Raw genomic sequence first — 57,671 nt, forward strand, 5'->3', positions numbered from 1 at the left:
CCCTGTATCTCGTGCGCCTTGATGGCATAGGTCAGCACGTCACGCACGGTTAGCGTCTTGCCGCCTTCGCGCTCGGCCTTGCGGCTGAGATAGTCGGCTACGGCGAGGATCGCGCCGAGGTTGTCCGACGGATGGCCCCACTCGGCCGCCAGCCAGGTGTCGTTGAAATCCAGCCAGCGTATCTGCGTACCGATCGAGAACGCCGCCTGCATCGGGTCCAACTCATGGCTGGTGCCCGGCACGCGGGCACCGCCCGGCAGGTTTGCGCCTGGCACGACCGGGCCCAGGTGCTTTACGCATTCGGGGAACTTCATCGCCATCATCGCGGTGGCGAGGGAGTCCAGCAGCATGTAGCGCGCGGTGTCGTACGCCTCAGCGGAGTCGATCTTGTAGTCGACAACGTAATTGGCGATATCGACCATCGGCTGATCGGGATCCGGACGCTGGGCGGAGCGGATGTCATGCGCACTCATGAGGCTCGTCTCCTGGCAACAGGGAAACCGCCGTTGTGTCGGGATGGTTTAACCCTTTCGTTTGACCCAAACCGTGTCGAGACTACCTAACTACTATGTCGCCGTGGCAGAACGGAGTCAGTGCCGATCCTTGCGAACTCACTCCGCAGGCACACGTACCCAGCCTTCCATCAACACGCGCGCGCTTCGGCTCATGACTGCCTTGGTGACGGTCCATGTGCCGTCAACCAGCGTCGCCTCAGCGCCCACCCGCAACGTCCCCGACGGATGACCAAAGCGCACCGCGCGGCGCTCACCACCGCCTGCCGCCATGTTTACCAGCGTGCCTGGAATGGCCGCTGCGGTACCAATGGCTACCGCCGCCGTACCCATCATGGCGTGATGCAGCTTGCCCATCGACATCGCGCGCACGAGCAGGTCGACGTCGCCCGCCTTCACGGGCTTGCCACTCGACGCAACGTAATCGGCCGGCTTAGCGACGAAAGCCATCTTGGGCGTGTGCTGGCGCGTAGCGATCTCGTCGAGCGCGCTGATCAGGCCCATGCGCAGCGCACCGTGCGCGCGAATGGTCTCGAACATCGCCAGCGCCTTGGCATCACTATTGATGGCGTCCTGAAGCTCCGAGCCGGTGTAACCGATCGCGGAGGCCTCGACAAAGATTGTGGGAATGCCGGCGTTGATCATGGTCGCCTTGAGCGTGCCGACGCCCGGCACTTCAAGGTCGTCCACGAGATGCCCCGTGGGGAACATGGCCCCACCGGCGCCATCTTCCTCGGCGGCCGGATCCATGAATTCCAGTTGCACTTCAGCGGCTGGGAAAGTCACGCCGTCCAGCTCGAAATCACCGGTTTCCTGCACGGCACCGTCCGTCATCGGCACATGGGCAATGATCGTCTTGCCGATGTTGGCCTGCCAGATGCGCACGGTGGCGATGCCGTCGCGCGGTATGCGCGACGGATCAACCAAACCACCCGCGATGGCGAACGGGCCGACCGCCGCCGACAGGTTGCCGCAATTGCCGCTCCAGTCGACGAAGGCCTTGTCGATGGCCACCTGACCGAACAGGTAATCCACGTCATGGTCGGGGCGGCTGCTCCTGGACACGATCACCGTCTTGCTGGTGCTTGAGGTGGCACCGCCCATACCGTCAATCTGCTTACCGTAGGGATCTGGACTGCCGATCACGCGCTGCAGCAGCGCATTGCGCGCGGCGCCAGGGACCTGCGCTGCTTCGGGCAAGTCCTGCAGGCGGAAGAACACGCCCTTGCTGGTGCCGCCGCGCAGGTAAGTGGCGGGAATCCGGATCTGGGGAGCGTGTGCCATGTGCGTGTTGTCCTGTGGTGTCTGGATTCCGCGCGCATCACACGCGGAGCCACAAACCGCCGGATGATGATCCGGCGGTTCAGCGTGCTGATTACGCAGCCTGCGAGGCTTCGAGGAAGTCCTGCGCGAAGCGCTGCAGCACGCCGCCAGCCTCGTAGATCGATACTTCCTCGGCGGTGTCCAGGCGACAGGTCACCGGCACTTCGACACGCTCACCGTTCTTGCGGTGGATGACCAGCGTGAGGTCCGCACGCGGCGTGCGCACGCCAACCACATCAAAGGTTTCGGTGCCGTCGATGCCCAGCGTTTTACGGTTCGTGCCGGGCTTGAACTCCAGCGGCAACACACCCATGCCGATCAGGTTGGTGCGATGGATACGCTCGAAGCCTTCGGCGACGATCGCCTCAACGCCCGCCAGGCGCACACCCTTCGCCGCCCAGTCACGCGACGAACCCTGGCCGTAGTCGGCACCGGCGATCACGATCAGCGGCTGCTTGCGATCCATGTAGGTTTCGATCGCCTCCCACATGCGCATGACTTTGCCCTCCGGCTCCACGCGGGCAAGCGAACCCCTCCTCACTTCGCCATCGACCACCGCCATCTCGTTGATCAGGGTGGGGTTGGCGAAGGTAGCGCGTTGCGCGGTGAGGTGATCACCGCGATGGGTTGCATACGAATTGAAGTCCTCTTCCGGCAAGCCCATCTTCGCCAGGTATTCGCCGGCCGCGCTATCGAGCAGGATTGCGTTCGACGGCGACAAGTGATCAGTGGTGATGTTGTCGCCAAGCACCGCCAGCGGACGCATGCCCTTGAGCGTGCGTTCGCCTGCGAGGGCGCCCTCCCAGTACGGCGGACGGCGGATATAGGTGCTCTGCGCACGCCAGTCGTAGAGCGGCGCAGCGCTCGTGCCGGTATGGCCGCTGCGCGCGAACATCGGCTCGTAGACCTTGCGGAACTGCTCGGGCTTCACGCTGGAAGACACGATCGCATCGATCTCCTCGTCGCTGGGCCAGATGTCCTTGAGCGTCACCGGCTGGCCGTTGGCGTCGACGCCAAGCACGTCTTTCTCGATGTCGAAGCGGATGGTCCCGGCGATGGCGTAGGCCACCACCAGCGGCGGCGAGGCCAGGAAGGCCTGCTTGGCATATGGATGGATGCGACCGTCAAAGTTGCGATTGCCGGACAGTACAGCGGTGGCATACAGATCACGATCGATGATCTCCTGCTGGATTGCCGGATCGAGCGCACCGGACATGCCGTTGCAGGTGGTGCAGGCGAACGCGACGATGCCGAAGCCGAGCTTCTCCAGATCCGGCAGCAGGTTTGCCTCCTTCAGGTACAGCTCCACGGCCTTGGAGCCGGGTGCGAGCGAACTCTTCACCCACGGCTTGCGCGTGAGACCACGCGCGTTCGCGTTACGCGCAAGCAGCGCGGCGGCGATCACGTTGCGCGGGTTGCTGGTGTTGGTGCAGCTGGTGATGGCGGCGATGATCACGGCGCCATCGGGCATCTGGCCCGGCAGCTCTTCCCACTGGCCGGCAATGCCACGCGCGGCGAGATCCGAGGTAGGCAGGCGCTTGTGCGGGTTGGAGGGGCCCGCCATGTTGCGCACCACCGAGGACAAGTCGAACGTCAGTGTGCGCTCGTACTGCGCATGCGCCAGCGTGTCGGACCACAGGCCGGCGACTTTGGCGTAGGTCTCTACCAGCTTGACCTGCTCGTCGCTGCGGCCGGTGAGGCGCAGGTAGTCGATGGTCTGGCCGTCGATGAAGAACATCGCGGCGGTGGCGCCGTATTCGGGTGCCATGTTGGAGATGGTGGCGCGATCGCCCAGCGTGAGGCTGGCCGCGCCTTCGCCGCGGAATTCCAGGTACGCGCCGACCACCTTCTCCTTACGCAGGAACTCGGTGAGCGCAAGCACGATGTCGGTCGCGGTGATGCCGGGCTGGCGTTTGCCGGTGAGCTCGACACCGATGATGTCGGGCAGGCGCATCCACGAGGCACGGCCCAGCATCACGTTCTCGGCTTCGAGGCCACCCACGCCGATGGCGATGACGCCAAGCGCATCCACGTGCGGCGTATGGCTGTCGGTGCCCACACAGGTATCGGGATAGGCCACACCGTCCTGCACCTGGATCACCGGCGACATCTTCTCCAGGTTGATCTGGTGCATGATGCCGTTGCCCGGAGGGATCACGTCAACGTTCTCGAACGCCTTCTTGGTCCAGTTGATGAAGTGGAAGCGGTCCTCGTTGCGACGATCTTCAATGGCGCGATTCTTCGCGAACGCATTCGGGTCGAAACCGCCGCATTCCACCGCCAGCGAGTGGTCGACGATCAGTTGCACCGGCACCACCGGGTTCACCTTGGCCGGGTCACCGCCGCGCTCGGCGATCGCATCGCGCAGGCCGGCCAGGTCCACTAATGCCGTCTGGCCGAGAATGTCATGGCACACCACGCGCGCCGGGAACCACGGAAAATCGCGCTCGCGCTTGCGCTCGATGATCTGCTTGAGCGACTCGGCGAGGATCGCCGGATCGCAACGGCGCACCAGGTTCTCGGCGAGCACGCGCGAGGTGTAGGGCAGCGTGTCGTAAGCGCCCGGCTGGATCGCCTCCACGGCGGCACGCGCATCGAAATAATCCAGCGACGTGCCGGGAAGGGATTGGCGGTAGACGGTATTCATAAGTATCGAGAACCCTGGAGATAGACGCCCGGCTGAGCGCAGGCGGACGCCCGGCTCGCGTCCGCCACTCGGCGGCCGCTCATGTCGTTGCAAAACCAACGCATTGTAGCGAGAGAAAGCCTTTTCCTTAAGGGCTTTGGCTTGACTGGTATGCATGCCGGCATCGACAATGCCGGGCACTAATCCCAAAGGGGAGTAGTTCCGGACGCCGCCTCATCGGGCGTTCGTGCAGTGGTCGTCATCACGAGCGGAGCACCGCTCCGGTCACTGCAGCGGTTCTGCCGCGAACGAGACTTTTGCGGTAATCGCGGGGCTGCGTGCACCCGTGGTTGCTGCATTTGTCCCGCGCGCAGGAACTTAAACCGCATGGATTTTCTCACTCCTGAATTCTTCTCTGGCCTGATGGCCATCGTGCTGCTGGATCTGGTGCTGGCGGGCGATAACGCCATCGTCATCGCCCTTGCCGCGCGCAACCTACCCAAGCATCTGCAGAAAAAGGCGGTGTTCTGGGGCAGCTTTGGCGCGGTGGCGATACGCATCGCGCTGACCGCCGTAGTGGTCTATCTGCTCAAATTGCCGGGCCTGATGCTGGCCGGTGGCTTACTGCTGCTGCCCATCGCCTGGAAGCTGCTGCGCACCGATGACGGTGACGGACACAACATTGGCGCCGCCGCCGGCTTCTGGGCAGCCATACGCACTATCGTGGTCGCGGACGCCCTGATGGGCCTGGACAACGTGCTGGCCATCGCCGGCGCCTCGGGTGGCCATATGACCCTGGTGATCATCGGCCTCGCGATCAGCGTCCCGCTGGTGGTGTGGGGCTCGACCCTAATCCTCAAGCTGATCGAACGCTTTCCCATCATCGTCTACATCGGTGCCGGCGCCATCGCCTGGACCGCCGCGCGCATGATCGCCCACGACCATCTGCTGGCATCCTGGTTCGACGCCCGCGGCTGGGCGAAGTACACGCTCGACGCGCTGTTGGTGGCCGCCGTCTGTGGCGGTGGCTGGCTGATGCAACGCCGACGCCAGCGCCTGGCCGGCGCGGCTTGAGGTGAATCGGGCGGCGCGCCACACTGCGCCGCCCTTTTCTCCACCGAGGAACCTCATGAAGCTTTACTACCTGCCGGGCGCCTGTTCGCTTGCCGACCACATCGTGCTCGAATGGATCGGCCAGCCCTACGAAGCCTACGCAGTGCCGCGCGACCAGCTCCGCTCGCCGGACTACCTGAAGATCAGCCCCAACGGCATGGTGCCTGTGCTGCAGGAAGACGACGGCTGGCTGCTGACCGAGAACGTGGCCATCCTCAACTATCTCGCCGAACGCTTCCCCGAAGCGAAGCTGGCCGGCGAAGGCCCTCGCGGCCACGCGGAGGCACTGCGCTGGCTGTGCTTCCTCAACTCGGATGTACATCCCGCCTTCAAGCCGCTGTTCGGCCCCGCCCGTTTCGTGGGCGACGAGGCCACGCATGCCGAACTGCAGGAGAACGCGCGAGTCCGTCTGCGCGGCATGTTCGCGCAGCTCGACACTCAGCTCATCGGGCGCGACTGGCTGACCGGCTCACGTTCCATTGCCGATCCTTACCTGTTTGTCGTGCTGCGCTGGGCCAAAGGCAAAGGCGTAAACCTCGCCGGCCTCGACCAGCTCGAGCGCTTCTCCGCGCGCATGCGCGAAGACGCCGGCGTGCAGGCCGCCATGAAGGCCGAAGGGCTTTAAGCGCCCGCACACCTTCTGGTAGGAGCGCACCCTGTGCGCGAAAGCCCTGCGTAGCAGGGCCGCTTTTGCCAAATGAAATAGAAGAAGGCCCTGCTACGCAGGGCTTTCGCGCACAGGGTGCGCTCCTACTCAGTACGTCATCGGCACACGCACAGTCACCGTAGCATCCGGCGTGTCGCGCGTCACGCCGACGCCAAGCGTGAAGTTCACCGTACGCTTCTCGTTGAGGCGATACGAGCCGCCAATCAGCAAGGTACCCAGCACCGTCTTGGCGGAGCCCGGCACGGTCTTGCCGTTCTGCTTGGTGACACCAACCCAGCTCTGGTCATAGCCAATACTGAAGGAGGCCTTCTCGTTCAGCGCCAGGCCCATGCCCACGCTCATATCCACGATATCGCCGACCTTTACCTTGCCCAGTTGCTCCTTGCCTGCCAGCAACAACGTACGGCTGACATTGCTTCGTTCGAAGTTGCGCAGATAACTCACATTGCCGAAGAACACCACCGGATCGGACGGATACAGCCAGGTCACGCCCGGCTGCAATGAATAGAAGCCCGTACCCGTCGGCAACTCAAGCGGCAAACCGGTACCCGTCGCGTTCTGCACGCAACGTTGCACGCAGTCCGTTGTGACCTCGAAAGGATCGCGGCCGGTACGCGATTTGAAACGCAGCCAGGCGATGTAATACGCCTTGTCCGCGCCGCCATCGTTGAGCTGGTAGCGCGCCGTGGCTTCGACGTCGCCGATGCCATGACCACTCGCGCCAAACACGCGATCGGTCGCTGTGCCCGTAAAGATCTCACGGCTGATCGTATCCGTATGCCCGTAGACATAGGGAATGCGCACCTCCGCCTCCAGGCGGTTGGTGATGCCATAGCGCAAGGCCACCGCGCCGGTCTGCGTGGTGGTCTTCACCTGCCTGACGTCGATGAGACCGATCAGGATCGCCGGAATGACGGTATAGCCCACCAGGGCCACGCGATCCGCCGACGAATAGCCGAACTGATACGAGGGCTCGACGATCAGTTTTCCGCGCGGCGTCAGCACACCCGGCTGATCGAAGATCGGCGCCACCTCGGGCGGCCGCGTATCCTGCTGCGGCGCCTGCCCTACCGGCTTGGTATCCACATCGCTGGAACCGCCAACCGCAAGCGAATCGGCTGCGGACATCGGCAAGGCCGACACGCCTGCACCCGCCGCGCGGATATTGCCGGCACGTTGCTTGTCCAGCACATCTATGCCCACGGCGTGGCGCAACGCCCTGTAGTCAGCTTCCTGCGCGGCCAGCGCGCGCTTCATCGACTCGAGCTGCTCGACTTGCGCGGCTATCTGGCTGCGCATCGCATCCAGGCGTTCGCCTTGCTCGAGCACTTGCTTGCGGATCGTTGAGGAGACATCGCCCGATGCCGGCACTGTCGGTGTACTGGGTACCGGTGTGCCGGGTACGGGCGTACTGGGCACCAGTGCATTTGGCGTCGGGCTGGCGGATACCGGCGTCTGCTGCGCCGCGCAGATGCCGCTAAGCAGAACTAGCCCGGCACAACCTGCCGAACATGTATACCGCCATGGCTTTCGTCCGATGGTCATCTCGCATTCCTTTCGCGCCGGTCGATGGCTTGGCGCGTCAACGTCCCAGTGGATTGGCCGCTACGGATTGCAGGCTCTGCTGCAAGTTGAGCCCGCGGAACATGCTCAGGTTGTTCACCGAGATATTCATCGTGGTCACGGTGCTGATGTTTTGATTGTTGAGGGTGTTCTGTACCACCGTGGCCGCAATGGTGTGGCTGAGAGCGGACGGATCGAAGCTGTTGCCTGGACCGTTCTGCACCACCGTCGTGGCGCCCGACGCCGAAGCCAGCGCGTTGGCCTGCGCGGTAGTGATGTGAGCGATATCCGGGATATCGATCTTGGTCGAGGTGACGAGTGCGCCATTGATGTACACGGCGCGATCGATACCAAGCGACGCGACCAGCCCATTGCCGAGATCGAAACCGCCGCGCGTCTCATCCAGCCGATTGGCGTTGACCGGCGACCATTGCGCCACTTCCGAGGCATCGCCGATACCTTCTGTGGGCGCCGCCCCTCCTTCACTGAAAACAAAGTCATGAGCGTGCGCGGAACGCGCCGCCAGACCCGCCACAGCCGTCAACAGGCAGACCAGGATCACGCGCGGACGCGTCGGCGACAACAAGGCTTTCATATATCCCCCGGACCACGCTTGGGCATGGTGATGCCTTCCAGCCCACGCCGGTCGACACCGGAACTGATCGGCGCCATAGGCGCGGCACGCCAGTCGCTGGGGCTGTTGAACACCGCCAGCGAGCGCCGGTTGTGAATGACGAAAACAAGATGGTTTTTCCACAGCGCGTCGAACCGCGAACGTGGCAGCGAGCGCGTACCCAAAGCCGGATCCCCCACCAACACGCGACCGGCGCGCATACCTTTGATCACCACGAAATGGTGATAGCCGCGCTCGTCGATCAGCACGATCGCCGGAAGATTTTCCTGCTCGAGCTTTTCCAGCGGCACTTCAAATCCATCCGCCTCGAATCCGTTGGCTTGCAGGTACGTTTTGATATCGAGCAGTGAGAAGCCTTCCTTGCTGATCTTCGCGCGGTCGCCGTGGGCATACATCTGCTCGAACGCAGCCTGCTCGTTGACCGGATAGCCGTACTGATAGGTCAGCAACGTCGCCACCGCGGCAGAGCCGCAGCTGAAGTCATACTTCTGCCGAATGGTGTTCCTGAAGCGGGCTTCCTTCAGGCTGGTGAGGTGCATGGTCAAGTTCTGGCCCTGCGCGCCGGGCACCGGCACCGATGCCGCCTGCAGCGACCCTGCAAGCAGCACCGACGGAAGCACCAGCAGCGGCAGCCATCGGCTCATGGCTTGAACTGCACGTTGATGATCGTGGCGTTCTGGATCAGCACGTTGTTGCCGGTGTTCTGGATCACCATCGGCACACCCGACGCGCCGGCGAACGAACCGGCACTGATGGAATTGAACCCCGTGACTACATGGTCGGCGTCGTTGTTGCTCACGGTGCCGTTCAGTGTCATTTGCTCACTCACATCGGCGCCACCGCTCATGCCGCCCAGCACGCCGGCGTCCACGCTGCGGCCGAACCCGTCGACATAGGCCGCGCGGCCGCTGTTGGCCGCCGCGATATACCCCGCCACTGGCGAACCGGGGGTATTCGCCAAGTACGAAGTCACCGATGGACGTCCCGCCGCCATCGCCGCTCCCGACGCCAACGTAAATAGACATCCCATTCCAACAAACCAGGCAGGCCTGTTGATCTGCATGACACCGTCTCCCGTTGTGCCTGCAGCCGCCCTGCTCCGACGCCTGCGCGCTTCCCGCGACAAGACTTCCGAACCGGCCGGACACAAGCTGTCGTGGAGCGCGCAAGGCGCCCCACGACATGGGTTTGCCTATCAATGACCGACGTTCAGATTGGCCTGGACATTCACGCTCTGCTGAATCAGCGAGCTTGCGCCGCTGTTCTGCGCGAGCACTGATACGCCAGCCGCCGCCGCGGCCGCACTGGTCATGTTGTTGGACATGTCGAAAGTGCCTGCGCTGACGCTGTTGCTGCCGCCCGCGCCGCCACTGCCACCCATGCCACCCGTGCCAGCACCACCGGCAGCCGAGCCACCCGCGCCGCCCGCTGCACCGCTGCCGGCAACCGCGTCAGCCGCACCACTCGTACCGCCCGTTGCAGAGGCAGCGCCACTGGTCGAGGTGGAGGTGCCACCCGTCGCAGCGCCACCAGCCCAACTGCCATTGCCGCCTGTCGCGGTGCTGGTATTGGTGCCGGCACCACGTGCACGCGCATGAGCATTCGAGTAGTTATCGCCATCGGCGCTGCCGCCCCAGGCGCCCGCACCTGCCAGTGCATCACCACTGGAAGCGCCGCTACCGCCGGCACGACCGCTGCGCGCATGCGCGTTGCCGCCATTGCCGCCCGATCCACCGGCGCCGCCATTGCCGTCGCCGCCGTAGCCCTCGCCACCCGAACCACCACGTCCACCATTGGCATTGCCGTAATTGGTAGCGTAGTTGCCGATGTTGTAGACGTTGTTGTCCGTTACGGCGCCTTCGAGGCGGCTTACCGCTACAGCCTTGCTGGTGTCGAACGAACTGGTGATTGCCGAAGAAGCGGTGCCGCCGTTATTGGCTGCTGCACTACCTTGTCCGTTGGCATAAGAATCGGAGGTCGCCGTGGAGTGCTTCTGCGCACTGGGTCCAGCTCCGCCGGTCTGAGTGGTGTCAGCCAAGGCCGGTAGCGTGAATCCCAGACCAAGGCAGATCGCTGTTACAAGAAGAGTCTTGCGCATATGCATTCTCCATCTGACGCGTTTGCCCCCTGCTTGCCTGCGTTTGCGGCACAGGTACGTCGCAACATGCATGCCACGTTGAGCATTCGCTGGAGAAAGAACAGATCATCAGAAAAAACAGTGGCTTGAAAAACGATCTCAAATCACGACCTGACCATCGAGTCAGATTTCGGGTCGCGATCTGTATCTCCACTGTTACACCCGGTATCGCAATACCCGAGAGCGCTCAGGCGCGACAGAAAAACACTGCTTGCTTTCCAATGAGTTGTGATGAATCGATGCCACTTTTGCACCATGCAGAAGATGTAACAGCGCCGATACACCTGTGCCGATGAAAGGCTAACGATGCATGCACGTCACCCCCACAGAACGACTACAACAAAAAAGGGAGCCTCGCGGCTCCCTCTTTTTTCATTGGCATCGAACGACACGTCAGCGCTTTTCGATCGGCACGTAGACCTGATCTTCAGGGCCGGTGTAGTTCGCGCTCGGGCGGATGATCTTGCCGTCCTCGCGCTGCTCGATCACGTGCGCGCTCCAGCCGGAGGTGCGGGCAATCACGAACAGCGGCGTGAACATCGCCGTCGGCACACCCATCATGTGATACGCGCTGGCCGAGAACCAGTCGAGGTTGGGGAACATTTTCTTGAGTTCCCACATCAGCTTCTCGATGCGCTCGGAGACGTCGAACAGCGTCGGGTTGCCGCCCTCCGTGCACAGCTTGCGCGAGACTTCCTTGATGATCTCGTTGCGCGGATCGGACACGGTGTACACCGGATGGCCGAAGCCGATGATGATCTCCTTGCGCTCGACGCGGGCGCGGATGTCCGCTTCCGCATCGGCCGGGTTGCGATAGCGCGCGATGATTTCCATCGCCACTTCGTTCGCACCGCCATGCTTGGGACCACGCAGCGCACCGATGGCGCCGGTGATCGCCGAATACATGTCCGAACCGGTGCCGGCAATCACGCGCGCCGTGAAGGTCGACGCGTTGAACTCGTGCTCGGCGTACAGCACCAGCGACTTGTCCAGTGCATGCGCATGCAGTTCGCTCGGCTTCTTGCCGTGCAGAAGATGCAGGAAATGCGCGGCGATGGAGTCGTCTTCCGTCTCCGTCTCGATGCGCTTGCCGTTGTGGCTGAAGTGGTACCAGTACAGCAGCATGGAACCGAAGCTCGCCATCAGGCGGTCGGCGATGTCGCGCGCACCGGTGACGTTGTGGTCGTCCTTCTCCGGCAGCACCGTGCCGAGCACCGAGCAACCCGTGCGCATCACATCCATCGGATGCGTGGCAGCCGGCAGCAGCTCCAGCGCGCTCTTCACCGGCGCCGGCAAGCCACGCAGGCGCTTCAACTTGGCGCGGTAGGCATTCAGCTCGGCCCAGTTCGGCAGCACGCCGTGCACCAGCAGGTAGGCCACTTCTTCGAAGCAGCCCTTGGCCGCCAGATCATGGATGTCATAACCGCGGTAATGCAGATCGTTGCCGCTGCGGCCAACGGTGCACAGCGCGGTGTTGCCCGCGGCCACGCCGGACAGGGCGACGGATTTCTTGGCCTTGGGAAGGACTTGCTCGCTCATCGGATACTTCTCCTCAATGCATGCAGCTTGCCGACCGCGTCGAACATCTCGCGGCATGGCGTGAATCGGGCTCAATCAGGGCTTGCTGTCGGCAAACAGCGCGTCGAGCTTATCTTCGTAGGCGTGGTAGCCAAGGAAGTCGTACAGCTGTTCGCGCGTTTGCAGCGTGTCGATGATGTTCTTCTGGGTGCCTTCGCGACGCACCGTCTCATAGAAATTCAGCGCCGCCTTGTTCATCGCGCGGTAGGCGCCGCAGCAATACAGGGCAATATCGACGTTGGCGTCGCGCAGCTCGTCCGTGGTGAAGAACGGCGTCGAGCCAAACTCGGTGAGATTCGCCAGGATCGGCACCTTCACCGATGCCTTGAACCGACGGTAGTCGTCCAGCGTCTTCATCGCTTCCGGGAAAATCATGTCGGCGCCCGCCTCGACATAGGCGCAGGCGCGGTCGATGGCCGCATCGATGCCTTCCACGGCGGCGGCATCGGTACGCGCCATAATCACGAAACCAGGGTCGGTGCGGGCATCGACGGCTGCCTTGACGCGGTCGACCATCTCTTCCTTCGGCACCACTTCCTTGCCGGGACGGTGGCCGCAACGCTTCTGGCCGACCTGATCCTCCATGTGCACCGCGGCAACACCGACATTGATGAACGAGCGGATCGTGCGCGCGATGTTGAAGGCGCCACCCCAACCCGTGTCGATATCGACCAGCAATGGCATCTGGGTAGCATCCACGATGCGGCGGGCATCGGTGAGTACGTCTTCCATGGTGGAAATGCCGAGGTCGGGCATGCCCAGCGAGTTGGCGGCCACGCCACCGCCGGAGAGGTATAGCGCCTTGTAGCCCACGCGCTTGGCCATCAGGCCGGCGTAGGCGGTAACGGCGCCCATGACTTGCAGGGGTTGTTCGGCGGCGACTGCGGCGCGGAAACGCGCGCCGGGGGATGCAATCTGGGTCATGGAACCTCCGCGTAAAGCGGCGATTTTAGCGCGCCCGGGGCCACAATCCCGTGCTGCGGGGCAGCAAACGTAAATTCTTGCGTGACCCGGACAAGCCCTCTCCCGTACATTCGGTGGATGAGTACACCCACCCGTCTCGCCACACGCATTCTCTGGGGCCTGCTGATCGGCGTGATCGCCGCGGTGGTCACGCTCGGCATCGGCCAGTTCCATCCCGCCACGCTGAAAACCATGCAGGCCATCTCGACCGCGGTGTTCGATCCGCTGGGCCAGATCTTCCTTCGCATGCTGTTCTTCGTGGTGATCCCGCTGGTATTCGCTTCGCTCGCTTCCGGCGTGGTGCAACTGGGGCGACTCGACAAACTTGGCCCGCTGGCCGGACGTACGTTTGCGCTGTTCTTCGCCAACATGGCGATCGCCGTGTTCATCGGCCTGGTGATGATGAATCTGCTGCAGCCAGGCCATCACCTCGATCCTGCATCTAAAGACCTGCTGATGCAGGAATACGGCGGCAGCGCCCGCGCCGCCGTGGAGCGCCAGCACGAACAACCCGGCATGAGCTTCGCCACGCTGGTGGAGATGTTCATGCCGCGCAACCTGTTCGGAGCCTTCGTCGGCAACGACCCCGGCAAGCTGGGCGAGGTGCTGCCGCTGATTCTGTTCGCCATCCTGGTCGGCGCGGCCGGCACCCAGCTCAGCGAAGACAAGCGCCAGAAGCTGCAGGCCGGACTGGATCTGATCAGTGAAGTGATGACCGGCATTGTCGGCTTCGCGCTGAAGCTCGCGCCTTATGCGGTGCCGGCGATGATCTACAGCGTGATCGTCAAAGTCGGCGTGGACATCCTGCTGACCCTGGCGGTGTTTGTCGTCGGTTGCGCCACGGCGCTGGCCCTGCACCTGTTTGGCACCATGTCGCTGTGGCTGAAGCTGTTGGCGGGACGCTCGCCGCTGGCTTACTTCAAACAGATCCGGCCCTTGCTGATCACCGCCTTCTCCACCAGCTCCAGCAGTGCCTCCCTGCCCGCCTCGCTCGCGGTCGCCAAGGACGATTTGAAACTGGCTCCAAGCACTGCGGGTTTCGTGCTGCCACTGGGCGCCACCATGAACATGAGCGGCACCGCGCTGTTCGAAGGCTGTGTGGTGCTGTTCGTGGCGCAGGCCTTTGGCGTGGACCTCGCACTGGGCCAGCAATGCGTGCTGATGTTCCTCTCGGTGCTGAGCGCGGTGGCCGTGGCCGGCATCCCCGGCGGCTCAATGCCCTTGATCGCCGGCCTACTGGCGACTTTCGGCGTGCCGCCGGAAGGCATCGGCATCGTGCTGGGCGTGGACCGCATCCTGGACATGCTGCGCACCACAGTGAACGTAGGCAGCGACATCGTCACCGCCACCGTGGTCGATGCCCGCGTGAAAGCCGCCGGAGCCTCGCCGGGCTGAACGGCTTACGCATTCCTGTCACGCCCGCGGCGGCATGCTAGGCCGTTGCATGGCGCGGGCTGCCGATCGATAGCCTCAGCCAATCGAGGTCATGCCAACTATCAATTAGATTAATCGTGTCAAGCACGATATCTTTTCGTTTCCAACAACCAACCACACGGGAAAACAACGATGTCGTTGATCAATACCGCAGTTAAGCCGTTCAAGGCCCAGGCTTACAAGAATGGCCAGTTCATCGAAGTCACGGACGCCTCGCTGAAGGGCAAGTGGTCCGTGGTGGTGTTCTACCCCGCCGACTTCACCTTCGTCTGCCCGACGGAGCTGGAAGACCTGGCCGACCATTACGCCGAATTCCAGAAGCTGGGCGTTGAGATCTACTCGGTCTCGACCGACACGCATTTCTCCCACAAGGCATGGCACGACACCTCCGACGCGATCGGCAAGGTCAAGTACACCATGCTCGCCGACCCGACCGGCACCATCACCCGCAACTTCGACGTGATGATCGAAGAAGAGGGCCTGGCGCTGCGCGGCACCTTCGTGATCAACCCGGAAGGCCAGATCAAGCTGTGCGAGATCCACGACAACGGCATCGGCCGTGACGCGTCGGAACTGCTGCGCAAGGTCAAGGCCGCCCAGTACGTCGCCTCCCACCCGGGTGAAGTGTGCCCGGCCAAGTGGAAGGAAGGCGAGAAGACCCTGAAGCCGTCGCTCGACCTGGTTGGCAAGATCTAAACCACTGCTTTCCCGTGACTTGCGGCTCGCCCTTTCGAGCCGCCCCGGACCCGGCGTTCTGCCGGGTCCGCTCTAAAGAATCCTCGGCGTTCGCGACGCCCGGCAACGCCGGGTGCTCGTGGCGCTCACCCCGAATAAACCGAAGGAGCCACTGATGTTGGACGCCGATCTGAAGACCCCATTGAAGGCCTACCTCGAAAAGGTCACTCACCCGATCGAGCTCGTGGCCTCCCTCGACGACAGCGCCAAGTCGCAGGAGCTCCTCGAGCTGCTGCAGGACATCGCATCGCTGTCCGACCAAGTCAGCCTTGACCGCAACGGCAACGACGCGCGTAAGCCGTCCTTCGCGATCAACCGCGTCGGCACGGATGTCGGCGTGCGCTTCGCCGGCATTCCGCTCGGCCACGAATTCACCTCGCTGGTGCTGGCCCTGTTGCAGGTGGGCGGCCATCCATCCAAGGCCGCGCAGGAAGTGATCGAGCAGGTGCGCAATCTCGAAGGCGAGTACCGTTTCGAGACCTTCATGTCGCTCTCCTGCCACAGCTGCCCGGACACGGTGCAAGCGCTGAACTTGATGAGCGTGATCAATCCCAACATCAAGCATGTGGCGATCGATGGCGCGCTGTTCCAGGACGAAGTGAACGAGCGCCAGGTGATGTCGGTACCCACCGTATTCCTCAACGGCGAACCGTTCGACCAGGGCCGCATGACCATCGAGCAGATCGCTGCGCGCCTGGATACTGGTGCTGCGCAGCGTGCCGCCGAACAGATCAAGACCAAGGCCCCGTTCGACGTGCTCGTCGTGGGCGGCGGCCCGGCCGGCGCCGCAGCGGCGATCTATGCCGCGCGCAAGGGCATCCGCACCGGCGTAGCCGCGGAGCGCTTCGGCGGCCAGGTGCTGGACACCATGGCCATCGAGAACTTCATCTCCGTGCCCTACACCGAAGGTCCGAAGCTGGCGGCGTCGCTGGAGCAGCATGTCCACGAATACGATGTGGATGTGATGAACCTGCAGCGCGCCGAACAACTGATTCCGCCCACCGACCCGAACGGCCTGATCGAAGTGAAGCTCGCCAACGGCGCCTCGCTGAAGTCGAAGACGGTCATCCTTTCCACCGGCGCGCGCTGGCGCAACATGAACGTGCCGGGCGAACAGGAGTTCCGCAACAAGGGCGTCACCTATTGCCCGCATTGCGATGGCCCGCTGTTCAAAGGCAAGCGCGTGGCGGTGATCGGCGGCGGCAACTCGGGTGTGGAAGCCGCGATCGATCTGGCCGGCATCGTGGGCCATGTCACGCTGCTTGAGTTCGACAGCAAGCTGCGCGCCGATGAAGTGCTGCAGCGCAAGCTGCGCAGCCTTCCGAACGTCAAAGTGATCGTCAGCGCACAGACCACCGAAGTGGTCGGCGACGATAAGGTCACCGGCCTGACCTACACCGACCGCACCAGCGGCGAAAGCCATCGCGTGGACCTGGAAGGCATCTTCGTGCAGATCGGCCTGCTGCCGAACACCGAATGGCTGAAGGGCACGCTCAAGCTGTCACCGCGTGGCGAGATTGAAGTGGATGCGCGTGGCGAAACTTCGATCCCGGGTGTGTTCGCGGCTGGCGATGTCACCACCGTGCCGTTCAAGCAGATCGTGATTGCGATGGGTGAAGGTGCGAAGGCGTCGCTTAGCGCCTTCGATCATCTGATCCGTATGCCGGTGGCGGCGACGGAAGAAGCCGTCGCGGCGTAATCCGCTATCCGGTCGCGGGGGGGGGGGGGGGGGGAGGGGGGGGGGGGGGCCCGGGGGGGGCGGGGCCCGCCCCAAACCCAGGGACCGGGCCNCTATCCGGTCGCGCACAGGGTGCGCTCCTACGGTGTAGGAGCGCACCCTGTGCGCGACCGACACCTCAACTCCCCTGATCCGGCCCGCGCTCAAGCGCCTTGCGAATTTCATCCAGCGCCCCAGGATCATCCAGCGTCGAAAGATCCCCAGGATCGCGATGCTCAGCCAGCGCCTGCAGCGAACGCCTCAACAATTTTCCCGAGCGCGTCTTGGGCAAAGCATTCACCACATAAACACGTGACGGCTTCGCCACGCCACCGAGTTGCTCAACGACACGCTGCTGCATCGCTTGCGCCACACCGCTCGCACCTGCGACATCGGCGTCCTGCTTCAGCGTCGCAAACACCACAGGCACCTGCCCTTTCAACGCGTCATGCACGCCGATCACCGCCGCTTCGGCCACGGCGGGATGGGTCGCCACCGATTCCTCGATCTCGCGCGTACCCAAGCGGTGTCCCGCCACGTTGATCACATCATCGGTGCGGCCAAGAATCGTGGTGTAGCCGTTCTCATCGCGAATCGCCCAGTCAAGCGAGCTATAGAGAAGCTCCTTGAAGTGACTGAAGTAGCTGCTCAGATAGCGCTCATCATCGCCCCACACTGTGGTGAGGCAACCCGGCGGCAGCGGCGGCTCGAACACCAGCACACCTTTTTCGCCCGGCTCGGCCTCGAGTCCGGTGGCTTCGTTGATCACCTTCATCTTGTAGCCGGGCGCAGGCAACCCGGGCGAGCCGAACTTCACCGGCTTCAACTCCAGCCCTGGCATCAATGTGATCGCCGGCCAGCCGGTTTCGGTCTGCCAGTAGTTGTCGATCACCGGCACGCCCAGACCATCGGTGATCCAGTGCGCGGTCGGCTCGTCCAACGGCTCGCCGGCCAGGAACAACCACTTCAATTTTGACAGGTCGTACTTCTTCAACCACGCCACATCCTGCTTCTTCAATACGCGGATGCCGGTAGGCGAAGAGAACATCGTGCGCACCCCGTACCGCTCGCATAGCTGCCACCAGATGCCGGCATCGGGCCGTGTCGGCAACCCTTCGTAAAGCAGCGAAGTTGCACCGCCGATCAGCGGACCGTATACGTTGTACGAATGCCCCACCGCCCAGCCCACGTCGGAGGTGGAAAACATCACCTGCCCCGGCGCAATGTCGAACACATAACGGATCGACATCGCCATCGCCACCGCATAGCCGCCCACATCGCGTTGAATACCCTTGGGCTTGCCGGTGGTGCCGGAGGTATAGAGCAGATAGCTCGGCTCATTGGATTCCAGCCAGGTGACTGGTACCTCCGCATGCTCATGCTCCCGTCGCAGCACCGCGTAATCCAGATCGCGACCGGCGACACGCGTCATTTGCGGATCCAGTCCGCGATCGACGATCAGCACCCGCGTCGGCGCGTACGCCGCTTCGGCCAGCGCCGCGTCCACCAGCGGCTTGTAGGGAATGACCTTGCCGCCACGCATGCCTGCGTCGGCGGCGATCAATAATGTCGGTTGCGCATCATCGATGCGCAACGCGAGGTTGTGCGCGGCAAAACCGCCGAACACGACGGAGTGGATCGCACCGACGCGCGCGCAGGCCAGCATCGCAAACACGGCCTCGCCAATATTCGGCAGATAGATCACCACGCGATCGCCCTTGCCTACACCGAGCGACGCCAGCACGGCGGCAAACACATTCACTTCGCGATGCAAGGCGCGATACGTCAGCTCACGCGCGATGCCTGTTTCCGTGGAAATCGCCACCAGCGCCAGTTGCTCGCCACGCTCGGGCAGGTGCCGGTCCAGCGCGTTGTAGCAAAGGTTGGTGGTGCCACCGACAAACCAGCGGCGGAAAGGCGGTCGCAACTGATCGAGTATCTGCTGTGGCGGCGTGTGCCAATGAATCAACTGCGCCTGCTCGGCCCAGAACGCCTCCGGCTCGTCGATCGAGCGGCGGTAGAAATCCTCGTAACGCATGGCTGCACTCGCGCCGGACCTGATGACTGGCAAGACTGGACCAAGCACCGGCGGGCCTTGCACTAGACCTTGGTCGTACCGGCGCAAGCCAGATAACCAACGCGCCAACGCCAAAAAAGCAGCCGATTAAGAAACTTGCATGCATCAAAAATGCCAGCTTTTGCATTTTCACAAAACCACCACCAAGGCATTTTCGCAATTAGGAATGGCATCACAACGAAAGCGATATAAAGCACCGTAAATATCAAAAAAACACCTACTCCGATACGCGGACTTCACATTTAATCACTAACTATCACCTCACCCAGCAAAGCGCGCCGGATGCCCTTTCCCGGCAGGGTAGCCGGCGCGCATCGCCACTGGGACAGGGGGGTGGCTGCATTTCTCCGAGCACCCTTATTTCTCCTAGCCCGATTTATCGGGCCAGGAGATTTACGTGTTCACGGCAGCCGCACTTGGACCACTCGGAAGCATTTTCCAGGAGAGAAATAGCCATGAGTAAGCGTCGTTTATATACCGCTCTAAAACAGACCCTACTCGTCACCTGCATGCTCGCTGCCGGCATCTCGCTTACTGCGTGCTCAGGTCACAGTTCCTACAGATCTTCCGCGGGTGGCAGCGTAGTCAGCCCAGGCGGCGCCGGCTCAGGAGACGGCGGTAGTGGAAGTGGAAGCGGCAGTGGTAGTGGAGGTGGATCCTCCGGCGATGGCAGCGGTACCGGCGGTAGTGGTTCCGGTTCGGGTAGCGGCACGGGATCCGGTGGCGGTACAGGGGGAACAGGCGGTGGCACGGGCGGCACGGGTGGCGGCACCGGTGGAACCGGCGGTGGCACTGGCGGCACTGGCGGCGGCAACACCGGCGGCGGGACCGGAAGCACCACACCACCTAGCGGCGTCGTTGGCGCCGTGGCGACCGGTACCGGCGGCATCGTCACCAGCGTCGGCAATACCGTGGTCGGTATCGGCCAGCAAATTCCCAACACGACCCTTCTGGGCAATACGCCCGTCACCCAGGGACTGTCCGGCGTCGTCACCAATACCGGAGATGCTGTCGTCGACCTGGGCAACGGCCTGAGCAGCGGCCTGGGCCAGATCGGCAATACCAGCGATCCGCTCGGCACCACAGTGCGAAGCACCGGTAACGTTGTGGTCGATACCGGGCACGCCGTCACCAGCCTCGGCCAGACCGTAACCGCTGTGGGTGCCTTCCAGGGGTCGCCCATTACCCCGATCACTTCGCTGCTGGGCAGCACGGTATCCACCGTGGGCACCGACGTGAGCGGTCTCGGCTCCAATCTCTACACTCAACTTGGCACCGGCGCGCCCAAGCAGCTGACGCAGACGCTCAGCAATGTGGTGACGCCTATCGCCCTGCTGGGCCAGAGCAGTGGCACCGGTACCGGTCCGAACAACTTGATCGCCGACATATCGCGCGCGGCTGGCGCAGCCGGCACCGGCTTGAGCAATGGTGTCGGCGGGCTCGGCGCATCGCTCACCGGCAGCTCACTGCCAGGCGGGCTGAACAGCCCACTGGGTTCCACCGTGCAGTCGCTCGGTGGTGCACTCGGCACGGTCAGCGCAGGTGTCACCAATGGCCTCGGCCAGACGGGAGCGATCAGCAACCCGGTCGGCGTGACGTTGGCCGGCGTAGGCGGCGGTGTCACCGGTACCGGTCAGACGGTCGCCGGCCTGGGCAACGTGGTGGGCAGCCTTGGTGGCGGCCAGCTATCGCCACTCAGCCCGGTAACCAACACCCTGGCCGCCGCAGTCGGCGCAACCGGAGCCACTGTCGGCAATGTGGGCACCGCGGTGACCAATACCGTCAACGGCCCACTGCAACCGGTTACGCAAGCGCTTAGCAATGTGGTGAACGGCGTCGCCAGCGCCACCACCACGCCGATCGGCAGCGGTACCGGTACCGGCGGTCTCAATGGCGTGACCAATCTGGTCAGCAACGTCGTCGCACCGATCACCACCGCAGCCTCGGGCGGCACCAGTACTTCAGGCACCGCAACGGTGAATGGATTGCTCGGCTCGCTCACCAGCACTGTCGGCGTTACCACCAACACAAGCACATCCGGCAATACATCGACCAACAGCGGAGGCCTGTTGGGCAGCTTGCTGCACAAGTGAGCAAGACGAAGAGGCGGCCATCCGGCCGCCTCTTCGCATGATGAGGTGCCAGTCCGTTCCAGCGACCCGTATCGGCGCGACCGAGGCGCCGCGCGGTCGTACGGCAGGAACGCGCCAAGGCACCCACTGCTTGAGCCGATGCCGCGCAAAAGGAGCGTCAAAGCATGAGGAAATGGGTGGTAGCCGTCACAACCGCCGTGTCATCAACCGTGGGCCTGGCACAGACACGCCCTCCGGTCACCAATCCCTTACAGACCCTGCCGCGCGTGGAGACACCCGCTCCACAGCCCAGCGTCACGCTCAACGTGGAGAAGCAGCGCAACGATCAGCTGGCGGCACTGATGGCCATCCCGCTCACGCCATCGCGTATCGATATCGGCGGCGTGCATTCCATCCCCTTCGAGCAAGTCTCCGCCTTATTCAGGCCACTCACCGGCAAGACCGTACGCATCGCCGATCTGGTCGCCGCCGCCGATGCATGCAGCAAGCTTTACCAGGATCGCGGCTATGTGCTGTCGTTCTGCTTCGTGCCGGCGCAATCGTTCCAGGACGGCGTGGTCACGGTGAGTGTGGTCGAGGGCTATGTCGCCGAAGTGGAGGTCCACGGCGCACCGGGCAACATGGAGCGGAAGATCCGTGCCATCGCCAGCCACATCACGGCGGATCGCCCACTCCGGCGCAGCACCTTCGAGCGCTACATCCAGATCCTTGGCATGCTGCCCGGTGCCAAAATCAAGGCTGACGTACCAGCCCCCACGACCACTGACGGCGCTACCCGCCTGAAGCTCGATGTGGCACGCACGCGCTACAACGCGAGCACCGGCATAGACGTCAACCATCCTGGCGTGCAGGGTCTGATTACCGGCACGACCAATGGCCTGACACCGCTCGCCGAACAACTCAATGCCTCGGTGCTCTACCCTCCGGGCCGCGGCGAACAGCACTACTACACCGCCGGCTACGCGCAGATGGTGGGATCGGCCGGCCTGATGGGACGGCTCAACGCCTCGCACTATTACGGCAACCCGGATATCGACCAGCAGTTGCCTTCGTACCTTCGACATCGATTGACGCAGGACCGTCTCGAACTGAGCTTCAGTTATCCGCTATTGCTCAGCTCTCAGCGCAGCCTGCTGGCCAGCGCCGGTATCTATGGCTCCAACCAGAATGACAAGTACCTCAATCGCATCAATGGCGCGCAATTGGCGCTGAAAACCGACATACGCGTGCTGCACGCCGAAATGGATTTCACCGATGCCACTACAAAGCGCACGCGAAAGGTCGGTTTCGGCATCTCCCAGGGCCTCGACATCCTGGGCGCGGGCAGCCGCTCCCTGACCAATATTCCAGGCGCCCTGGTGGCCAATCCCACCGACGTGAGCTTCACCCGCTACAACCTGAGCGCGATGCAGAGCGACACCTGGGGCAAGCACTACGTGACCGTCGCCAGCGTCGTCGGCCAGTACAGCCACTATCGACTGCCTTCCACCGAACAGATCAGCTTCGGCGGGCCGCGCTTCGGCCTCGGCTATGACCCTGGTGCCGTGTCAGGCGACAGCGGCTGGGGCGCCTCGCTCGAACTCAATCGTTCGTTCACGGCGACGGCCCGCTGGGTCAAGACCCTTACGCCGTACATCACCGGACAGATGGCCCATGTGTATCTCAACGGCAGCCGCCCCCTGACGGATACGTTGCAGACAGCCGCACTCGGGCTTCGCCTCACCGATGGCAAGCACTACACCGTCGACATCTCTGCCGCCCAGCCGGTAGGTGATCGGCCGCCGAACGATCGCTCGCGCAAGACGCGTTACGACCTCACGTTCTCGTACCAGCTATTCCAATAACCGGCGCCAGCCATAACGCGAAAGGCGGCCCATTGGCCGCCTTTCTGTTGAGCAAGTGCCGCGGCAGCGCCAAGGCCGTTGCCAGCCTCCGCCCCGGCCAACTAACCGGTATGTGTTATTTGCCCCCCGCCGCCCGGCTGACAAGCTCCCGGACCATATCGATCCGGGAACTGCCATGCGCTCCATCTACCGCCACTTTTATTTCTGGGTGCTGGTCGCCATCGTCACCGGCGGGTTGATCGGCCACTACGCTCCGAACACGGGTGTGGCGCTCAAACCGCTGGGTGATGGCTTTATCGCGCTGGTGAAGATGCTGATCGGGCCGATCATCTTTCTCACCGTGGTACTCGGTATCGCCGGCGTCTCGGACGTGAAGAAGGTCGGCCGCGTCGGCGCCAAGGCGATCCTCTATTTCGAGGTGGTATCGAGCGTAGCGCTGGTGATCGGCCTGGTGGTGATCAATACGCTCAAGCCCGGCGTCGGCTTCCATGCCACGCGCGAATCGCTCGATGCCGCCGCAGTGGCCAAGTACGTCAATGCCGCGCACGAGAAAGGCACCGTGCAGTTCCTGCTCGGCCTGATCCCCGAAACCTTCAGCGACGCCTTCAGCCACGACGGCAATCTACTGCAGGTGTTGCTGCTGGCGCTGCTGTTCGGCTTCGCCATGATCCACGTCGGCGAGCGCGCCAAGCCCGTGATGACCCTGCTGGAATCCTTGTCCAAGGTGTTCTTCCGCATCATGTCCATGATCATGCGTCTGGCGCCGCTGGGCGCGATGGGCGCGATGGCCTTCACCATCGGCACCTACGGCTTGCGCAGCCTGGGACCGCAGCTGAAGTTGATGGGCAGCTTCTACCTGGCCTGCGTGCTGTTCGTGATGGTGGTGCTGGGCGCGATCGCGCGCGCCACCGGCTTCAGCATCTTCAAGTTTCTGCGCTATATCCGCGACGAGCTGCTGCTGGTGCTAAGCACCTCGTCGTCCGAATCGGCGCTGGTGCCGCTGATGCAGAAACTCGAACGCCTGGGCTGCTCCAAATCCGTAGTGCGCCTGGTGGTGCCCAGCGGCTACTCGTTCAACCTGGACGGCACCAACATCTACCTGACCATGGCCGCGATCTTCGTGGCGCAGGCGCTCGACGTGGAGCTCACGCTGACGCAGGAGCTGACCCTGCTGGCCGTGGCCATGCTCACCTCCAAGGGCGCCTCCGGCGTCACCGGCGCTGGCTTCATCACGCTTGCCGCCACGCTCGCCGTGGTGCCTTCGGTGCCAGTGGCTGGCCTGTCGCTGATCATCGGCATCGACCGCTTCATGAGCGAAGCGCGCGCGATCACCAACCTCATCGGCAACGGCGTGGCCACCGTGGTGATCTCACGCTGGGAGAAGGAGCTCGACCACGCCAGTCTGCAATCCGCACTCAACGGGCAACCGTTGTCGCCCACCGACGAACCGTCCCTGATCGCCGACGCCAGCTGAGCGCCGGCCTCCCTCTCATACCGAGGCTGCTTGCTATGAAACCCATTTGCGCCATCGCGTTGTGCACGCTGGGCATGAGTCTGACCGTCGGCGCGCAAGCCGCCGATATCAACAACTGGCCGATCAAATACACCACGTCTGACGGCACGGAATGGAGTCTCTACGGCAACTACCAGTACGACATCACCGACGTACGCCACAGCAACGCTATCGAGGATTCGAGCACCAACCGGCGCAAGGAACTCGGCTTCACCGCGCGCAAGAAGGACGCGTGGGATGCGCTGGTCTACTTCGATTTCCAGTCCAAGCTGTGGCTGGATGTGTTCTGGCGCGTCGACAGCAAGTGGCTGTTCGGCGAGGACTACGGCAAATTCCGCTTCGGCTACAGCAAGCTGCCAGTGGGCTTCGAAGGCGTCACTTCGGCACGCGCGGACAGTTTCGCGGAGCTGGCATTGCCCTTGGGTGCGTTCTATGAAACACGCCGCACCGGCATCGACTGGGCATTCGAGCGGCCGCACTATCTGGTCAACGTGGGCTACTACTTCGGGCAGGACCTGCAGGGCGACAACGATGGCCAGACCGTTGCCGCACGCGCCGCCTGGACGCCGTTCAAGAGCGAGGGAGACGTACTGCACCTGGGCGCCTCCGCTTCGTTTGAGCATCCGCAAAGCACTACCGACGGCAAGGATGTGTACCACGCACCCGCCGCTCGCTGGCGTGCGCGACCCGAAGACGGACTGACGAACGTGCGACTGGTCGACACAGGCTCGCTGAGCCATGTGGACAGCAACCGCCGCCTCGGCCTCGAAGGCCTGTGGATCCGCGGCCCGCTCTCCGTACAGGGCGAATACCTGCAAGCGCACACCACACGCAGCGAAGGCCTGCCCAGCTACACCGCCGACGGCTACTACGTGTTCGGCAGCTACGTGCTGACTGGGGAATCGCGCCCGTATACCGCCGGCAACGTCAACAACCTCAAGCCGCGCAACCCCTGGGGTGCGGTGGAACTGCTGGTGCGCTACAGCTCGCTCGATCTGGATCATGGCACCGTGCATGGTGGCCGCGAGCGTGACCTGACCTTCGGCGCCAACTGGTATCTCACCCAGCACTTCAAGTTCCAGGCGAACTACGTGCAGGTGCACGCCACCCGTCTCGGCAAGCGACAGGATCCGGACATCATGGAACTGCGCGCACAGGTCTATTTCTGAGCGGCACCGGGATGGGAGCAGAGCTTATGAGCAGCATCACCACAGACACCGTCACGCGCGCTCCGGCGATGACGGCCGGCAAGCGCCTGCGCTCGATTTTCAGCGGTTCGGTCGGCAACCTGGTCGAGTGGTACGACTGGTACGTGTACTCGGCGTTCTCGCTGTACTTCGCCCATGTATTCTTTCCCGAGAGCGACCAGACCACGCAGTTACTCAACACCTCGGCGATCTTCGCCGTCGGTTTCCTGATGCGCCCGCTCGGTGGCTGGCTGCTCGGCACCTTCGCCGATCGCCGCGGACGCAAGGCGGCATTGCTGCTGTCGGTATTCATGATGAGCCTGGGTTCGCTGATCATCGGCCTCACACCGAGCTATCAGCACATCGGCATGGCCGCACCGATTCTGCTGATCGTCGCGCGTCTGTTGCAGGGTCTGTCGATCGGCGGCGAGTACGGCACCTCGGCCACGTATCTGAGCGAGATGGCGCCGCGCGAAAGCCGCGGCTTCTGGTCGAGCATCCAGTACGTGACGCTGGTGGCCGGCCAGCTCATCGCGCTGGCCTTGCTGATGGTGCTGCAACAGTTCGTGCTCACGCCCGAACAATTGCATAGCTGGGGCTGGCGCATTCCGTTCCTGATCGGCGCATTGCTGGCTGTGATCGCCGTGATCATCCGCCGCAATATGGACGAGACCGCTTCGTTCAAGAAAGCCAAGCCTCTGGAGAGCCCCCTGCGCACCTTGCTGCGGCATCCGCGCCAGGTGCTCACCGTGATCGGCCTGACCATGGGCGGCACGCTGGCCTTCTACACCTACACCACGTACATGCAGAAATACCTGGTGAACTCGGTGGGCATGAGCAAGGACGACGCCACCTCGATTTCCACCGCGGCGCTATTCGTCTATGCCTTGTTGCAGCCGGTGTTCGGCGCGCTGTCGGATCGCATTGGCCGCCGTCCGCTACTGATCGGCTTTGGTGTGCTCGGTTCGCTGCTCACCTATCCGATCCTGTCCACCCTGAAAGAGGCACACGACTGGTGGCAGGCGTTCGGCCTGATCATGGTGGCGCTGGTGATCGTGAGCGGCTACACCTCGATCAACGCCGTAGTGAAAGCCGAACTGTTTCCCACCGAGATCCGCGCGATCGGTGTCGGCCTGCCCTATGCGCTCGCTCTGTCAGTGTTCGGGGGCACCGCCGAGTACGTGGCACTGTGGTTCAAGAAAATCGGCCACGAGGATTACTTCTACTGGTACGTGACGGCCTGCATCGCCTGCTCCCTGCTGGTATACATAGGCATGCGCGATACCCGGCGGCATTCGCGCATCGTCGAGGATTGAAGTGCGCCACGGGCGTACTGCGGGAAAGGAAGCCGATCCGCCCAAGCTGACGCAGGCACCCTTTCCGATTTCCATGGCTATCACGCTCCGCCAGGGCAAGACCGTCGCCATCGCCGTGGCACTTACCGCCGCCATGGCGCTGTCCGCATGGCTGGCCTACCGCATCGCCCTGCGCTACACGCTGAGCAATCTGGCGAGCGAAAACAGCCAGCAATTGCAACTACATTCGCTGGCTCTGCAACGACTGATCGACCGCTACCGCGTGTTGCCCGGCACGCTCGCGCTCGATCCTGAACTGCGCGACGCGCTGATTCATCCGCCGAACGCCACCGGGGTGCAATACCTCAACCTGAAGCTCGAGCACGCCAACGGCGTCACTCACGCTTCCACACTCACCTTGCTGGATCGCGACGGCCTCGCCATCGCCGCCAACAACTGGCGCGAACCGGGCAGCAATGTCGGCCATCGCTACGATTTCCGCCCCTACTTTCAACAGGCCGTCGCCACTGGCACCGGCACCTTCTACGCGGTCGGCGTATCTACCCACATTGCCGGCTATTTCATCGCCGAGGCGGTCAAGGACGCCAAAGGCGACACGCTCGGCGTGGTCTCGGTCAAGGTGCCGCTGGGCGAGCTGGAGCGCGAATGGTTGCGCGGCCAAGGCACGCTGCTGCTGAGCGACAGCGCCGATGTGGTCTTTCTCAGCAGCAAGCACGAGTGGGATTACCGTGAGCTAGCCCCACTGAAACAAACCGACGCCACCCGCCTGGCGAGCACGCGGCAATACGAAGGCGAGCATCTGCAGCCGGCCCGCTATCAAACCTTGCGCGCGCTGGACGACGGCAGCCACTTGGTGCGAATCGAAGCACCGATCACGCGTCCGCCGATGCTGTGGAGTTCGCTCAAGCTCCCCCTGGAAGGCTGGACCCTGCATCTGCTACGCGATGCCTCGGGCAGTCTTGCCGCCGCTCGCGTCGCCGCCGCGCTGGCCGCCGCCGGCTGGGCGCCCTTGATCCTGCTCGGGCTTTTTTTGCAGCAACGCCGTCGCCTCGTGCAACACCGCATGCAGAGCCGCGCCGAACTGGAACGACTGGTGACCCACTACACCAGCGAGCTTCGCTCAGCACAGGACAGTGTGGTGCAGGCCGCGCAAGCGGCTGCCGGCCACAACGCCAGCCTGGAACACTTGCCGCAAGGCGTCAGCGTGGTGGACGCGGATCTGCATCTGGTCGCGTGGAACAGCCGCTACGAAGAGATTTTCAAGTTCCCACCGGGCCTGCTCAAAGTAGGCAAGCCGATCGAAGACGTACTGCGCTACAACGCGCGCCGCGGTCTGCTCGGCCCCGGCTCGGTGGAAGAAGCGATCCAGCGCCGCCTCGAACATATGCGTGGCGGCTCCGCGCATATGTTCGAGCGCGAGCGGCCCGATGGCAGCGTGCTGGAGATCCGCGGCAATCCACTGCCCGGAGGCGGCTTCGTCACCAGCTTCGCCGACATCACCGCGTACAAGGCAGCGGCGCGCGACCTGCGCAACCTCGCCACCACGCTGGAGCAACGCATCGAAGAACGCACGCGCGACCTTGAAGCAGCCAAGGCCGAAGCGGAGCGCGCCAATCGCAGCAAGACCCGATTCGTCGCCGCCGCCGTGCACGACTTGCTGCAGCCGCTGAATGCCGCGCGCATGTACGTCGGCGCACTACGCGGCCGCCTTACCCAGAACGACAGCCGTGAACTCGCCGATCGCGTGGAGCGCGCACTGGAGGCGCAGGATGACCTGCTGGCTAGCCTGCTCGACATCGCCCGACTCGAAGCCGGCGCCCTGCAGGCCAAGCCAGTCGATCTGCCGCTGGAGCCACTGCTTACCGGCCTGGCCCGCCAATTCGGCATCCTCGCGCAGGCGCGCGGACTCACCCTGCGTTACGTACCGACGCGAGTAGTGGTGCACAGCGACCCATTGCTGTTGCGTCGGATTCTGCAGAACTTCCTGTCCAACGCGATTCACTACACGCCGCAGGGGCGCGTGCTACTCGGCAGCCGCCGCGACGGCGACCAGGTGCGCATCGAAGTGTGGGACACCGGCGTGGGCATTCCGCCAGCCAAGCAACAGGCCATTTTCGAAGAGTTCCGTCGACTGGATACCGGCATCGTTGATCATGGTGGTCGCAGCGCCGGTCTCGGCCTGTCGATCGTTGATCGCATTGCGCGCCTGCTCGGCCACCGGATCGGCCTGCGCTCACAACCCGATCGCGGCAGCGTGTTCTCGGTGATCGTGCCGCTGGGCGATCCATCAGGCGTGGCGATAAGCGAACCGGTTGTCGCGATGACCGATGAGGATTCGCCACTGCGCGGCTGTCGTGTGTGGTGCATCGACGACGCGCCACAGGTGCGCGACGCAACGCTGGCACTGTTGCGTCTTTGGGGTTGCGAAGCCACCCTCGCCGACGGACCCGCACAAGCGCTGCAACTTGCGTGCGAAGGCCAACCGCCGGATCTGCTGCTGCTCGATTATCAACTTGGCGATGGCACCGGTCTGGAGCTGCTGCCACGACTGACCGCTTGCTGGGGTAGTCAGCCGCCGACCATTGTGTTGTCGGCACAGAAGGATGCGGATACCCGTGCGCGTGTGCAGGCGGCTGGCCTGCGTTTTTTGGCCAAACCGGCGACGCCGGCGGCATTGCGTGCGTTGATGTCGCAGTTGTTGTTGGCGAGTGCGCGGTGATGTAGCGCCGCTTCTACGCTCTACCTGTCGTTTTGGTAGTCGCTCGGCAATCGACGCGTTACTGCGACCTGGCCGCTTATGCAGCGGGCATTTCGGACGCCTGCCGGCGCCCGAGTTACTTTCTCTTTGCTGACCCAAAGAGAAAGTAACCAAAGAGAAATGGTCGGGAAGAGCGCGGCGCGCTTTTAGCTACGCATCTTCCAGTGTCAGACGTTGGGATGGTTTTCACCCTGCTCCCTCCCCTGCTTGCAGGGGAGGGTTGGGGAGGGGTGAGTACTTGAGAAAGCGTATCGGGAGAGGTTGTTCCAAGGGCTTACCCCCTCCCCCCCCCCCCTGCGAGCAGGGGGAGGAGAGAAGTGCGCGTGGCCCTGACAACGCCAATCAGTTCCAGAGGAGAGAGAAGCAAGAAGAGACCCTCCAGACGTCTGGCACTGGAAGATGCGTGGCTACAAGGCACACCGCCTGCTCTCAGGCCATTTCTCTTTGGTTACTTTCTCTTTGGGCCAGCAAAGAGAAAGTGACCCGGACCGCGGCAGCGGTTCGGAACGCCCGCTGCGTAAGCGGCCAGGTCGATACACCCCCAACCTGGAGAACTTGGCCCAGGGACCCACCCTTACAAGTAGGGGAAGGAAAACCCCATCAACCAACCATTCAATCCAGCCCGCTGCTAGGCGACTCATCCAGATCCAGCGACTTCGCCAACACCGCCGCCTGCGTACGCGAACGGCAATCAAGTTTGCGCAGCACCGCGGTGACGTGAATCTTCACCGTGTTCTCGGCCAGCCCCAATTGATCGGCGATCTGCTTATTGAGAAGACCTTCGGCCAGCAACATCAGCACGCGCAGTTGTTGCGGTGTGAGTTGCGCCAGCTTGGCAGCCAGCGCGGCATCCTGTTCGCTACGTTCGGCCTTCTCGGCGGCAAACCAGCTACCGCCCGCCAGCACTTCGCGCACGGCATCGCCGAGCGTGCCTACCGGCGCTGACTTGGAAACAAAACCTGTCGCACCGAACTGTTGCGCGCGGCGCACCGTGCGTGGATGGTCGTTGGAGGAAATCACGATCACCGGCACTTCGGGACGCTCGCCGCGCAACAGCACCAGCGAGGAAAACCCCATCGCCCCCGGCATGGCCAGATCCAGCAGCACCAGATCGATATCCGGCTCTTCACCCAGCGCGGCTTCAACGGCGCTCTGGCTCGCCACTTCGATCATCCGCGCTTCGGGCAGCGCTTCGCGCAGCGCGTGCAGCACGGCCGTGCGGAACATCGGGTGATCGTCGGCGACAAGAATGGTTTGCACGGTTTATCCCATCTGATCGGACGTGTTTTAGCAGAGGCTTGCATCCACGGCTATCGGAAGGCTTGACCCTTACGTAACGTAAGGCCTCAGTGTCCCGTCCCGCACCGAAGGAGAACCCCATGCAGTTGACCGTTGGCGAGCTTGCACGGCGTTGTGGACTGACCGTCCGCACGCTGCATCACTATGACGCCATCGGTCTGCTGAAGCCCTCGGTGCGTTCCGCTGCCGGCTATCGACTTTACGATCGGGCGAACATCGAACGCCTGCATCGCATCCAGGCCCTGCGCCAGCTGGGTCTGTCGCTGACCGACATCGGAGACGCCCTGTCCGGGCCGGAGCTGCCGCTGGCCGAGCTGATCGACCGCCAGCTCGTGCAGATCGATCGCGAACTGGCACGCGCGGAACGGTTGCGCGGCAAGCTCATTCAGTTGCGTACGCAACTGGCCGCCGGACAGCCCCCCGATCTGGCCGAATGGCTGGACACTTTGGAGCTGATGACGATGTACGAGAACTACTTTTCCACCGAGGAAATCAAGCAACTCCCGCTGCTTCACGACGCGACCATCCGCGCCGAATGGAGCGCCATGGTCAGCGCGGTACAGGCAGCGATGGATCGTGGCGTTTCACCGGATGCGCCCGAGGCGCAGATCCTCGCCGTGCGCTGGATGCGCACGCTCTATCGGGACACCGGCGGCAACCCGGATTTCCTCGTACGCCTCAATCACATGCATGACAAAGAGCCGGGCTCCTGGGATGCCCTGGGCGTCAGCACCGCCATGCGACGGTTCATCGAGCAGGCCTTCGTGGAGGGGCGACTGGCGATCTACCAGCGCTACCTGAAACCGGAAGAGTTCGCCTTCATGCGCGAGCACTACGGCGCGACATTCAACGAATGGCCGCCGCTGTTGGTCGCCTTGCGCAAGGCGATGACCCACGGCGTGCCGCCGCACGAACCTGAAGCCCGCGCACTCGGCGAACGCTGGATAACGCTATTTCGCAGGTACGCCGGCGACGATCCGGCTACCCATGAGCGCATCCGCGAAGCCCATGCAAGAGAACCGGACCTCACCGAGAGCTCGTGGGCCGACGAGGCGCTGATCGGCTATGTAAGGAGCATCCTCTCGGCGTTGCAGGCCCCGCCGCGTAACCATTGATGCGACCACACGCGACAAGGGCGGCACATGGCCGCCCTTGTCGTGGCAACGATGGCCGTTCGTTTACTTCTTGGCGAACAGGTGCTCGACGCCAGCGCGTTCTTCGCGCAGTTCCTTGTCGGTGGCATCCATGCGGGCGCGCGAGAAGTCATTGATCGCCAGACCCTGCACGATCTCGTACTTGCCGTTCTTCACCGTCACCGGGTAGCCGTAGATCACGCCCGGGGCGATGCCGTACGAACCATCGGACGGGATGCCCATCGAGGCCCAATCGCCTTCCGCCGTACCCAGCGCCCAGGTGCGCATGTGGTCGATCGCCGCGGAAGCAGCGGAAGCAGCCGACGAAGCACCGCGCGCCTTGATGATGGCGGCGCCGCGCTGCTGTACGGTCGGGATGAAGTCGCTCTCGTACCAGGCCTGATCGACCAGCGACAGCGCGGCCTTGCCGTCCACGGTGGCGTGGTACAGGTCCGGGTACTGGGTGGAGCTGTGGTTGCCCCAGATGGTCATCTTCTTGATGTCGGTGGAATGCTTGCCGGTCTTCTCGGCGAGCTGCGACAGCGCGCGGTTGTGGTCCAGGCGGACCATCGCGGTGAAGCAGTTCGGATCGAGGTCCGGGGCGTTCTGCTGGGCGATCAGCGCATTGGTGTTGGCCGGGTTGCCGACCACCAGCACCTTGACGTCACGCTTGGCGTGATCGTTCAGCGCCTTGCCCTGCGGGCCGAAGATGGCGCCGTTGGCTTCGAGCAGATCCTTACGCTCCATGCCCGGGCCGCGCGGACGCGCGCCGACCAGCAGCGCATAGTCGACATCCTTGAAAGCGACGTTGACGTCGTCGGTGGCGACCACGCCAGCCAGAGTCGGGAACGCGCAATCGTTGAGCTCCATCACCACGCCCTGCAGCGACGGCAGCACCGGGGTGATTTCGAGCAGGTGCAGGATTACCGGCTGGTCCGGGCCGAGCATGTCGCCGGCGGCAATGCGGAACAGCAAGGCATAACCGATCTGGCCGGCTGCGCCGGTAACGGCAACGCGAACGGGGGCTTTCATCACTTCCACTCCTTCAGAGACAGGGTGGGCCTTGCCCACCAAAAGTTGTTGGGCGGGCCTGACGACCCGCCTTGACGATGGATCAGGTCAATTCGGCAAAGAAGGCCTGGATGCGCTTCAGACCGGGCTCCAGCTGTGCCGTGGGACAGGTATAGGAAATGCGCATGGCGCGCGGCTCGCCGAACGCCGAGCCCGGCACGCAGGCCACGCCGGTGGCTTCCAGCAGCGCCGCGCAGAAATCCACATCGTTGGTGATCTTCACGCCGTTATGGCTCTTGCCGAAGGCCACCGAGATATCCGGGAACGCATAGAACGCACCCTGCGGACGCGGGCACACCACATCGGGAATCGCGCCGAGCGCGGCCACCACGATGTCGCGCTTGCCGGCGAATTCCTTGCACTTGGCCTGCGGCACATCCTGCGGGCCACCGAATGCCGCCACGGCTGCCGCGGTGATCACTTCCGGCACGCTGGTGATGTGGTTGGAGTTGAGCGTGGTGATGGCCTTGGCCACCGACTCGGGGCCGGCGATCAGGCCCACGCGCCAACCCGGCATGCCGTAGGTCTTGGACACGGAGTCGACAAAGATCAAACGATCGCGCAGCTCGGGGCGCGCGAACACGAAGTTGTGATAGCCGATACCGTCGAACACCATCGAGTTGTAGATGTCGTCGGTGACGATCCACGTCTCCGGATACTTCACCAGCACGTCGGCCAGCGCGGCGATTTCCTCGCGCGTATAGACCATGCCGGTCGGGTTCGACGGGTTGTTGAACAGGAACACTTTCGGCTTGCGCTGCAGCGCAGATTCAAGCTGCGCCGCGGTGAGCTTGTAGTGCTGCTCCGGCCCGCAATGCATCACGTTGACCTTGGCGCCGACGATGTCCGCGATGTCGTGGTACGTGGTCCAGTACGGCGCGGCGAAGCAGATTTCATCGCCTTCGTTGAGCAACGCCTCGGCCAGGTTGTACAGCACCTGCTTGGCGCCAATGCCGATGGAAAGATTATTGCGGCCGTAGCCCGTGAAACCGAGCGCCTCGATGTGCTTGAGGAACGCATCCAGCAGCGGTTCCGCACCGCGGTTGCTGCCGTACTGTCCGGAGTCGTGCGAGAGCGCCTCGCGCGCCGCGGCGTACACATGCTCGCCGGGAAGAAAATTGGGAACGCCGATGGAGAAGCTGATGATGTCGCGACCGGCAGCCTTGAGCTGCTTGGCCTTCTCGGCGATGACCATGATCGCGCTGGGCTTGGCGCGGCCGACACGCTGGGCGAGCTGGGGCATGACTTCCTCTGGTTCGGGGGACGGAGGCAGCAAACTTGATAATTTTAGCATGCGGCGTAAGAGCCTGATTTGGATCTACCCGTAGCTCGCGTTGATCCGCTATGGGCGCCAGGCGGCGGTGCGTGGCGCAGCGCCTGACTGGCCGTCAGGCCAAGCCGCGCGCTGCCGCCTGGCGCCCATAGCGGATCAACCCATCGGGCCGGGTCTGTTTGCGCGCATGGCGGCGTCATCACTCGGTTGTGTACGGACGTACACGCCCTCCCTCTTCCTGGCCCTACGCGCAAACAGATCCCGGCGCGAGCCACGGGGAGATCCAAATCAGGCTCTGATCATCCGCCGCAGCCGTAAAACCTTGCGCGGCAAGGGATACCCGGTGCATTCCATGTGCCGGCCGTGCATGATGCGCACACTGCCGGTAGCGCCAGATCGATCGGGGCCGGGGTAGCGGGCCAACGGGACGCCAGGCCCGTCAAGTTGTACTCAGGAGACCTTCCCAACGCTCACAGAGGACACACGGATATGCATTGGCTCTGGGTATTTATCGTCGGTCTGGTTGTAGGTCTGATTGCCAAGGCCATCATGCCGGGCAAGGATCCGGGCGGCTTCATCATCACCGCCATCCTCGGCATCGTCGGCTCCATCCTCTCCACCTTCATCGGTGAGAAGCTCGGTCTCTGGGGAGAGACGGGCCTGGTGCATTTCCTCGGGTCGATCGCAGGCGCCATCGTGCTGCTGCTGATCTACCACTTCTTCAAGCGCAATACCGCGTCCTGACAACGCGCGACGTCGGCGGAGCCTTGCGCTCCGCCGACCAGTGTCCGTTCCGGCGGTTCAGGCCGTCTTGCCGCCGAACAACTTACCGGCGAGTCCGATCAACGAACCCATATCGAGGCCAGCACCGCTCTGCGGTACCTGGCCGTCCGGCGTCATATGGTCCACCGCGTGCGGCAGCACCTGGGCCAAGCCACCCAGCAGCTGACCCGGGTCCACGCCGAGCTTGCCGGCAGCGTCCTGCAGCACCGAGCCGAGGCCGCCATTCTGCAGCGCCTGACCAAGCTGGTCGCCGGACACCGACTGGTTCGCACCGGTACCTACCCAGGACTGCACCGCATCGCCCAGCCCATGCTGCTGGAGCATGCTGACGAGTCCGCCCACGCCACCCGCCTGCTGGATCAGCTGGCCCGCAACCTCAATGAGCTGGTTGCCGCCCTGCGCGCTTTGTCCCTGACCCTGGCCCAAGAGGCCGCCTAACGTATCGAGCAACGACATACGTGTTCTCCTAGAAAAGTGATGACCCCACGGCGCATCGCTAGCGCAGCCGCGCGATTCTAGGTCAGGCACGGGCATCCTCATGTGACGGCGCCGTTAACGAAAAAGCCGCCGCCCTCCCGGGCGACGGCTTTGGGTGCCTTGCAGCGCTGAGCCTCAGCCGCGCTGGTCGAGTACCGTGTTCCATTCCTTGACGCGGTCGGCCTGGGCGGCCAGCAGCGCATCCACGTCGCCTTCGACAACGACCTTCTCGATCAGGTCGCCCTGGCGGATCGCATCCACCACGGCCTGGTCTTCCGCGCTCAGCACTTCGCCGAACACGCTGTGCTTGCCGTCCAGCCACGGCGTGGCGCCATGGGTGATGAAGAACTGGCTGCCATTGGTGCGCGGACCGGCATTGGCCATCGACAGCACGCCCGGCTTGTCATGGCGCAGCGACGGATTGAACTCGTCCTCGAACTTGTAGCCCGGGCCACCACGGCCGCTGCCCTCCGGGCAACCGCCCTGGATCATGAAGTCGTTGATCACGCGGTGGAACGACAGGCCGTCGTAATAGCCGCGGCGCGCAAGATTCACAAAGCTGGCCACGGTCACCGGCACCTTGTCGTCGTGCAGGCGCAGGTGGATCGGACCACGGTTGGTGTTGAGGGTGACGTTGATGGTCATCGGACTTCCTTCGGCTATCGGAACAACGCGACGCCAGCGGGCGCCGCGCGGGCCGCAAAGGATACCCCAGCCGGCCGCTTTCCTGCCCTATCACGGTAGGAGCGCACCCTGTGCGCGAAACGGTCCGATGGGGCCGTTCCTTTGGCTGGTAATGATGAAAGCGCGGCCCTGTCGGGCCGTTTCGCGCACAGGGTGCGCTCCTACAGGAGATCCAGCGCCTTGCGCTCCAGCGCGCTGGCACCGCGCGGCTGCGCTGCCGGCGTGGGCCACGCATCCGACCAGGGGCCGCCTTCATAGAGGTGCGCCCACAATCGGTCCAGCGCCAGATAGCCATAGGGCAGCAGCGGCACATGCCGCTCGCCGAAACCGGGCAAGGGCAGGAAGGCGTCGAAGTGCTGCGCGTGCGGCACCTTCCAGTACAACGGCTGCCGGCCCTGCTGGCGCAGCCAGTCCACATAGGGCTCGGAGGTGAAGGCCGTGGGCAGCAGGCCATCATCCGCACCATGCACCACCCATAACGGCAATCCGCTGCGCGGAAGACGGGCCGCGGTGGCCTTGACGCCCACATGCAGTGCAGCCGCCTGCGCGTCGGTACCGTCCCACAGTGCACGCAGACAACGCAGGCCGCTCAGCGAGGGATCCTCCTCGGCATCACTGCCGCCATACAGGCCGACGCCATTGCCCGGCGGGACGCCCGCCGCATCCGCCCACCAGCCCGCGCGCAACGCGGGATTCGCCGGCCCCGGCGCGCCGTTCGCACCCATCCCGGCGTAATGGAAACCACAAGGCATGTTCTGCACACCGCGCCGCAGATACGCCGATGCGTAGCCGGCGCCGATCGCGCGCCACAGATCGAAACTGGTCGACGTGGCCGCCACCGCCATCGCCGCATCGCTCCAACCTTTGGCGCGCAGGAATTCATACGCCTGCGCCGCCTGTCCGCTGACGTTGTCCGCACTGACCAGACCGAGTGCGCGCAGACTGGCGCAGCGCAATGGCCATGCCGGCGGCGGCTGTCCGTTCGGCCCGCGCGCGAAGGGTGCCGTGGCAAAGCGCGCATCGGTCAATGCGCACGGCAGCCACACGCCTGCTTCGGTGACGTAGTCGTAGAGCGCGCGCCCTTGTCCTTCGACATGCACGTTCGGCTCCAGCACCACCACGCCCGCGAGCATGCCCTCATCGTCCAGTCCCGCAGCCTGCAACACCGCGCCGCCACCGTTGGAAAGACCCGTGGCGATGATGCGCGTGTTCTGCGCTGTAAACGGCGCCTGTTGCGGGAACGCGCGATCGAGCATGGCCAGACCGAAACGCGCCGCCTGCAAGACATGACGGCCCCAGTCCGCCTCCGGGTTGTCGCCCGAGTGCACATGCTTGATCGCGATGCCGGCATCCGCCGATGCCGGCTCAGGCTCGAACTCCAACATTTTCTCGCCGCGTTTCGCGCGCGTGCCATCCAGCGCAACGCCGCTGTCGTCCGCGTAGTCGAAATAACCGGCGCCCGTGCCCTTGTCGGTATAGGCCACCGCGCATCCACGCGGCAGCCCCCATGCGCCGGCCAGCGCAATCGCGCCGTAGATGCCGCGCGAACCCGAGGAAGCCGTCACCACCAGACAGCGATGCGCCTGATCGAACTGATCGGGTACCTGCGCCAGCACCCGATGCGGCGCGTGCGCACCGGGAATGCGTGCGAACGCCTGATATTCGCGGCCCGGTATCGACGGCACGCCGCCATACACACTGCCGTAGCCACCCAGCGGACCGAGATCGGCAATCCCCTTCCAGCTGGTCTGGATCGCGCGCCGACGCAACTCCGCCGCGGTCGGATGCAAAGGATCGGCGAACGGCGCGAGCGCCCCCGCCAGCCCTTTCAGGCCAAGGCCGGCGCTGAGCAGGTCGTCGCCTTCCCGATGCTCGGTGACACGCACTTCGCCTTGTACGAAATCGGTCTGCATGGAGCGCCCCGATGGATGGTGCATGGAAGGATCGGCGGCGCAGGCCGCCAGCCACGGCACAAGCAACAGGCTGATAGGGCGAAGGTAGGCTCTCATCCCGGCACCATAGCAACCGTGCGTGCGGCCGCCATCGTACGAAGGTCCAGTGGGGATGTGCGAGCGGGCCACCGCCCACCTACGCATCGACGATGCATTCGCTCTAAAGTCAGCGGCATGACCCGCCTGCTGATCGCCGACGACCATCCCTTGTTCCGTGCCGCGCTGCGCCAGGCTGTCAGCGAAAGCCTGGGCGAATGCATCATCCATGAAGCCGCCGACATGCCCGGCGTGTTGGCTGTCCTGGCGGCAGACAGCGATATCGATCTGCTATTGCTCGACCTCAACATGCCGGGCAGTCACGGCCTATCCGGCCTGGCGGCTGTACGCGGGCAGCATCCGGGGGTCGCCGTGCTGGTGGTGTCGGCGCATGACGAAGCCCGCGTCGTACGCCGCGTGCTCGATCACGGTGCCGCGGGTTTCATCGCCAAGAGCGCGAGCCCCGCCGACATCGGCGAAGCGATCCGCACCGTGCTCGACTGCGGCACCTGGCTGCCCCCCTCACTGGCGCAAGCGGTCGCTGCCCTGCCCGCCGATCCGGCAGACGCCGATCTCGCCTCGCGCCTGGCCCGCCTGACCGAACAGCAATACCGCGTGCTCAGCCTGCTCGGCGAAGGTTTGCTCAACAAGCAGATCGCCGATCGCCTGACGATCCAGGAGCGCACGGTGAAGGCGCACGTCACGGCGATCTTCGAGAAACTGGGTGTACGCAACCGCACGCAGGCCAGCCTGTTGCTCAGCTCACTGACCATCGGCGAAGCGGCGCGTATCGACTGACGCCTGCGTTGCCTCTAGACATATCCGCTCGCGCTGAACCTGCGGCGGCGCGATATGACAGGACATCTTTCAGCCCGGCCTTTCGGCCGTCGCCATGCGCAGCAATACCTGCCGCAGCGCCAGCGGCTTCAGCGGCTTGTAGAGCACGGCCAATCCGCGATCGAGCAAGCGCTGGCGCAGTTCGCTATCGCGATCGGCGGTGAGGATGACGGTAGGCACCTTGAAGATATGGCCGTCCAATTCACTCAGCGCATCGAGGCCTGTGCGCCCTGCATCGAGGTGGTAATCGAAGATATGCAGATCAGGCCGCCAGGGCGCAGCTCTCGCCTGCTCAACCGTGCGTGCGGCATGCACTTGCCAACCCCAGCCGGCCAACAGCGTGCTCAGTGCCGCCAGGGCGGCGGGTTCGTTGTCGAGTACGAGCGCGCGTCCCGCCGGCAGGGCATGGCGGATATCCGGCGATGCCGGTGCCGTCGCCATGGCCGGCACGCGAGGCACGTCGATGCCGAACACGCTGCCCTGCCCCGGCCAGGAACGCAGCGCCAGAGGATGCCCGAGCAGACCGGCCATGCGCTGTGCGATCGACAGCCCGAGGCCCATGCCTTGTCCGCCAGCCGCGCTGCCTCGACGGAATTCGTCAAAGATCAACTGACGTTCTTCCGGCGCGATACCCGGCCCGTTGTCCCAGACTTCCAATCGCATATGTCCATCAGCACGCCGCGCGCCGAGCAGCACGCGCCCCTGCTCCGCATAACGCAACGCATTGGAAAGAAAATTCTGCAGCACGCGCCGTAGCAGTTGCGGATCCGTATGCACCCATGCGCGGGTGCGCACCACGTCGAAGCGAATGCCGCGCTCGTCGGCCAGCGCGCGAAATTCAGCGGCCAGTGGATCGAAGACATCCGCCAGCGGGAAGTTGCGCTGCTGCGGATGCAGACGCCCGCCTTCCAGGCGCGCAATATCGAGCAACCCGGCCAACAATCCTTCAGTCGCCGCAAGCGCGCCGTTGAGATGGCGTGCCGTCACTGGTTCGCCGCCGCGCTCGGCCAAAGCATGTGCGAACAGCTGCGCGGCGTGCAGCGGCTGCATCAGATCGTGACTCACCGCAGCGAGGAAGCGGCTCTTCGAGGCATTGGCGCGTTGCGCTTCGTCACTCGCGGCGGCTAGCGCGCGCGTGCGCTCCTCCACGCGCAGCTCCAAGGTTTCGTTGGCGCGCTTGAGCGCATCCTCGGCCCGGCGAAACGCGGTGACGTCGGTGAAGGTCGCAACGAAACCGCCGCCCGGCATCGGATTGCCGCGAATCTCCACCACCGTACCGTCAGGGAAACGCCGTTCCGACAAATGCCGCGTGCCCGCACGCATATGCGTCAGGCGACGCTGCACGCGCGACTCCAGTTCACCCGCGCCGATCATGCCGCGCTCGATGTTGTAGCGGGTCAGGTCGGCCACCGGGCGCCCCACCTGCAGCAGCGTCTGCGGGTAGCCGAACAGACTGGCGTACTGCCGGTTCCATGCCACCAGCCGCAGTTCCGCATCCACCACGCAGATGCCCTGACTCATGTTCTCCAGCGCCGCCTCCAGCACACGCTGGTTGAAGCGCAGATCCTGCGCCGCTTCGCCGACGATGGCCGCCACCGTATCCAGCTCATCGCGCCGCTGCTGCCGCACCACTTCCAGCAACAATCGCGCCGAAGCCGCGCCGATCACCGCCGCCAGCTCGTGCTCCACTTCAGCGACCCGGGCCGAGCCCGCCATACCCTGGGCCGGCGCCTCTTCAAACAGGTGAACCACGCGCTCCATCGGCAAGAAGCGCGAAGCCAATGCACGCAACTCCGCGACACCGATGCCGCCGAGACTCGCCGGCGTACTCGCCTGGCCGAAGCGCGAGTTGGCCACGGCGAACATCACCACAACATTCGCCGCCAGACTCACCACCACCGCACGGCCAAGACGACTCCAATCCTCCAGCCCCATCAACCCATCCGGCGCCAGCCAATGCATGCCAAATGGACCCGCGTGCAACCAGGCCGGCCCCTGCGGCAGCAGTGTCGGCAACAGGATGTAGAGCCATGCCACGGTGCCCGCAGCCAGTCCCGCGGCAACCGCACGCGGACCAAGCTGCGGCCGATACACCGCCGCCAGCAGTGCGGGCGCCAAGCCCGCCAATGCCGAAAACGAAATCGCACCGATATCCGCCAGCGCATCATTGCGCGCAAGCACACGGCTATAGGCCCAGGCCAGCAGGATCACCGCCACGATCGCCACGCGACGCTGATTGATCACCTCGCCACGCAGATCGCCATGCTCATCACGCCCCCAGCCCGCATGCACACGCAGCGGCGCGATCAGGTGATTGACCACCATCAGGCTGAGGGCCAGCGTGGCGACCACGACCATGCTGGTCGCCGCGCTCAAGCCACCGAGAAAAGCCATCAACGCCAGGCCATGCTGTCCCCGCGCCATCGGCAACGCCAGCACATAGAGATCCGAAGGCACCCCGCTGGGCGCCAGCCACGCATCGCCCAGCCGCGCCAGCGGCAGGATCGGCAATGCGATCAGCAGCATGTACAGCGGAAACAGCCAGCGCGCCGTGCGCAGATGCGAACTGTCGCGACACTCCACCACGCCCGCATGAAACTGGTGCGGCAGCGTGAACATCGCCAACGCGCCGAGCAGAATCATCGCGGGAAAACCCGAACTGTCGCGCGGCGGCGACGCTCCAACCACCGCCCCCGCCGGCAGCGGCGCAAACAACAGCGAACCCAGCGCCAGCATCGCCGCCAGCTTGAACAGCGACTCGAATGCCATCGCCAAAACCAGTCCACGATTGTGCGCCATCGTCGACGCCCGCCGCGTGCCGAACAGCATCGCGAACAACGCCATCAGCAACGCGACATACAACGCACTGTCCTGCCACGGCGCCGACTCCGCCACCTGCCCGCGGCTGAGCATCGCAAAACTCATTGCCACCGCTTTCAACTGCAGCGCGATGTAAGGAACGATGCCCACCAGCATCACCGCCGTCACCAGCGCGGCCAACCCCGAATGCCGCCCCAGCCGCACCGCAATCAAATCCGCCAGCGACCCCGCGTTGTAATCCCGCGCCAACTGCACCAGCCGCCGCACCACCGCGATCCCGAACAGATACATCAGGATCGCCCCCACAAACGTCGGCGGCAGCCACCACCCCGACCGACTCGCCTGCGTCACCGTCCCGTAAAACGTCCACGACGTGCAATGAATCGCCAACGACAGCGCATACACCACCGCCCAGCGACGCTCGAACAAACGGGGATGGCGTTCGCCGAGCAAGGCGACACCAAATAGAAGGCCGAGCCAGATCAGCGCGGCGACGGCGATGACGCTAGCCGTCAGCATGCAGAATGCCTTGCTTGAAATAGAGACGTCATCGCAAGCACCCACCCCTCACCCCAACCCTCTCCCCGGAGGGGAGAGGGAGATGTGTGCTTTTCTCTCTTTGCTAGGCGATGCGAAGCGAGCCCGTAACGGGTCCCCTGTGGAGCGGTGAGGGTTGGACGATCAGGCCCCGAAGGGGGCGGCGGCATGGATGCCGCCGCCTTTTCGACAGGACAGGGATGTCCTGTCGAAAAGCCCGGCCAACCCTCACGAACCCGCAGGCGAAGCCGGAGGGCGCGCAAGAGGGGTGCCTTTCTTTTGGTTACTTTTCTTTGGGCAAGCAAAGAAAAGTAACTCGGCTCGCGGCAGCGAGACGAAACCCCGCCGCAGGCGGACAAGAACACGCAGACACTAAAACCAAGCGACAACGCCACTGGATCCCTGCCTACGCAGGGATGACAGAGTAGAGACAGCGAACCGAGCACCCGCCCCCCACCCCAACCCTCTCCCCAGAGGGGAGAGGGAGCAAAGGCGCCGCGCATCACCGCCGCAGCGGCAACCCAAGCGCGCCCACCGCGCGCACCAACCACCGCAACTGCACCCCATGCCGCCCATCGTAATCGCCCCCCGAATACCCCCACCAATCCCAGCATGCCTGCGGATTCAACGGCGCCATGCTGGCGCGCGTCTGAGGATACAAGACCGCCACGTCATAAGCGTCAGCCCAGCGATTGAAGCCAGCATCCTTCACAAAGGCCTCGCCAACCGCCGTGGCGTTCTGTTTGCAGCCATGGAAGGCCACCAGCAAACCGCAAGGCTTGCCGGCCTGGCAGCCCGGCGGGACATAGATGTAGCCCTCGTCGGCGAGGAAGGCATCCGCACCATCCGGGCGATACACGTTCTGATCGAATGTCCGCAGCTCGCCCTTGGCTTCGCCCACCGCACGCGGCGGCTTGCCGAACAACTGCGCGAAGATTTCACCGGCCGCGTCGAAACCGCAGCGACCGAGATACGGCGAGACGGACTTGTCGCAGTCGTCGCCACGCGCAACCACCGGCAGGTTGTGCGCGAACACGCGCGAACCATCGTCATGCACCTGCATGCCTTTGAGCGCGGCATCGCCATCGCGCAACTGTTCGTAGAACTTCGCTGCCGCCTCGGCGACGGGCGGCGCCACCACCGCATCGTCCTTGCCGTGCAACAGGTAGACGCGCGCATGGGCGAGCGCACTCAGCGCGCCGATCTCGCCTGCCGCAGAGCGTTGCCTGGCACGCGCGACCAGCGCCGGCACATCCGGCGCGGGCGTTCCTTTCATGCACGCGCTAAGTGCGACATCGAGCTTGCCACCAGCGCAGCCGTAAGGCCCGCCGGCGACCAGGGCTGCCGCCCCGAACACTTCGGGATAGGCGAGTTGCGCCTGGGTCGCCATGTACGCGCCCGAGGACAGGCCCGCCACCGCAACGCGCGCAGGCTCCAGCTTGAGCTTCGGCAACGGCGCCGCATCGCCCGCCCAGGCCGCACCACCCATCGCACACAGACTCAGGCACAACATCGATATCCAGCGCATCGCTCTCTCCTGCCGCGGACTCAGAATTTGTAGCGCGCCGTCAGCGTCACCATGCGCGGCGCACCGTAGAAGCCGGTAACGATACCCAGCGCTGCGATGTTATAGCCGGTGGTGCGGTACGACTTGTTCGCCAGATTGGTGCCTTGCAGGCTCAAGGTCCACGGATCGTTGATCTGCCAGATCACGCCGGCATTCCACAGCCCATAAGCATGCTGCGCGATCAGCGGCGACAGTGTGGTCTCGGGGAACACGGTGCTCTGGTAGGTGTAGTTGACCCTTGCGCTGATGCTGCCGCCGTTGGCCAGCGGATAGCTGTTCTCCACCGCCAGGCCGCCCGACCATTTCGGCGCGTTGGTGAATTTCTGGGTGTCGGCGATGTTTTTGCCGGCGCTCATGAACTCGGTGTACTTGGTGTGCAGGTAGGCCACGTTGCCGCTGAAGGTCCAATTCTCCGACGGCTTCCAGGCGAACTCTTCTTCCAGGCCGTCGATATGGCCCTTACCGGCGTTGGTGAAGTCGCCAAAGAAACCCTGGCTGCCATTGGGCAAGGTGTACGAGGTGAACACCGACAGCTGGATGTCCGAGTAGATGTTGTGGAACGCGGCCGTGTTCATCATCAGGCGGCCGTCGAAGAAGCTCATCTTGCTGCCGATCTCGAACGACTGCACTTTCTCGTCCTTGATCGGCTTGCACGAGGACGGAATCGCCACGCAGTTGGCACGTATGTTGTAGCCGCCCGAATGGAAACCTTCGCTATAGGTGGCATAGAGCTTGACCTGCTCGCTGGCGTTCCATGCCAGCGACACCTTCGGCGAGGCATTGCGCGAGGTGTTCGACCCGCGGAAGTTGGCGGTGGTCACGATCGGCCGGGTGAAGCTCTCGTCGGCGAAACCGTAGTTCTGGATCAGCGCGGTCTTGGTTTCCTCGGTGAGACGCAGGCCGACATCCAGGCTCCATTGCGGATTGAAGTCCCAGGTGAGGTCGCCATAGCCGGCGATGCTCTTGGTGCCCATGCGGCCGCCGGTGCTGCCGTACTGCGCGAGGTGCAGCGTGCTGTACGGCGGCGAGCCAAGGAAGATGTTGTGGATCTGACCGTTGGCCGCACCCTTGAAGTAGTACAGGCCGAACACGCCATGGATGGCGCCGCCCGAATCGTAGTTGGCCTGCAGTTCCTGCGAGAACTGGTGGTCCTTGTATACCGCGTTGACGTCAGCGACCTTGGCCGGGATCGTGTCGAAATCGATATTGGTGTTGGTGGACGACTCGCGATAGGCGGTGATCGATTTCAGCGTCCACGACGGACTGGCGATCCAGTTCAGTGTCAGCGCGGCGCCCGATATCTCCGTGTGATTGAGCTGCGCCATACCGCCGCGCGTGTCGAAGTCGCTGGAGAGCGGCTGATAGGTGGGATAGAACTTGTTCACCGTGAGCATCTTGGCGCCGCGCGGATTCGAATTGTCGCGCAAGCCGTCCACCGAGAGCTGGGCGTTGAAGGTCTTGCTGGGAAAGAAGCCCAGCGTGGCGCGTGCGGCATTGGTGTTCTTGTTGCCGTTGCGGCTGTCGGTCAACAGGTTCTTGCCGAAGCCGTCGTTATGCGCGCTGGACACCGCCACGCGACCACGCCATACACCGTCGTCAGTGGCACCGCCGACATTGGCCTTGATGTCCTTCTCGCCATGCGTGCCCACGGTGGCCTCCACCGTGCCGCCGAACTGCGTGGGCAAGGGGTTGGACACGTACTTGATCGCGCCACCGATGGTGTTCTTGCCATACAGCGTGCCCTGCGGGCCGCGCAGCACTTCGATGCGATTCACGTCGAACACGTCCAGCAATGCACCCTGCGGGCGCGCCATGTAAACGTCGTCGAGATAGATGCCCACGCCCGGGTCGAAGCCCCAGGTCGGGTCAGCCTGGCCGACGCCGCGGATATACGCCGTCAGGGTGGTGTTGGAACCGCGCGCGGCATACACCTGCAGAGAAGGCACCTTGCCCTGCAGATCGCCGATGTTCTGCACGTTCTGCTTGAACAGCGCGGCCGAGGTGAAGGCGCTGACGGCGATCGGCACGTCCTGCAGGGTTTCCTCGCGTTTACGCGCGGTCACTTTGATTTCTTCGAGCTTCTTGGCTTCGGCCGGCCTGGCCGCCTGGGTATCGGCTGCCTGCTGTGCATACAGCGGCGCGGCGCAGACCATGCCGAACACGACCCCGATCGCCAGACTCAAATGCGTGCGTTTCATATCGCCCCTCACGGTGAATGCACCCCGTCCCCCGGATGCTGATGCCGCGCAGATTAGGCGGCCGCCACAGGCACCACACTTGTACCTTCGTACAGTGCCGTGACCGACGGCACATACGGATACTCGCCGCCACCCTTATCGATGACGACCATCGAGGACCGAGCGAATGGCGTTTCTGATCGTGCTGGCCGCGTTGTGCTTTTTGATGTTGGCGGCCTATCGCGGCTACAGCGTCATCCTGTTCGCGCCCATCGCCGCGCTGGGCGCGGTGCTGCTGACCGACCCTGCCCTGGTCGCGCCGATGTTCACCGGCCTGTTCATGGACAAGATGGTCGGGTTCCTCAAGCTGTATTTTCCGGTGTTCATGCTCGGCGCGGTGTTCGGCAAGCTGATCGAGCTGTCGGGATTCTCCAAGGCCATCGTCGCCGCCACCATCGGGCTGGTGGGACGCAGCCGCGCGATGCTGTCGATCGTGCTGGTATGCGCGCTGCTTACGTACGGCGGCGTGTCGCTGTTCGTGGTGGTGTTCGCGGTGTATCCGTTCGCCGCCGAGCTGTTCCGTCAGGCCGATATTCCCAAGCGACTGATTCCCGGCACCATCGCCCTGGGTGCGTTTACCTTCACCATGGATTCGCTGCCGGGCACGCCGCAGATCCAGAACATCATTCCCACCTCGTTCTTCGGCACCACCGCGTGGGCCGCACCCTGGCTCGGGACGCTGGGCGCGATCTTCATTCTGATCGTCGGCCTGCTCTATCTCGACTGGCGGCGGCGCAAGGCCGCGGCGGCCGGCGAGGGTTATGGCAGCGTGCTGGTCAATGAGCCAGCGCCGTTCGAGAACGGGCGCCTCGCGCATCCGCTGATCGCCCTGCTGCCGCTGGTAATGGTCGGTGTCGCCAACAAGCTGTTGGCGGATGCCATGCCGCGTTTCTACGGGGCGACCCAGTCCTTCATTCCTGCGGTAATCGGTGAAGCGAAACCCGTCGTGCAGGAGGTCTCCAAACTGGCGGCGATCTGGGCCGTGGAGGGAGCGCTGTTGCTGGGCATCCTGTGCGTGCTGGTGTTTGCCTGGCGCCCTGTAGTCACTCACTTCGCCGAAGGCAGCAAGGCGGCCGTCGGCGGCGCCCTGCTCGCTTCGATGAATACCGCGTCCGAATATGGTTTCGGCGCGGTGATCGCCGCGCTGCCGGGCTTCAAACTGATTGCCGATGCACTACATGCGATTCCGAACCCGCTGGTCAATCAAGCCATCTCGGTCACGGCACTGGCAGGTATCACCGGCTCCGCCTCGGGCGGCATGAGCATCGCGCTGGCCGCGATGGCCGACACCTTCATCCATAACGCGCAGGCAGCAGGCATTCCGATGGAGGTGCTCCATCGCGTCGCCTCGATGGCCTCGGGTGGCATGGACACGCTACCGCACAACGGCGCGGTGATCACTTTGCTTGCCGTGACCGGACTCACCCACCGGCAGTCATACCGCGACATCTTCGCCATCACCTTGATCAAGACCATGGCCGTGTTCGTGGTGATCGCCGCCTACTACCTGACCGGTCTGGTTTAGCCAGCCATCATGACGACGCCTTCCCCCCGTCCGCCGACGGATGACGTCGCTGTCGATCCGGAGCCGCACCGCCTGCGATGCGGCTCTCCACCGTCCCGGCTTGCCGGGACTTGTCACAGCGAAGGGAGCACACAGCGATGTCGATCAAATCGTGGAGTCTGGGCCTGCTGGCCCTGCTGTTGCTGATACCAGGCGTCGGCCTGCATGCGGCCTGCGTCGACAATGTCGTACTGATACACGGCAACACCGGCAGCCCGAGCGATTTCCAGAACACCTATAACCTGCTGCGCCAGAACGGCTACAGCGACGCGCAGATCTACGCGCCCAGTTGGGGCAACGCCTACTGCGCCGCCTGCAACGACCACAACGGCAGCGAAGAAACACCCGTCAGCAACGCCATCACCACCGCCATCGCCAACTCCTGCACCGGACTCATCGACGTCATCGGCCACTCCATGGGTGCCACCCTCGCCGCGCGCGAAATCGACAAACTCAACGTATCCAGCAAAGTCGATGTCTTCATCGGCATCGCCGGCGCCTTCCACGGCCTGTGGTCCTGCGGCACCTACCCCTTCAACGTCGCCACCAGCACCTGCGGCGCCTGGGGCCTCTCCGTCAACAGCCCCTTCCTCAACGGCATCGCCGGACACCGCTTCGGCGTAAAAATGTATTCCTTCAAATCCTGGATCGACGAAATCAACTGCTACGGCGGCGTCTGCACCGTAGGCGGCGTCCACACCTCCAGCATCGACGGCGAAACCGGCAGCAACACCTACGCCTACGGCCACTATGGATTGCTCTGGTACACCGCAGCGGATCAGTTGATGCTGCTGCAATAACAGCGCCGCTTTCACCAATCGTCCCGCTTGCGTGAATCGCGCACAGGGTGCGCTCCTATCCACGTTTCATCGCAACGTTATCTCGAGCCCCCCCTCACCCCAACCCTCTCCCCAGAGGGGAGAGGGAGCTGCTCTTTTTTTTCTTTGAAAGGCGATGCGAAGCGAGCCCGTAACGGATCCCCTGTGGAGCGGTGAGGGTTGGACGATCAGGCCCCGAAGGGGGCATCGGCATGGATGCCGATGCCTTTTCGACAGGACAGGGATGTCCTGTCGAAAAGCCCGGCCAACCCTCACGGACCCGCCGGCGTAGCCGGAGGGCGCGCAAGAGGGGGGCCCTCTCTTCTTTTGGTTACTTTTCTCTGGGCAAGCAGAGAAAAGTAACTCGGCTCGCGGCAGCGAGACGAAACCCGCCGCAGGCGAACCAGTAAGCGACAACGCGACAACCGAGCGACAACGCCACTGGATTCCGGCCTGCGCCGGAATGACGAAGTAGGTGAGCCATCCCTCCCTCAGCCCCGTTATGATCAACCCTTCCCCAAAGGAAACCCGTCGATGCCCCCCCGATGGAAACCCTCCGCGCTCCCAGCCATCGCAGCCCTCGCCTGCATGGCCGCAACGCCCGCCATCGCGGCCAACGCCAACAAAGACACCCTCCTCCTCCCCGACCGCATATGGACGGCCGAAGGCAACACCACCCACACCGGCTGGGCCGTACTCGTCCATGACGGTGCCATCGCCGCGGTCGGCCCGGCGGCATCGATCCACGCACCGGAAGGCGCACAGCGCATCGAGCTCCCCGGCACCACACTCACCCCGGGCCTGATCGACCTGCACTCGCACCTGTTCCTGCATCCCTACAACGAGACGCTATGGAACGATCAGGTGCTGAAGGAACCGCAGGACTACCGCACGCTTGCCGCCGCCGGCCACGCGCGGGACACCTTGCTGGCCGGCTTCACCGCGTTGCGCGACCTGGGCACCGAAGGTGCCGGCTACGCCGATGTCTCGGTGAAGCGTGCGATCGATGAGGGGATGATTCCGGGACCGCATCTGTTCGTCGCCACGCGCGCCATCGTCGCCAGCGCAAGCTACGGGCCGGGACCGCGCGGTTTTCGTCCGGACATCGATCTGCCTGGCGGCGCCGAAGAAGTAAGCGGCGTGGATGCGGCGACCCGCGCAACACGCGAGCAGGCCGGGCATGGCGCGGACTGGATCAAGCTGTATGCGGATTACCGCGTGGGTCCGGATGGCGGCACGATGCCGACATTATCGGAAGCCGAAATGAAAGCCATCGTCGACACGGCGCATCTGTCCGGCCGTCCGGTGGCGGCGCATGCGGCCAGCGACGCCGGTGTGCGCATGGCGGTGGAAGCCGGCGTCGACAGCATCGAACATGGTTATGGCGCCAGCGAGGCGACCTTCCGCCTGATGAAGCAGCGCGGCGTGGCTTACGAGCCGACGCTGACCGCGGTGGAATCCACCGCGGAGTATTTCGAGCATTACGTGCCCGGCCAGAGCGAGCCGACACCGCGCATGCGCGAGGCTGGGCACGCATTCCGTACCGCGCTCAAGCTGGGCGTGACCATCGGCAACGGCAGCGACGTGGGTGTGTTCGCGCATGGCAGCAACTGGCGCGAGCCGGTTGCGATGGTGCGCGCAGGCATGACGCCAACGCAGGCTCTGCATGCCACCACCGACGTCGCGGCGCGCATCCTGCGTCAACAGGACCGCTTCGGCCGCATTGCGCCTGGCCTGCGTGCCGACCTCGCCGCGTTCAGCGGCGACCCAAGCCAGCATATCGACGATCTCCAACATCCCGTCTTCGTGATGAAGGACGGCACCATCTATCGCACGCCATGAACAACGATTTCCTGATCCGCCCCATCGAAACCCGCGACAACGCCGCTGTCGCCGCGATCATCCGCGCCGTGATGCCGGAGTTCGGCGCCGATGGCCCCGGCTTCGCCATCCACGATGCCGAAGTGGACACCATGTATCAGGCCTACGCGCGGCCGCGCAGCGCCTACTTTGTAGTGGAGCGCGATGGCGTGGTGATCGGTGGCGGTGGCATCGCGCCGCTGGAAGGCGGCGACGCCGACGTATGCGAGTTGCGCAAGATGTATTTCCTGCCGGAGGCGCGTGGCATCGGCGCCGGCAGCGCGATGATGCAGCGCTGTCTGGACGCGGCACGCAGCGAGGGTTTCCGGCGCTGCTATCTCGAAACGCTCACCGGCATGGATGCGGCACAGGCGCTATACAAGCGCAGCGGATTCCAGCCGTTATGCGGGCCGCTGGGCGGTACCGGGCATTTCAGCTGCGACCAGTTTTTCATCCGTGACTTGTGAGGCCAACGCCATGAGCAACCACGATCCGCGCGTCGACGCCTATATCGCCAAATCCGCCGAGTTCGCCCGGCCGATCCTCGAGCACATCCGCGCCGTGGTGCATGCGGCTTGCCCGGAAGCGGAGGAAGCCCTGAAATGGAGCATGCCGTTCTTCACCTACAAAGGTTCGATGATGTGCGGCATGGCTTCGTTCAAGCAGCATTGCAGTCTGCACTTCTGGCAACACAAAGAGATCTTCGGCGCCGACGCGGCGGGTGATGGCGAAGGTATGGGCCAGTTCGGCAAGCTCGCCTCGGTGCGCGACCTGCCTGCCAAGAAGGAACTCGCCACCTATGTGAAGAAAGCGATGGCGATGATCGATGCGGGCATCAAGCAGAAACGCCCGAAGACCACGACCAAAGCCGCACCGGTGCCCCCTGACGATTTAGCGGCGCTGCTCGCGCAGAAGAAACACGCGGCGGCGCGCAAGACGTACGACGGTTTCAGCGCCAGCATGCAGCGCGAGTACGTAGAGTGGATTACCGAGGCCAAGACCGACGCCACCCGCCAGAAACGCATCGCCACCACGCTGGAGTGGCTGGCTGAGGGCAAGCAACGCAACTGGAAGTATCAGTGAATATTCGACCTATCCTGCATTTTGCCGTGGACGATCCGGGCGCGCCCGATGTGCTGCCGCTGATCCAGCAATTGGACGGCTATCTGACCGAGCTGTATCCCACCGCCAATATCCAGCCGGTATCGCTGGAGGAATTGCGCCGCCCCAATGTCACCTTCCTCACCGCACGCGTGGATGGCACTCCGGTCGCCTGCGGCGCCTGCGTGGACCATGGCGACTACGTGGAAGTGAAACGCATGTACGTACTGCCGGCCTGCCGCGGGTTGGGTCTGGGCAAGCAATTGCTGGAAGCGCTGGAGCGGCATATCCGCGACAGCGGCGGCCATGTGGTACGCCTGGAAACCGGCACCGCGCAGGCCGAAGCGCTGGAGTTGTATGGCCGCGCCGGCTATCGCCGCTGCCCGCCCTTCAGCGACCATCGCGCCAACCCTCAGAGCATCTGCATGGAGAAGGTATTGCATGATCCGCATCGCCCGGCCGAATGACGCCGACGCCATCCACGCGATTTACGCCCCGCATGTGCTTGAGGGCATGGCCACGTTCGAAACCGAACTGCCTGGCGCCGCCGCCATGCGCGAACGCGTGCAGGCCCGGCTCACGCACTACCCGTGGCTGGTATGGGAAGAACAGGGCCGCATCCTGGCGTATGCCTATGCAAGCCGCTTCCGCGATCGTGCCGCGTATGACTGGATCGCCGAGACCTCCATTTATGTGCACGCCGATGCACAGCGCCGCGGCATCGCGCGCCGGCTATACAACATGCTGCTCGACAGCATGCGCATGCAGGGCATCAACCAGGCGGTGGGCGTGATCACCCTGCCCGGCGAGGCGAGCGTGGCGATGCATGAAGCGATGGGCTTCACGCCCGCCGGGGTCTGGCAGAAAGCAGGCTACAAATTGGGACGATGGTGGGATGTGGGTGTGTGGCAAAAGGAACTGCAGTCGCCGGCCACGCCGCCGAGTCCGGTCGTGCCGTTCGCCACCTTGCAGCACGATCCCGCATGGAAGGCGATGCTCTAGGCTAGCGCGCGACAGCAAGGCCTCCGAAAACGGCAACGCCGCCGACTGAACGATAGACCGGGAGGGGCCCGCCAGGCCCCTCCCCGCAGCGCGGCAAGCGTGCCCCTGCCTTCCTCGGCTACCATTTCGCTTTTCGGCATTCCGAGGACGTTCCATGCAGCTCTCACAGGTCAAGGCGATCATCACCGGCGGCGCCTCCGGTCTCGGCCACGCGGTGGCGCAGCACTTCGTCGCCAACGGCGGCCAGGTGGCGCTGTTCGACGTCAACGAAGAAAAGGGCCAGGAAGCCGCCAAGTCTCTCGGCGCCAACGCCCGCTTCTTCCGCACCGACGTGACCTCCGAGGAAGGCGTCACCGCGAATGTCGCCGCCGCGCGCGAAGCGATGGGCGGCCTGAACGTGGTGATCAACTGCGCCGGCATCCTCGGCGCGGGCCGCGTGCTCGGCAAGGAAGGCCCGATGCCGCTCAACACCTTCGCCACCACGGTGATGGTGAATCTGGTAGGCAGCTTCAACGTGGCCAAGGCCGGCGCCGCCCTGATGCAGAACAACGAAGCCGGTGAAGACGGCGAGCGCGGCGTGATCATCAACACCGCCAGCGTCGCCGCCTACGAAGGCCAGATCGGCCAGGCCGCCTACTCCGCCTCCAAGGGTGGCGTGGTCGGCATGACCCTGCCGATGGCGCGCGAGCTGTCGCGTTTCGGTATCCGCGTGGCGACCATCGCGCCGGGCATTTTCTGGACGCCGATGGTGGACAACATGCCGCCGCAGGTGCAGGAGTCGCTGTCGGCTTCGATTCCGTTTCCGTCGCGCCTGGGTAAGCCGGAAGAGTTCGCTTCCACCGTCGCCTTCATCCTCGGCAACCGCTACATCAATGGCGAGACGATCCGCCTCGATGGCGCGGTGCGGCTGCAACCGAAATAAGTAAAGCAGGGAACGGGGAACAGGTGGCGGGGAACAGAAGAGCCCGCTGCCTTGCGATGCACTTCCTGTTCCCTATTCCCTGTTCCCTATCTCTTATCCGAGTCATTTCATGAAAGCTTCCGACGTCAAGAAAGGCAACGTGGTCGAGCACGAAGGCATCGTGTACCAGGTGCGCGATATCGAGCGCAGCTCGCCGACCGCGCGTGGCGGCAACGTCACCTTCCGCTTCACCCTGTATTCGATCCCCGGCGGCCGCAAATACGACCTGAGCCTGCGCGCCGATGACGATCTGAAAGAGATGGATCTGGTGCGCCGCGCGGCCAACTTCTCGTACATGGACGGCGAAGCATTCGTGTTCATGGATGCGGAGGACTACACCCAGTACCTGCTGTCGCCGGAACTGGTCGGCGACAACGCCGGCTACATTGTCGAGAGCGTGGAAGGCTATTACGTGCAGCTGATCGACGACGCGCCGGTCGGCCTGCAAGTGCCCACCAGCGTGGTGCTGACCGTGGTGGATACCGCGCCGGAACTGAAGGGCGCCAGCGCCACCAAGCGCACCAAGCCGGCCAAGCTCAATACCGGCGTGGAGATCCAGGTGCCGGAATACATCACCAATGATGAGAAGGTGTGGGTGAACACCCTGACCGGCGAGTTCGCCGGCCGCGCCTGATCGCTGGGGTCCGAAGAAAAAAAGAAGCCCGTGGGGCTCACGGGCTTAGTGGACATCACCAGGAAAGTAAGGGGCAAAACCGGCCCCGCTATCGGGGCTGCGAACGCACTCGCGCCCGCCGTCAAACCGCAAAACGTCGTCCCTGCCGAAAACCATCGCTGCGATGGCTTGAGGTGAGCGAGCCCGGCACATCGTGTGCCGGACTCGCAACCTGCTGATCCCGCCCGGCGCGCTGATCAGCGATGGCGCATCCCTATGCCCAGCACGTCCGTGCACTGTCGGGAAACCCATTCCATGGGCCTCCCTCCTTCACTCAGAACTACACCGCTTCCGCCAGGCCCATCGCATGGCCAGACCTGACGGTGATCGTTTGCAATTGCGCCAGCTGAGCGGTCCAGAAGCGCTCCCACAGATCGCAGTAGCGCATACAGATCTGCTGCACGCGCTGATACTGCTCAGGGGTAAGTGCCTGGGTCAGGATCAGCCACAGGTCGTTTTCATGATCGTCGTCGGCAGCTTCGGCGCTGGTGTCTTCGCTGATGCCATGCACGAAGTAATAGCCGTCATTGACGTCGATGCCGAGCGCGCGCGTTGCTTCGCGCAGCGGTGGACTGAACAGGATCACTTCCTCTTCCGCTGCCGCCAGCAACACGGTCACATCGAGATAGTTGCCGTAGCTCTGCTCGAGGAATTCGCGTACATCCCGCGATATCTGGCTGGGCACGTACGATCGGCGCGCCTGTGTGGTGATGCCGTAATCGTCGAGCACCTTTTCGAACAGCGGGTAATGCGCATAGGCAGGATTGCCGCGGTAGTAGCCGTCGGCGTCCAGGCCGGGACGGAAACCAAACTCGTCCAGGTCGTTCAAGGTAATCAGGAAACGCGGCGCCAGCTTCGCGCCTGGGTACAGGCGCGGTTCCAACTGGCGGGTCTGCAACTGCGCGGCAAGCAGCGCGTCGGTGAAGATTTGCACGATCGCGTGGCGATATTCCAAATGGATCGTGCGCATGGTGGCGCGATCGAGCACGCCACTGTTGAGCACGCCGATGGCTGAGTGCCTGGCAACCGGGTGGTGGGCGATCAAATGCCTGAGGTTCTCGACGAAGGCTGCATTTCGTCGCCACGCATCTTCGGGAATGCTGGCGCGCATCGCGGCGACCGCCTTCTTGCGGGGCTGATCAAGATCGGACATCAAGCTAGGCATCGATGCACTCCCCCCCTTGCGTTTGACTGCACCATCCAGCACAAAACCAAACGTTTGGTTTTCTACCAGACATAGGATTTGGTGTAAAGCGCCAACTTTTCCTACAGCAAACCCCGAACTTGCTCACTGCACTGCCTGAGGGCACTTTCCTCCCCCACGATCTGCAGCCAGATCACCGCCCCCTCGATCCGCGCCAGGGCGTCGGTAGCCAGCCGCAGGGCCTCGGCCGGGCCATAGCGCGGCTCCAGCAGGCCGGCCAGCAGGTCGCGCCAGTCGCGGAAGAACTTCTGGATCATCTCCCGGGCCTCCGCGCTTTCCTGCAGGGCGTCGGGCCACAGATGCACCAGGGCACAGACCCGATGCTGGATGTAGTAGCTCTCCACCGCATCGACCATCCCGTCCAGACGCACCTTCTCGCTCAGTTCGGTGCGCCGCGCCTCAGCGAACACGCCGTCCTCGAACAGACTGATGACGTGCTGGATCACCTCGATCAGCAAACGCTCCTTGTTGGGAAAGTGGTGGTAGATGCTGCCTTTGAGTAAACCGCTGGCGCGGCCGATATCAGCCATCGAGGTGCGTCGGTACCCCTTACTGCGAAACAGCGAGAGCGAGACCTCGATCAGGTTGCTTGGATCTGTCTTCATGGAAACCCTTTACGAGTCGGAACAGCGGGCTGCCCGGCCAAAGCCGGCAGGGACAGCCGTGCGTACTCTAAGCGATTGACGCGGCGGGAAGTCCACGCCCGCCGGTTTCTTGGCGGTGGCTTGCGCCGGAGCCGTCACAACTTTCCCGCCAACTTCAGGCTGGCTCGGGCAGAATCGCCGGATCGTTTAGGAGTGAACGAACCCATATGTCCGCCGGCGGTTATTCGCTACGTGCCACAGTCATCGAAAGCCTGCTTACCGCCAAGCGACCGGATGTTCCGCCCCGCGTGGTGCTGCGGAATACCGCCGCGGTCGTATTGCCGCTAGGTATCGGCCTGGCCACCGGCCACCCCGCTGTCGGCCTAGGTATCGCGGCCGGTGCGCTGGACACCATGTTCTCCGACCAGCCAGGGCCCTATCGGCAGCGCATGTGGCAGCTGTTCCTGGCGTCGCTCGCGGCAGGGCTCGCCTCGCTATTGGGCTTTCTGATCGGCGACCAATTGGTGCCGATGCTGATCGCTACCGCCGCGTTTGGTTTCTTCGGCGGCTTGCTGGTGGTGTTCGGAGTAGATATCGCCCGCGTGGGCATGACCAGCATGATCCTGCTGGTAGTTACTGCCGCTTCGCCGACCACATTGATCGGTGCGTTGAGTGGCGCCGGACTGATCTTCGCTGGCGGCCTGTTGCTGGCGATGTTCTCGGTGGCTGCGTGGCCATTGCAGCGTTATCGCCCGGAGCGGCATGCGCTGGCTGCGGTGTATCGCGGGCTTTCCAGCCTGGCGCGGCAACAGGCGCACGACGATGCCGACGTGCCCGCGCTCACCGAAGCCATGACCATGTTGCAACACACCCTGCTCGGCCGGCATCACGCGCGCGGACGTGCGATGGAAGCGTTCTGCGTGTTGCTCGAACTGGCCGAGCGCATTCGCCTCGAACTCACCGCCATGGCCGAACTGCGCGCCAATCCCACCGTGCATGCCATGTTCCGCGGGGATGCGGCGCGCGTGCTCGCCGCGATCGCCGATGCGCTGGAAGAAGGCGAATCACCGCAACAGGCCGAGCGCGCCCTGCAAACCCTGCAGGCCAGCGAGAACGCCCTGCTCGGCCGCAATGGCAGCAACGAAAGCCTCGGCGTGCACATCCATGCGCTCTCCGGCCAGCTCGCCGCCGCCGTGCGTAATGCCAACTGGGCCGGCAGCCGCGGCGAACTGCGCGCCTCCGCTGCGGAAACACCGCTGCCTACCGCGCTGCGTGGCGACTCCGCGCTCTCCACCTTGCGCGCCAATCTCACACCGCATTCGGTCGCCTTCCGTCATGCCGTGCGCAGCGCGGTCTGCCTCAGCGCCGCGCTGCTGGTCGCGCGACAACTGGGACTGCCGCACGGCTA

Annotated in this window: 46 protein-coding genes (2 of these 46 only partly in view); 24 read left to right on the top strand and 22 right to left on the bottom strand. The window is 63.9% G+C overall.

What is annotated here, in order from left to right; genetic code table 11:
- The 3 genes from ISS97_RS21260 to acnD all read right to left on the bottom strand — a co-directional run.
- Positions 1-473, bottom strand: the 5' portion of a protein-coding gene (locus tag ISS97_RS21260; RefSeq protein ID WP_379984179.1) for a bifunctional 2-methylcitrate dehydratase/aconitate hydratase. It extends 979 nt beyond the left edge of the window; 473 of the gene's 1,452 nt are visible here — the first part of the coding sequence; the start codon lies at positions 471-473; its stop codon lies beyond the left edge, outside the window.
- 138 nt (positions 474-611) lie between these two features.
- Positions 612-1,796: a 2-methylaconitate cis-trans isomerase PrpF gene (gene prpF / locus ISS97_RS21265; RefSeq protein ID WP_379984178.1), complete on the bottom strand. Its 1,185-nt coding sequence runs from the start codon at positions 1,794-1,796 to the stop codon at positions 612-614.
- Between the two features lie 91 nt (positions 1,797-1,887).
- Entirely contained in the window at positions 1,888-4,482 is a 2,595-nt protein-coding gene (gene acnD / locus ISS97_RS21270; protein ID WP_379984177.1) for a Fe/S-dependent 2-methylisocitrate dehydratase AcnD, read from the bottom strand.
- Positions 4,483-4,848: 366 nt separating this feature from the next.
- Here acnD and ISS97_RS21275 point away from each other — a divergent pair, with 366 nt between their 5' ends.
- Together ISS97_RS21275 and ISS97_RS21280 are read left to right on the top strand one after the other, a co-directional pair.
- Positions 4,849-5,535, top strand: coding sequence for a TerC family protein (locus ISS97_RS21275; RefSeq protein ID WP_379984176.1), 687 nt, complete (start codon positions 4,849-4,851; stop codon positions 5,533-5,535).
- 55 nt (positions 5,536-5,590) lie between these two features.
- On the top strand, positions 5,591-6,199 hold the full coding sequence (locus ISS97_RS21280) for a glutathione S-transferase N-terminal domain-containing protein (protein WP_379984175.1): 609 nt from the start codon (positions 5,591-5,593) through the stop codon (positions 6,197-6,199).
- 129 nt (positions 6,200-6,328) lie between these two features.
- Here ISS97_RS21280 and ISS97_RS21285 read toward each other — a convergent pair whose 3' ends face one another.
- From ISS97_RS21285 to prpB, 7 genes are all read right to left on the bottom strand, one after another.
- Positions 6,329-7,786 (bottom strand): acetate kinase, encoded by a 1,458-nt coding sequence (locus ISS97_RS21285; protein ID WP_379984174.1) that lies wholly within the window; start codon positions 7,784-7,786, stop codon positions 6,329-6,331.
- Between the two features lie 37 nt (positions 7,787-7,823).
- Entirely contained in the window at positions 7,824-8,399 is a 576-nt protein-coding gene (locus ISS97_RS21290) for a hypothetical protein (RefSeq protein WP_379984173.1), read from the bottom strand.
- Positions 8,396-9,082 (bottom strand): C39 family peptidase, encoded by a 687-nt coding sequence (locus tag ISS97_RS21295; RefSeq protein ID WP_379984172.1) that lies wholly within the window; start codon positions 9,080-9,082, stop codon positions 8,396-8,398. Before ISS97_RS21295 ends, ISS97_RS21290 begins: the two co-directional genes overlap by 4 nt.
- Positions 9,079-9,468: a hypothetical protein gene (locus tag ISS97_RS21300; RefSeq protein ID WP_379984171.1), complete on the bottom strand. Its 390-nt coding sequence runs from the start codon at positions 9,466-9,468 to the stop codon at positions 9,079-9,081. Before ISS97_RS21300 ends, ISS97_RS21295 begins: the two co-directional genes overlap by 4 nt.
- Before the next feature lie 165 nt (positions 9,469-9,633).
- Positions 9,634-10,536 (bottom strand): hypothetical protein, encoded by a 903-nt coding sequence (locus tag ISS97_RS21305; RefSeq protein ID WP_379984170.1) that lies wholly within the window; start codon positions 10,534-10,536, stop codon positions 9,634-9,636.
- 432 nt (positions 10,537-10,968) lie between these two features.
- Positions 10,969-12,114, bottom strand: coding sequence for a bifunctional 2-methylcitrate synthase/citrate synthase (gene prpC, locus ISS97_RS21310; RefSeq protein ID WP_379984169.1), 1,146 nt, complete (start codon positions 12,112-12,114; stop codon positions 10,969-10,971).
- A gap of 75 nt (positions 12,115-12,189) precedes the next feature.
- Positions 12,190-13,077, bottom strand: coding sequence for a methylisocitrate lyase (gene prpB / locus ISS97_RS21315; protein ID WP_379984168.1), 888 nt, complete (start codon positions 13,075-13,077; stop codon positions 12,190-12,192).
- A gap of 117 nt (positions 13,078-13,194) precedes the next feature.
- Between prpB and ISS97_RS21320 the strand changes: the two genes are divergently transcribed.
- The 3 genes from ISS97_RS21320 (at position 13,195) to ahpF (ending at position 16,984) form a co-directional block, all read left to right on the top strand.
- Positions 13,195-14,511: a dicarboxylate/amino acid:cation symporter gene (locus ISS97_RS21320; RefSeq protein WP_379984167.1), complete on the top strand. Its 1,317-nt coding sequence runs from the start codon at positions 13,195-13,197 to the stop codon at positions 14,509-14,511.
- A 171-nt stretch (positions 14,512-14,682) separates the two neighbouring features.
- Positions 14,683-15,246: an alkyl hydroperoxide reductase subunit C gene (gene ahpC / locus ISS97_RS21325; RefSeq protein ID WP_090450516.1), complete on the top strand. Its 564-nt coding sequence runs from the start codon at positions 14,683-14,685 to the stop codon at positions 15,244-15,246.
- Between the two features lie 154 nt (positions 15,247-15,400).
- Entirely contained in the window at positions 15,401-16,984 is a 1,584-nt protein-coding gene (ahpF, locus tag ISS97_RS21330; protein WP_379984166.1) for an alkyl hydroperoxide reductase subunit F, read from the top strand.
- Positions 16,985-17,141: 157 nt separating this feature from the next.
- Here ahpF and prpE read toward each other — a convergent pair whose 3' ends face one another.
- Complete coding sequence (gene prpE / locus ISS97_RS21335) at positions 17,142-19,040, bottom strand: propionate--CoA ligase (RefSeq protein ID WP_379984165.1); 1,899 nt, start codon at positions 19,038-19,040, stop codon at positions 17,142-17,144.
- A gap of 494 nt (positions 19,041-19,534) precedes the next feature.
- Between prpE and ISS97_RS21340 the strand changes: the two genes are divergently transcribed.
- The 6 genes from ISS97_RS21340 (at position 19,535) to ISS97_RS21365 (ending at position 29,751) form a co-directional block, all read left to right on the top strand.
- Positions 19,535-21,172, top strand: coding sequence for a collagen-like triple helix repeat-containing protein (locus ISS97_RS21340; RefSeq protein WP_379984164.1), 1,638 nt, complete (start codon positions 19,535-19,537; stop codon positions 21,170-21,172).
- A 164-nt stretch (positions 21,173-21,336) separates the two neighbouring features.
- Complete coding sequence (locus ISS97_RS21345) at positions 21,337-23,016, top strand: ShlB/FhaC/HecB family hemolysin secretion/activation protein (RefSeq protein WP_379984163.1); 1,680 nt, start codon at positions 21,337-21,339, stop codon at positions 23,014-23,016.
- A 175-nt stretch (positions 23,017-23,191) separates the two neighbouring features.
- Positions 23,192-24,490 carry a C4-dicarboxylate transporter DctA gene (gene dctA / locus ISS97_RS21350; RefSeq protein ID WP_379984162.1) on the top strand — a complete coding sequence of 433 codons (1,299 nt, stop codon included), beginning with the start codon at positions 23,192-23,194 and terminating at the stop codon, positions 24,488-24,490.
- 35 nt (positions 24,491-24,525) lie between these two features.
- Positions 24,526-25,698: an OprO/OprP family phosphate-selective porin gene (locus ISS97_RS21355; RefSeq protein ID WP_379984161.1), complete on the top strand. Its 1,173-nt coding sequence runs from the start codon at positions 24,526-24,528 to the stop codon at positions 25,696-25,698.
- A gap of 26 nt (positions 25,699-25,724) precedes the next feature.
- Positions 25,725-27,032 (top strand): MFS transporter, encoded by a 1,308-nt coding sequence (locus tag ISS97_RS21360; protein WP_379984160.1) that lies wholly within the window; start codon positions 25,725-25,727, stop codon positions 27,030-27,032.
- Positions 27,033-27,105: 73 nt separating this feature from the next.
- The gene (locus tag ISS97_RS21365) at positions 27,106-29,751 is read left to right on the top strand and encodes a PAS-domain containing protein (protein WP_379984159.1); all 2,646 of its coding nucleotides are present in this window, start codon (positions 27,106-27,108) and stop codon (positions 29,749-29,751) included.
- Positions 29,752-30,402: 651 nt separating this feature from the next.
- Here the strand turns inward: ISS97_RS21365 and ISS97_RS21370 are convergent.
- Positions 30,403-31,050 (bottom strand): LuxR C-terminal-related transcriptional regulator, encoded by a 648-nt coding sequence (locus tag ISS97_RS21370; RefSeq protein WP_379984158.1) that lies wholly within the window; start codon positions 31,048-31,050, stop codon positions 30,403-30,405.
- Positions 31,051-31,169: 119 nt separating this feature from the next.
- On the opposite strand from ISS97_RS21370, the gene ISS97_RS21375 reads away from it, so the two are divergent.
- The gene (locus ISS97_RS21375) at positions 31,170-32,204 is read left to right on the top strand and encodes a MerR family transcriptional regulator (RefSeq protein WP_379984157.1); all 1,035 of its coding nucleotides are present in this window, start codon (positions 31,170-31,172) and stop codon (positions 32,202-32,204) included.
- Positions 32,205-32,267: 63 nt separating this feature from the next.
- On the opposite strand, the gene ISS97_RS21380 is transcribed toward ISS97_RS21375, so the two are convergent.
- The gene (locus ISS97_RS21380) at positions 32,268-33,254 is read right to left on the bottom strand and encodes a malate dehydrogenase (RefSeq protein WP_379984156.1); all 987 of its coding nucleotides are present in this window, start codon (positions 33,252-33,254) and stop codon (positions 32,268-32,270) included.
- Positions 33,255-33,336: 82 nt separating this feature from the next.
- Entirely contained in the window at positions 33,337-34,536 is a 1,200-nt protein-coding gene (locus ISS97_RS21385) for a pyridoxal phosphate-dependent aminotransferase (RefSeq protein ID WP_379984155.1), read from the bottom strand.
- A gap of 519 nt (positions 34,537-35,055) precedes the next feature.
- Between ISS97_RS21385 and ISS97_RS21390 the strand changes: the two genes are divergently transcribed.
- Positions 35,056-35,310: a GlsB/YeaQ/YmgE family stress response membrane protein gene (locus ISS97_RS21390; RefSeq protein WP_379984154.1), complete on the top strand. Its 255-nt coding sequence runs from the start codon at positions 35,056-35,058 to the stop codon at positions 35,308-35,310.
- A gap of 57 nt (positions 35,311-35,367) precedes the next feature.
- Here ISS97_RS21390 and ISS97_RS21395 read toward each other — a convergent pair whose 3' ends face one another.
- The 3 genes from ISS97_RS21395 to ISS97_RS21405 form a co-directional block, all read right to left on the bottom strand.
- Positions 35,368-35,805, bottom strand: coding sequence for a YidB family protein (locus ISS97_RS21395; RefSeq protein ID WP_379984153.1), 438 nt, complete (start codon positions 35,803-35,805; stop codon positions 35,368-35,370).
- Between the two features lie 156 nt (positions 35,806-35,961).
- Positions 35,962-36,471 (bottom strand): peptidylprolyl isomerase, encoded by a 510-nt coding sequence (locus tag ISS97_RS21400; protein WP_379984152.1) that lies wholly within the window; start codon positions 36,469-36,471, stop codon positions 35,962-35,964.
- Between the two features lie 200 nt (positions 36,472-36,671).
- Entirely contained in the window at positions 36,672-38,519 is a 1,848-nt protein-coding gene (locus ISS97_RS21405; RefSeq protein WP_379984151.1) for a 3-hydroxybutyrate oligomer hydrolase family protein, read from the bottom strand.
- Positions 38,520-38,636: 117 nt separating this feature from the next.
- Between ISS97_RS21405 and ISS97_RS21410 the strand changes: the two genes are divergently transcribed.
- Positions 38,637-39,296, top strand: coding sequence for a response regulator (locus ISS97_RS21410; protein ID WP_379984150.1), 660 nt, complete (start codon positions 38,637-38,639; stop codon positions 39,294-39,296).
- Positions 39,297-39,365: 69 nt separating this feature from the next.
- On the opposite strand, the gene ISS97_RS21415 is transcribed toward ISS97_RS21410, so the two are convergent.
- From ISS97_RS21415 to ISS97_RS21425, 3 genes are all read right to left on the bottom strand, one after another.
- Positions 39,366-42,674, bottom strand: a complete 3,309-nt coding sequence (locus tag ISS97_RS21415) for a hybrid sensor histidine kinase/response regulator (RefSeq protein ID WP_379984149.1) — start codon at positions 42,672-42,674, stop codon at positions 39,366-39,368.
- 520 nt (positions 42,675-43,194) lie between these two features.
- Positions 43,195-44,220, bottom strand: a complete 1,026-nt coding sequence (locus tag ISS97_RS21420; RefSeq protein WP_379984148.1) for an extracellular catalytic domain type 2 short-chain-length polyhydroxyalkanoate depolymerase — start codon at positions 44,218-44,220, stop codon at positions 43,195-43,197.
- Positions 44,221-44,240: 20 nt separating this feature from the next.
- On the bottom strand, positions 44,241-46,457 hold the full coding sequence (locus ISS97_RS21425) for a TonB-dependent receptor (RefSeq protein WP_379984147.1): 2,217 nt from the start codon (positions 46,455-46,457) through the stop codon (positions 44,241-44,243).
- Positions 46,458-46,623: 166 nt separating this feature from the next.
- Between ISS97_RS21425 and ISS97_RS21430 the strand changes: the two genes are divergently transcribed.
- The 9 genes from ISS97_RS21430 to efpL all read left to right on the top strand — a co-directional run bounded on the left by ISS97_RS21430 (position 46,624) and on the right by efpL (position 54,436).
- Positions 46,624-48,021 carry a GntP family permease gene (locus tag ISS97_RS21430; protein WP_379984146.1) on the top strand — a complete coding sequence of 466 codons (1,398 nt, stop codon included), beginning with the start codon at positions 46,624-46,626 and terminating at the stop codon, positions 48,019-48,021.
- A 137-nt stretch (positions 48,022-48,158) separates the two neighbouring features.
- On the top strand, positions 48,159-48,860 hold the full coding sequence (locus ISS97_RS21435) for an alpha/beta fold hydrolase (RefSeq protein WP_379984145.1): 702 nt from the start codon (positions 48,159-48,161) through the stop codon (positions 48,858-48,860).
- A gap of 606 nt (positions 48,861-49,466) precedes the next feature.
- The gene (locus ISS97_RS21440; RefSeq protein ID WP_379984666.1) at positions 49,467-50,720 is read left to right on the top strand and encodes a metal-dependent hydrolase family protein; all 1,254 of its coding nucleotides are present in this window, start codon (positions 49,467-49,469) and stop codon (positions 50,718-50,720) included.
- Positions 50,717-51,205: a GNAT family N-acetyltransferase gene (locus ISS97_RS21445; RefSeq protein WP_379984144.1), complete on the top strand. Its 489-nt coding sequence runs from the start codon at positions 50,717-50,719 to the stop codon at positions 51,203-51,205. Before ISS97_RS21440 ends, ISS97_RS21445 begins: the two co-directional genes overlap by 4 nt.
- A gap of 10 nt (positions 51,206-51,215) precedes the next feature.
- Positions 51,216-51,821 (top strand): YdeI/OmpD-associated family protein, encoded by a 606-nt coding sequence (locus tag ISS97_RS21450; RefSeq protein ID WP_379984143.1) that lies wholly within the window; start codon positions 51,216-51,218, stop codon positions 51,819-51,821.
- Positions 51,818-52,306, top strand: coding sequence for a GNAT family N-acetyltransferase (locus ISS97_RS21455; protein ID WP_379984142.1), 489 nt, complete (start codon positions 51,818-51,820; stop codon positions 52,304-52,306). Before ISS97_RS21450 ends, ISS97_RS21455 begins: the two co-directional genes overlap by 4 nt.
- A complete protein-coding gene (locus ISS97_RS21460) occupies positions 52,281-52,841 on the top strand; it encodes a GNAT family N-acetyltransferase (RefSeq protein ID WP_379984141.1) in 561 nt (186 codons plus the stop codon). The genes ISS97_RS21455 and ISS97_RS21460 overlap by 26 nt, the downstream gene beginning before the upstream one ends.
- A gap of 154 nt (positions 52,842-52,995) precedes the next feature.
- Positions 52,996-53,763 (top strand): SDR family NAD(P)-dependent oxidoreductase, encoded by a 768-nt coding sequence (locus ISS97_RS21465; RefSeq protein WP_379984140.1) that lies wholly within the window; start codon positions 52,996-52,998, stop codon positions 53,761-53,763.
- Positions 53,764-53,872: 109 nt separating this feature from the next.
- The gene (gene efpL, locus ISS97_RS21470) at positions 53,873-54,436 is read left to right on the top strand and encodes an elongation factor P-like protein EfpL (RefSeq protein ID WP_379984139.1); all 564 of its coding nucleotides are present in this window, start codon (positions 53,873-53,875) and stop codon (positions 54,434-54,436) included.
- 319 nt (positions 54,437-54,755) lie between these two features.
- Here the strand turns inward: efpL and ISS97_RS21475 are convergent, their stop codons facing one another.
- Together ISS97_RS21475 and ISS97_RS21480 are read right to left on the bottom strand one after the other, a co-directional pair.
- The gene (locus ISS97_RS21475) at positions 54,756-55,628 is read right to left on the bottom strand and encodes a heme oxygenase-like domain-containing protein (RefSeq protein WP_379984138.1); all 873 of its coding nucleotides are present in this window, start codon (positions 55,626-55,628) and stop codon (positions 54,756-54,758) included.
- 113 nt (positions 55,629-55,741) lie between these two features.
- Positions 55,742-56,284, bottom strand: coding sequence for a TetR/AcrR family transcriptional regulator (locus tag ISS97_RS21480; protein ID WP_379984137.1), 543 nt, complete (start codon positions 56,282-56,284; stop codon positions 55,742-55,744).
- Between the two features lie 206 nt (positions 56,285-56,490).
- Between ISS97_RS21480 and ISS97_RS21485 the strand changes: the two genes are divergently transcribed.
- Positions 56,491-57,671, top strand: partial view of an FUSC family protein gene (locus tag ISS97_RS21485; protein ID WP_379984136.1) — the 5' portion only. Its footprint extends 907 nt past the window's final position; the window shows 1,181 of its 2,088 coding nt (coding positions 1-1,181); its start codon is at positions 56,491-56,493; its stop codon lies off the right edge, out of view.

This window comes from Dyella koreensis, from assembly GCF_044904565.1.
In the GTDB taxonomy this organism is placed as follows: Bacteria; Pseudomonadota; Gammaproteobacteria; order Xanthomonadales; family Rhodanobacteraceae; genus Dyella_D; species Dyella_D koreensis.

Bases quoted from the DNA above. Each gene is read 5' to 3' on its own strand.
- ISS97_RS21305 (WP_379984170.1), bottom strand. From the start codon at position 10,536: ATGCGCAAGACTCTTCTTGTAACAGCGATCTGCCTTGGTCTGGGATTC.
- prpC (WP_379984169.1), bottom strand. From the start codon at position 12,114: ATGAGCGAGCAAGTCCTTCCCAAGGCCAAGAAATCCGTCGCCCTGTCC.
- ISS97_RS21300 (WP_379984171.1), bottom strand. From the start codon at position 9,468: ATGGGATGTCTATTTACGTTGGCGTCGGGAGCGGCGATGGCGGCGGGA.
- ISS97_RS21400 (WP_379984152.1), bottom strand. From the start codon at position 36,471: ATGACCATCAACGTCACCCTCAACACCAACCGTGGTCCGATCCACCTG.
- ISS97_RS21410 (WP_379984150.1), top strand. From the start codon at position 38,637: ATGACCCGCCTGCTGATCGCCGACGACCATCCCTTGTTCCGTGCCGCG.
- ISS97_RS21340 (WP_379984164.1), top strand. From the start codon at position 19,535: ATGAGTAAGCGTCGTTTATATACCGCTCTAAAACAGACCCTACTCGTC.
- ISS97_RS21450 (WP_379984143.1), top strand. From the start codon at position 51,216: ATGAGCAACCACGATCCGCGCGTCGACGCCTATATCGCCAAATCCGCC.
- ISS97_RS21290 (WP_379984173.1), bottom strand. From the start codon at position 8,399: ATGAAAGCCTTGTTGTCGCCGACGCGTCCGCGCGTGATCCTGGTCTGC.
- ahpC (WP_090450516.1), top strand. From the start codon at position 14,683: ATGTCGTTGATCAATACCGCAGTTAAGCCGTTCAAGGCCCAGGCTTAC.
- ISS97_RS21405 (WP_379984151.1), bottom strand. From the start codon at position 38,519: ATGAGAGCCTACCTTCGCCCTATCAGCCTGTTGCTTGTGCCGTGGCTG.
- ISS97_RS21480 (WP_379984137.1), bottom strand. From the start codon at position 56,284: ATGAAGACAGATCCAAGCAACCTGATCGAGGTCTCGCTCTCGCTGTTT.
- ISS97_RS21445 (WP_379984144.1), top strand. From the start codon at position 50,717: ATGAACAACGATTTCCTGATCCGCCCCATCGAAACCCGCGACAACGCC.
- ISS97_RS21395 (WP_379984153.1), bottom strand. From the start codon at position 35,805: ATGTCGTTGCTCGATACGTTAGGCGGCCTCTTGGGCCAGGGTCAGGGA.
- ISS97_RS21430 (WP_379984146.1), top strand. From the start codon at position 46,624: ATGGCGTTTCTGATCGTGCTGGCCGCGTTGTGCTTTTTGATGTTGGCG.
- ISS97_RS21385 (WP_379984155.1), bottom strand. From the start codon at position 34,536: ATGCCCCAGCTCGCCCAGCGTGTCGGCCGCGCCAAGCCCAGCGCGATC.
- ISS97_RS21425 (WP_379984147.1), bottom strand. From the start codon at position 46,457: ATGAAACGCACGCATTTGAGTCTGGCGATCGGGGTCGTGTTCGGCATG.
- dctA (WP_379984162.1), top strand. From the start codon at position 23,192: ATGCGCTCCATCTACCGCCACTTTTATTTCTGGGTGCTGGTCGCCATC.
- ISS97_RS21365 (WP_379984159.1), top strand. From the start codon at position 27,106: ATGGCTATCACGCTCCGCCAGGGCAAGACCGTCGCCATCGCCGTGGCA.
- ISS97_RS21420 (WP_379984148.1), bottom strand. From the start codon at position 44,220: ATGCGCTGGATATCGATGTTGTGCCTGAGTCTGTGTGCGATGGGTGGT.
- ISS97_RS21345 (WP_379984163.1), top strand. From the start codon at position 21,337: ATGAGGAAATGGGTGGTAGCCGTCACAACCGCCGTGTCATCAACCGTG.
- prpB (WP_379984168.1), bottom strand. From the start codon at position 13,077: ATGACCCAGATTGCATCCCCCGGCGCGCGTTTCCGCGCCGCAGTCGCC.
- prpF (WP_379984178.1), bottom strand. From the start codon at position 1,796: ATGGCACACGCTCCCCAGATCCGGATTCCCGCCACTTACCTGCGCGGC.
- ISS97_RS21275 (WP_379984176.1), top strand. From the start codon at position 4,849: ATGGATTTTCTCACTCCTGAATTCTTCTCTGGCCTGATGGCCATCGTG.
- ISS97_RS21465 (WP_379984140.1), top strand. From the start codon at position 52,996: ATGCAGCTCTCACAGGTCAAGGCGATCATCACCGGCGGCGCCTCCGGT.
- ISS97_RS21285 (WP_379984174.1), bottom strand. From the start codon at position 7,786: ATGACCATCGGACGAAAGCCATGGCGGTATACATGTTCGGCAGGTTGT.
- prpE (WP_379984165.1), bottom strand. From the start codon at position 19,040: ATGCGTTACGAGGATTTCTACCGCCGCTCGATCGACGAGCCGGAGGCG.
- ISS97_RS21415 (WP_379984149.1), bottom strand. From the start codon at position 42,674: ATGCTGACGGCTAGCGTCATCGCCGTCGCCGCGCTGATCTGGCTCGGC.
- ahpF (WP_379984166.1), top strand. From the start codon at position 15,401: ATGTTGGACGCCGATCTGAAGACCCCATTGAAGGCCTACCTCGAAAAG.
- efpL (WP_379984139.1), top strand. From the start codon at position 53,873: ATGAAAGCTTCCGACGTCAAGAAAGGCAACGTGGTCGAGCACGAAGGC.
- ISS97_RS21475 (WP_379984138.1), bottom strand. From the start codon at position 55,628: ATGTCCGATCTTGATCAGCCCCGCAAGAAGGCGGTCGCCGCGATGCGC.
- ISS97_RS21320 (WP_379984167.1), top strand. From the start codon at position 13,195: ATGAGTACACCCACCCGTCTCGCCACACGCATTCTCTGGGGCCTGCTG.
- ISS97_RS21390 (WP_379984154.1), top strand. From the start codon at position 35,056: ATGCATTGGCTCTGGGTATTTATCGTCGGTCTGGTTGTAGGTCTGATT.
- ISS97_RS21380 (WP_379984156.1), bottom strand. From the start codon at position 33,254: ATGAAAGCCCCCGTTCGCGTTGCCGTTACCGGCGCAGCCGGCCAGATC.
- ISS97_RS21295 (WP_379984172.1), bottom strand. From the start codon at position 9,082: ATGAGCCGATGGCTGCCGCTGCTGGTGCTTCCGTCGGTGCTGCTTGCA.
- ISS97_RS21360 (WP_379984160.1), top strand. From the start codon at position 25,725: ATGAGCAGCATCACCACAGACACCGTCACGCGCGCTCCGGCGATGACG.
- ISS97_RS21280 (WP_379984175.1), top strand. From the start codon at position 5,591: ATGAAGCTTTACTACCTGCCGGGCGCCTGTTCGCTTGCCGACCACATC.
- ISS97_RS21460 (WP_379984141.1), top strand. From the start codon at position 52,281: ATGATCCGCATCGCCCGGCCGAATGACGCCGACGCCATCCACGCGATT.
- ISS97_RS21440 (WP_379984666.1), top strand. From the start codon at position 49,467: ATGGCCGCAACGCCCGCCATCGCGGCCAACGCCAACAAAGACACCCTC.
- acnD (WP_379984177.1), bottom strand. From the start codon at position 4,482: ATGAATACCGTCTACCGCCAATCCCTTCCCGGCACGTCGCTGGATTAT.
- ISS97_RS21435 (WP_379984145.1), top strand. From the start codon at position 48,159: ATGTCGATCAAATCGTGGAGTCTGGGCCTGCTGGCCCTGCTGTTGCTG.
- ISS97_RS21375 (WP_379984157.1), top strand. From the start codon at position 31,170: ATGCAGTTGACCGTTGGCGAGCTTGCACGGCGTTGTGGACTGACCGTC.
- ISS97_RS21355 (WP_379984161.1), top strand. From the start codon at position 24,526: ATGAAACCCATTTGCGCCATCGCGTTGTGCACGCTGGGCATGAGTCTG.